This window comes from Halomonas sp. AOP43-D1-4 (genome assembly GCF_052446175.1).
In the GTDB taxonomy this organism is placed as follows: domain Bacteria; phylum Pseudomonadota; class Gammaproteobacteria; order Pseudomonadales; family Halomonadaceae; genus Vreelandella; species Vreelandella citrativorans.
On sequence record NZ_JBQSVY010000005.1, the window covers coordinates 1 to 56,038 of the forward strand.

Here is a 56,038-nt window from a genome sequence, read left to right on the forward strand (position 1 = left end):
GCGGGAGAGTATCTCCCAGCGAGAACTCCGGAACGCCAGCCGATGGCTGGGTTCTGTGTGAAAGAAAATCATAGGACGCTCAATACTTAATAAGACTTCCCTGTCTAATATTCAAAAATTGTCGATATCGTCAGTCAGGGCGACGCGGTTTCACATAGCGTTTGCATGCGCTCAATCGCTTGATGGGCGCCTTCAAGCTGAAATGTCATGTACCAGGGGGGCTGTTCGCCTCGATCAAACCCCAGGAAAAGTTGCTCGCCTTGTTCCATCTGATGCATTAGCGTCTGCATATCAGCAAGATAAAAGTGTACGTAAAAGCCGTTATCGCCTCGTTCGGTGATGAATTCTGCCATGGTATCGACCGCGGGCTGCTCATCAATACGCAGCCGGGTCGGCACCAGGTTGACGGTTTTACTTTCGCCTTGCTGCTCCTCCAGCGTGACACGCACTTCAAGCCAAGGTAAATCACACACGTTTTGGGTGGCATTCAGGCTGAGTGTCGCGTCGGAATAACTATGGGTTTCAACGGCGCGAAAGTGGTGCTCATTACCCAGCGTTAACGCCATTGATTGCCACTGACCGTGCGACTGTATGTCCTCCATATTAAAGTTCGCCGCCTGTGTTAACGGTGCAATAAGTAGAAGGGTGGCGCTTGCCAAGGCTGTTGAATAGGGTGTCATGTCAGCACATCAAGGTTGGGTAAGAAAAGCCCAGCGTTTATGACGGGTTTGCCCGCAGCAAAGGCGCCGGGTGCTTTCTATAAACCACTACCGCCCGTGGCAGCACGTGGTAATGGTAGTGGTAATGGCCACTAGGCAGAAAGTTCGAATAATGGCCTAACGTCGCCATTAAGATAACAGTCATCAAACTCGCCGACTGCCGCCAGTGCTTGAAGGTCAGGAATCGTAACGTTGTGACGATCACGAAATACCAGACCTTCTTCGCTCAGCAAGCTAAAAGTGCGGCTAACATGTACAGGGCTCTCTTCCAGGGACGCTAACAGGGCTTTATCTGCCGTGCTTAATGAGCAGTAGTGGCTGAAGTGGTGAAGAATGCAGCTTTGATCTTCGCTCACAGCTTGATCTCCATGAGTGTTGCCTAACAAATATCAAGTTATTTGGCGAATGACGATAAGCAATTAATCGCGCACTGCACTGCCCGATGACCTTGATACAGGGGCGAATCGGCTAAATTATGGCATAAAATCACGTTCAGGGTGGGCGCATGCCCACCCTGAAACGCCCGATTACGAAGCGGCGCGGTTGCCGCGTTCAAGTAGCGGAGAGAGAAAGCGTCCGGTATGTGAAACGTGCTGCTTGACGATCTGTTCCGGCGTGCCTTCGGCGATGATTTGCCCGCCGCCGGAACCGCCTTCCGGGCCCAGGTCGACAATCCAGTCAGCCGTCTTGATCACATCCAGGTTGTGCTCGATGACCACGATGGTATTGCCGTGGTCGCGCAAACGATGCAATACGGTCAGTAGCTGACGAATATCTTCAAAATGAAGCCCGGTTGTAGGTTCATCCAGGATATACAGCGTCTTGCCGGTGTCACGTTTGGCAAGCTCACGAGCAAGCTTGACCCGCTGCGCCTCGCCACCTGACAGTGTGGTGGCGCTCTGGCCCAAGCGGATGTAGGAAAGCCCTACATCCAGTAACGTTTGCAGGCGGCGCGCGATCGCCGGTACCGGGCTAAAGAACTCAAGCGCATCCTCAACCGTCATCTCCAACACTTCGTGGATCGTTTTACCCTTATAGTGGATATCCAGCGTCTCGCGGTTATAGCGCTTGCCTTTACAAACGTCGCAGGGAACGTAGATATCCGGCAAAAAGTGCATCTCGACCTTGATCATGCCTTCGCCCTGGCACGCCTCGCAGCGGCCACCCTTAACGTTGAAGCTAAAGCGGCCTGGCTTGTAGCCACGCGAGCGAGCTTCCTGGGTACCGGCAAACAGCTCACGGATAGGTGTGAAAATGCCGGTATAGGTGGCGGGGTTGGAGCGTGGTGTGCGGCCAATTGGGCTTTGATCAATATCGATCACTTTATCAAGCTGATCGAGCCCTTCGATTTTCTCGTAAGGCGCCGCCGTCAAGGTTGTTGCGCGATTAAGCTCCCGCGCGGCAATCGGCATTAGCGTGCCGTTGATCAGTGTGGATTTACCCGACCCGGATACGCCGGTAATTGCAATGAACAGCCCCAGTGGCAGGCTGAGCGTTACATCCTGCAGGTTATTGCCAGTGGCACCGCGTAGCACCAGCTGTTTTTCGGGGTTGCCGGGAATGCGGTAGGGCGGCACGCTGATCTCGCGGGTGCCGGTTAAGTACTGGCCGGTCAGCGAGTTGGGGTTGTCCATAACGTCCTGAGGCGTGCCCTGGGCGACAATCTCGCCACCGTGCACACCGGCGCCTGGGCCAATGTCCAATACGTGGTCAGCGGCGCGAATGGCATCTTCGTCATGCTCTACCACAATCACGGTGTTGCCCAAGTCGCGCAGGCGCTCCAGGGTTTTCAATAGCCGGTCGTTGTCACGCTGGTGCAAGCCAATGGAGGGTTCATCAAGAATGTACATGACGCCCACCAACCCCGCGCCAATCTGGCTTGCCAGGCGAATCCGCTGGGCTTCGCCGCCGGAAAGGGTGTCGGCGCTACGCTCAAGATTCAGGTAATCAAGCCCTACGTTTACCAGAAACTCCAGGCGGGCCTGGATCTCGTGAACAATTTTGTCGGCAATTTCGCCTTTGCGGCCAGGCAGCCTAAGCGTTGCAAAGTAGCGCTGCGCCTCGCCAATCGGTGTGCGCACTACGTCGGCGATATTACGGTCATCCACAAACACATGACGTGACTCTTTGCGCAGGCGCGTACCGTGACACGTGGCGCAGGGCTGCAGGGCGATGTACTTGGCCAAGTCTTCGCGCACCATGTTGGACTCGGTTTCCCGATAACGGCGCTGCATATTGGGCAGCACACCCTCAAAGGCATGCTCGCGAGTGACCTTGCGCCCCCGGTCGCCTACATAGGCAAAGGGAATCTGTTCATCACCGCTGCCGCTAAGAATGATGTCACGTTCGTGACGCGCCAAATCTTTCCAGGGCGTTTCCAGCTCAAACTGATAGTGCTTGGCGAGCGCTTGTAACTGAGTGAAATAATAAATATTGCGCCGATCCCAGCCTTTAATGACGCCTTCTGCTAACGAGAGCTCAGGATGGCTAATCAGCTTTTCAGGGTCGAAATACTGCTGTATGCCCAAACCATCACAGGTCGGGCAGGCACCCGCAGGGTTGTTGAACGAGAACATGCGAGGTTCAAGTTCTGACAGCGAATAGCCGCAGACCGGGCAGGCAAAGCGTGATGAAAACGCCATGTCTTCCTGCTCGCCGTCCATAAAATGAATCATGGCGGTGCCATCGGCGAGATTGATGGCCGTCTCAAAAGATTCTGCCAGGCGCTGGGCGATATCGTCGCGCACTTTGAAACGATCAACCACAACGCTGATATCGTGCTTTTTACGTTTATCCAGCGGTGCGATATCGTCAAGCTCCAGCACTTGGCCGTCGATTAACGCACGCACAAACCCTTGAGCGCGAAGCTCGGCAAGCAGCTGTAAGTGTTCTCCCTTGCGGCCTTTAACCACAGGTGCCAACAGCATTAGCTTGGTGCCTTCGGCCAGATTCATTACCTGGTCGACCATCTGTGAAATGGTTTGGGCTTCAAGCTCTTCGCCGTGTTCTGGGCAGCGTGGGGTGCCCGCACGGGCAAACAGCAAGCGCAGATAGTCGTATATTTCGGTGATGGTGCCCACGGTTGAGCGCGGGTTGTGAGAGGTGGATTTCTGCTCAATGGAGATTGCAGGCGAAAGTCCCGCGATGTGGTCCACATCGGGCTTCTCCATCATCGACAGGAACTGGCGCGCATAGGTAGAGAGTGACTCTACGTAGCGTCGCTGCCCTTCGGCATACAGCGTATCGAACGCCAGCGACGATTTTCCCGAACCGGATAGGCCGGTAATCACAATCAGCTTGTCGCGGGGCAGTTCCACATCGATCTGCTTGAGGTTGTGGGTGCGTGCACCCCTGACCAGAATGCTGTCCATCAACACCTCGACTCGCGCGGCAAAAAAGTAATTATACGTTTGCCACCCCCTCTCGGCAAAAACGCTTTGTTATCCGTTAACGCAGGACGGCGTTTCCAGCGTGGTTGCAAACCGCTAGAATGGGGGGTTCTCCGAGAAAATTACCTTATCCACCATACACAAGGGCATTATGCGCAAGGTTTCCGCACTGCTAATGGCCTCTGAGCGTCGTGCAATCAGCGGCTTGGCTGGGCTTTATGCGTCTCGTATGTTGGGGCTTTTCATGGTGTTGCCGGTGCTGGCGCTGTATGCCGACGCGCTTGAAGGGGCGACACCCTTGCTGGTGGGCTTTGCATTAGGTGTTTATGGGCTTACCCAGGCCATACTGCAAATCCCCTTTGGTTGGCTGTCAGACCGCATTGGGCGTAAACGGGTTATCGCCTTTGGGCTGCTTGTTTTCGCCATAGGCAGTGTGGTGGCCGCGATGGCCGACTCCATCGGTGGGGTTATTATTGGGCGAGCCTTGCAGGGTGGTGGCGCGGTAGCGGCGGCCATCATGGCACTGCTTGCCGACCAAACGCGCGAACAGGTGCGTACGGCGGCAATGGCAATCATCGGGCTGTCAATTGGCGTCTCGTTTGGTATTGCCATGGTCGTGGGCCCTTGGCTTGCCTCATGGGCGGGGCTTTCCGGCGTGTTCTGGTTTACCGCGCTGCTAACGCTTTTAGGGCTAGTCGTTCTGTGGCGCTGGGTGCCGCCCGCTCCTCGGCGGCTGCGCCACCGTGATGTGGGGATGGATCGTCAGCAGGTTAAAAGTGTGATTATGCGCCCTGACCTGTGGCGTCTGGACCTGTCGATTTTTACACTACATCTGGTGCTGATGGCTATTTTTGTCGCGGTGCCCTTTCGGTTGCAGGAAGCCGGCATACCGCTGGCGCATCACGGTTTGGCGTACCTGGGTATTATGGGGCTTTCATTTGTTGCCATGGTGCCGCTCATGATAGTGGCCGAGAAAAAGCAGCAGATTAAAGTCGTATGCCTGTTGGCTATTGGCGCCATTACGGTAAGCCTGGGCGGGCTTGGGTCGTCGTTCTCTCATGGGAACTGGCTGTTTGTTGGGCTGTTTATTTTCTTTACCGGTTTTAATCTGCTGGAAGCGACGCTGCCATCAATGCTCAGTAAGCTTGCTCCCGCTGGCGCTAAAGGCACCGCCATGGGCGTGTACTCTACAAGCCAGTTTTTAGGGGCTTTTCTGGGCGGTACGCTGGGAGGACTATTGGCGAATGTGTGGGGCCTTGATGCCGTTTTTATCGGCTGTGCGGCACTGGCTCTGCTATGGTGGCTTGCGATGTGGAAAATGCCCTCACCACCGCCGCTCTCCAGCGAGGTGGTGGACTTAAATGATGCGCTGCCAGATACGCTGGATGTATTGATGGAGCGGCTGGCAGAAGTTGTGGGCGTCGAAGATGTCATGCTGGTGCCCGAAGAACATCTGGTCTATTTAAAAGTGAATCGTCAGCAGCTTGATAGGGCGGCACTGGCCAGGCTGATTCCCCCCAAATCTTAATGCGGCTGGCTGCCAGCCGCAGGCAATAATCAGTGGTATCGGCAGTGTAGGCATGATCGCGTCGATGTTTATCTATACGTAACACAATGGAAGGAGCGCCTTATGGCTCGCGGTATCAACAAAGTGATTCTGATCGGTAACCTCGGGCAAGATCCTGAGGTGCGCTTTACGCCCAGCGGTACGGCAGTGGCCAACTTGAATCTGGCCACCTCTGATACGTGGATGGACCGCCAAAGCGGCCAGCGCCAGGAGCGTACTGAGTGGCACCGGATCGTGCTGTTTAATAAGACGGCTGAAATTGCCCAGCAGTATTTGAAAAAAGGCTCCAAGGTCTATATCGAAGGGCGCTTGCAAACCCGTAAATGGCAGGATCAAAACGGCCAGGATCGTTACAGCACTGAAATCGTTGCCAACGATATGCAGATGCTGGATGGCCGTTCCGGTGACTTCCAGGGTGGCGGTGCACCGCAGAATAATTACCCTGGCAACCAGGGCGGTATGGCTCAAGGCGCAGCGCCTCAAGGGGGATATCCCCAGCAAGGTGGTGCTCCACAGGGCAATAACTTTGGCGGCCAAGGGTATGGCAATAACAACCCGGGCAACCTGGGGCAGGGCAATCCTCAGCAGGGTGGTCAGCAGGCTCCTCGCCCCCAACCTGCGCCCCAGCAGGCCCAGCCCGCTCGCCAGGGAAATGCTGCCCCTCAGCAAGGCCAACAGAACAGCAACTATGGCGCGCCTGATCCGGGCAGCTTTGACGATTTCGACGACGAAATCCCGTTCTAAAGCGGCTGATCAAGCCATTACGCTATGTTCGTTGATAGAAGGGGTCTGTCTTGAAACTGCTAATACTGAATTCCGGGCACTGCTTAAGTTTGGCACTGGCCCGGGAAGTAAACCGTCGTGCGGATATGGAGCTGGTGATTGAGCAGGACACCACCATAACGGCGGCGCAGTTACACGAGATTGCCCCGGATGCGGTGGTTGTTCCAGCGTTGGCACAGCCGCTGAACATGACACCCGCCGAGGTAGGCGCACATGCCGACGCGGTTGACCGCTGCCTGGAGGCATGTCTTGCGCAGTCGGTGCCGCTGGTGTGGTGTGTTTCAGACCAGCTCTATGAGGATGGTTTTGATGAGCCTATCGACGAGCACGTAGTACCGACTCCGCGTGATGAGTGCTTGCGGCGCCTGGTTGCCACGGGGGACCGTATTCGGGCAGAGCACCATCACCATCTGATCATTCGTCTGGGGCCCTTGTTTGCGCTTGAAGGTAGCCACGCCTGGTTGAATGAAATGCTGGATAGCCTGGTGACAGGGCAAAGTGTGCGGGCCGCAGAGGATGTCGTGTGTTGCCCAACGTCAGCCGATGCGGTCGCTATGGCACTGGTAGGCATGCTTCAGCAGCAGGCGTGTGGCGCCAACGCGTGGGGAGCCTACCATTTGGCAGGCACTGAACCTGTCAGTGTGTTTACGTTTAGCTCCATGGTGCGTACTCAGTTGGCAACGCATCTGGAAGGCCGTGGTGAGCAAATTGAGCTTGGCGAAGTCACGGCCCTTAATCATCATCACGATGCAAAACTGCGGCGTGTTTTAAATTGTCGCCGGGTACTGGATGTCTTTGGCGTGCATCAAAAGCCGTGGCGGCTAGAGGTGGGGCGTATGCTGGATGCCTGGTGTTTAACGCGTGATGGCCAGCAAGACGCTAGTACAGGAGAGTCCGTTTGACCAATGTGGTTCGTAGCCTGGTGTTTTATGCCGGGTACTTTCTTGCCATGCTGATTATTGGCGTGCTGTTTCTACCCATCGCCCCTTTTTTACCGTTGGCAGGCCGTTACCGGCTGTTGAACCTGTATAACCACTTTTTAGTGGCCTGGTTTCAACTAGCCTGTGGGGTTCGCTACGATATTCAGGGGCGCGAGCGTATTCCGGATGGGCCTTGTGTGATTCAGGCGAACCATCAGTGCGAGTGGGAAACGGTTTTTCTTCAAGTCATGAAACCGCCGGTATGCACGGTGCTTAAGCAGGAGCTTCTGCATATCCCGATTTTTGGCTGGGGATTGCGCCTGCTAAAACCGATTAGCCTGGACCGCTCCAAGCCCGCGCGTGCCTTGAAACAGGTGCTGACGCAAGGTGTGGAGCGGCTAGGAACGGGTCTTTCAGTGCTGATTTTCCCGGAAGGAACGCGAGTCGACCCCGGTGTGCGTAAGCGCTATAACAAGAGCGGCAGCGTGGTGGCTTGCCGCGCGGGTGTGCCGGTGCTACCGATTGCACATAACGCAGGCGAACGTTGGCCTGGGCGCCACTGGGTGAAGCAGCCTGGGGTGCTGCGGGTACGCATTGGTCCGCCAATTGAGACCGAAGGGCGCACACCTGATGAGGTGCTGGCCGACGTTGAAGCCTGGATAGAGGCGCAGTTGCAGGAGATTTCAGAGGTGCCGCGCCCATCGACTAGCCAAAGACCTTGAGGGCGGGTAGCTCGGCATGAATAGCGACAAACGCTAACAGCAAAAACGGCGCCTTGATAAGGCGCCGTTTTATTACTGCAACAACTCGTCAGCCATTAAGGCATTGCTCAGCCGTTATAGCGCTGGAAGACCAGGCAGGCATTAGTGCCGCCAAAACCAAAACTATTCGACAGGATGCGTTCAAGCGCCACATCGTCACGCCGTGTTGTCACAATATCAAAGCCGTCTGCCTGCTCGTCGAGGTGTTCAACATTGGCAGAGGCGGCAACAAAGTTGTGTTGCATCATCAGCAGTGAGTAGATGGCTTCCTGAACACCGGTAGCGCCCAGAGAGTGGCCCGTCAGCGACTTGGTTGAGCTCATCGCAGGCGTGGAGTTGCCAAACACGGCACGTACCGCTTTTAGCTCAGCTACATCGCCAACAGGCGTTGAGGTGCCGTGAGTATTGATGTAGTCAATATCGCCTTCCACGGTCGCCATTGCCTGATGCATGCAGCGCACCGCGCCTTCGCCGGAAGGAGCGACCATGTCATGGCCGTCAGAGGTGGCGCCATAGCCTACCAGCTCGCCATATATTTTAGCGCCGCGGGCCTTGGCATGCTCCAGCTCTTCTAATACCAGCATGCCGCCGCCGCCAGCGATAACAAAGCCATCGCGCGCTTGGTCGTAGGGGCGCGAGGCTTTTTCAGGCGTATCGTTGTAATGGGTAGAGAGCGCTCCCATGGCATCAAACAGGCACGAGAGGGTCCAGTGCTCCTCTTCACCGCCGCCGGCAAAAACCACGTCCTGCTTGCCGAGCTGAATCTGCTCCATCGCGCTGCCGATACAGTGTGCCGAGGTGGCACAGGCAGATGAGATTGAGTAGTTTACGCCTTTGATTTTAAACGGAGTTGCTAAACAGGCTGAGACCGTGCTGCCCATTGTGCGGGTAACGCGGTAAGGGCCAACGCGGCGCAAGCCTTTCTCACGCATGGCGTCAGCCGCTTCGACCTGATTAGCACTAGAAGCGCCGCCGGAGCCTGCAATAAGGCCGGTACGTTCGTTGGAAACCTGTTCTTCGGAAAGCCCTGAGTCTTCAATGGCCTGAGCCATGGATACATAGGCATACGCTGCAGCATCGCCCATAAAGCGGCGCAGTTTACGGTCGATAAGGGTATCCAGATCGATATCGACACTGCCCGCGACATGGCTACGAAAGCCACGTTCAGCGTACTCTTCCTTAAAACGAATACCGCTGCGCCCGTTTTGGAGAGCGTCCAAGACCTGTTGCTGGTCGTTGCCTAAGCACGACACAATGCCAAGGCCGGTGACTACCACTCGTCGCATGGGAGCCTCCTGTTAGAAATTCGCAGTAGAGGTGAATAGGCCAACGCGTAAATCATTAGCCTGGTATATATCGCGTCCGTCGACGGAAACGGTGCCGTCAGCAATGCCCAAAATAAGTCGACGGGTAATAATACGCTTTATATTAATGCGGTAAGTTACTTTTTTCGCATCTGGCATGATCTGGCCACTGAATTTTACCTCGCCACAGCCAAGTGCGCGTCCGCGCCCCGGGTGACCCAGCCAACCCAGGTAGAAACCCACTAACTGCCACATGGCATCGAGACCCAGGCAGCCGGGCATCACCGGATCACCTGGAAAGTGGCAGTCAAAAAACCACAGGTCAGGAGAGATATCCAGCTCGGCGATCAGCTCGCCTTTGCCGTGCTCACCGCCTTCTTCATGAATGTGTGCGATACGGTCGAGCATTAACATGTTGGGAGCCGGAAGCTGCGCGTTACCGGGTCCAAATAGCTCGCCGCGTGAGCAGGCCAGCAGTTCTTCGCGATCAAAGGAATGTTGCTTGGTCACTGAATCGTTCCGAGTTTCAAAATGATTGTTGGCCGCGTGCGGCACCTATAGCTGAGGTGTAGCACCGGAGCATAGCACGGAAATGCAGTGTCGAGACACGGCCCGCAAGGTCTAGCTAGTCTACTTCCCGAAACAGACGAATGCACGTAAGTCACTACCTATCGCGTACATCGAACGTTTTTTTATTAAGTAATAGAGGTTTTAAGGTAAGCTTTTACGCCCCGTCGGCATCAGTAAGTTGGCCTGGATAAACGGCTTATTAACGTTATATGCGTTATTCAAGCCTTTGCTCCAGGACAGGTATGCTGCTAGAAAATTATGTTTATTTAATTAGTGTTAGTTTTTAGTGACAGGATATAGCGAACCGCCATGTGGCTACCAATTTCTCTTAATCGACCGTTGGTTTGGGCTGCCGGTCGATAACATCAAGCTGGATCGTGCGTTTATCCGAGAGCTGCCCAATAGCAAAGCGGACGTCGCTATCGTCAAGGCGGTGCTCGCGATGGCCGAAGGTATGGGGCTTGACGTCGTCGCCGAAGGGGTCGAAACCCTGGAACAGCGCTGGGAACCGCCACTCCTTGCAGCGGCCGCGGTCTAGCCGTCTGGCGATTTGGAAAGGGCTTTAAAGGCATCTAACGCCCGCTGACGAGCTGCCTTATGCTCAACGATGGGCTCAGGGTAATCCAATTGGGTAAGCATATCGTGCGGCGGCGCATGACGTGCCTTGGCCGGCAATGTGCCAAGCTCAGGGAGCCAGCGAGCAATAAACTCCCCGTCTGGGTCAAAGCGTTTGGATTGGGTGGTAGGGTTAAAGATTCGAAAATAAGGTGCTGAGTCGGTGCCTGTTGACGCCGCCCATTGCCAGCCACCGTTATTAGCGCAAAACTCACCGTCTACCAGGTGGCGCATAAAAAACGCCTCGCCGCGTCGCCAATCGATCAGCAAATGCTTGCTCAAAAACATCGCTGTCACCATGCGTAGTCGGTTATGCATCCACCCCGTGGCGACCAACTGGCGCATCGCGGCATCCACCAGCGGGTAGCCTGTGCGCCCTTCGCTCCAGGCGTTAAAACCTGTGTCATCATCGCGCCAGGCAAGCTGTTGGGTATGCTTCTGGAACGGATGATGGCGGCATACCTCAGGAAAGCCTACCGCAACGTGCTGATAAAACTCGCGCCAGATAAGCTCGTTGACCCATGTGGTAAGCTCGGCATCGCCATCGGCCAAGTGTCCGCTGTTCTCGCTCATCACCGCTTGCATGCACTGGCGGTGCGATATCATCCCCAGTGCGAGGTAGGGTGAAAGCTCGCTGGTGCCGCATACACTTGGAATGTCGCGTTGCTGGCGGTAGTGGCGGCCACGAAAACGTAAAAACCGTGCCAGGTAATCGCCTGCTATTTCCGCTCCAGCAGGCCATTGTTGATGATCGATCGGTGTGTCATCGAGCCTGGGGAGACCTGGTAATGTATCGCTTTTAATCGGTAAACGCTGTTGAGGTTCTGGCGTATCGCGTAAAGCCAGCTGTTCAGCACTGATCTGCTTATGCCACGCCTTGGAAAAAGGCGTAAAAACACCGTAATAGTCGCCTTTGCCGGTTAGCAGCGTGCCGGGCGCGAACGCCACGCTGTCATGATATCCATGAGCGGTAATACCGGCTTCTTTAAAGGCGCCCAATACCGCGTTATCGCGCTGCTGTTCGTTTAACGGGTATTGGTAGTTAAAGTGCAGCTGTTTAACCGAATGCTCGCGGGCAATGTCGAGGAGCGCCTTGGGCGCCTCTCGATAGTGCCCGATGTCGCGGTGCAAGAGAGGAATGTTAAGCCCGTTAAGGGCATCTTTAACGGCCGCTACACCGCGCGCCCAAAAGTCGATCTTGTTAACACCATGATCGTGGGATTGCCACTGGGCCACGCTGCGAAGAAAGACGGCAATCACCGGGCCTTTAGTCGCTGCAGCAGCCAAGGCTGTGTTGTCATGAATGCGCAGATCGCTACGTAGCCAAACTAATTGAACGTCCATGTTGCCTCCGGCGCGGTGAAAAACTATTTCAAAAACCATCTCCGTGCGGCCATTCATCTAACGACATTTAAAGTCCATCGCTGGCACGAGGGGTTAAATGGTCTATAAAACGCCAGACTCACGTAGCAGTGGGCGCAGGCGTGCAATGGCTTGGGGGAGCTCATCACCTAGCGTATGCACGGGGCTATCACGCAGCTCGCTATCACGCAGCCGGGCGACTTCACCGCAGATACCCAGTGGAACGCTAAGCGCCTCGGCTGCATTGGGTAGTACCGTATGAATATAGCTATCGCTTTCTCGCTGGCCGCTCGTTAGCAGCACCATTGAGGCATGTAGCCGAGTCACCGCTTGGGGCAATGCTTCAAGAGGCAGCGTGTGATCAAACATCTGTATACGGTAACCCTGCTCGCTGGCCATTAAGGCGACGATCAATACCCATAGAGGACCTTGATCGTCGGGCATGGCAGCCAGCAGCAGTAAAGGCCCACGCGTGGCCTGGTTCGCGTAATGAAGGCGTGTGCCCACTTGACTACGTAAAAAGGCTTCAAGTGTTCGTCGTGCCAAAATGTCTGGCTGAATCGTCCACTTGGCTTCCAGTGCCAGGATGACCGGCTGCCAGAGCTCGCTTACTGCTGTGCTTAGCGGGTACAGGGCCAGGCTCTGATAATAAAGCGTCTCAAGCCTGGGTAAGTCGAGCGCTTCTATTGCCACCTGCAGTTGCTGACGCTGGCTAATCCAATCGCCGGCGTTGGGCGCGGGGGCTTCTACCGTTTCTGGCTGGTCAAGCAGGTCAACGACTTGGCTAACGGGAACACCACGGTTGAGCCACTGCAAAATACGTTCAATGCGGGTGATATCATCCTGGGCGTATAAGCGATGCCCTTTAGGTGTACGTTTAGGGCGAATCAAACCGTAGCGACGCTCCCAGGCGCGCAGGGTGACCGAATTCACACCCGTTAAACGGGAGACTTCCCGGATCGGATAGAGCGGGGTGTCGGGTGGGTGGGTCGCCTTGATGCTCATGGGCGCCTGTGCCTCTTGGTTGTCTGAAGCCGCAGGATACAAAAGGCTATTTGCGTTCTCTGGGGCAGAAATGATTCACAATCCATGTTGTGTCGTTTGAATAAACATAAGAAATAACGCGCTATCGTAGCTCTCTTTGTACAACTTGTCGCTATCAGGTACAACCTTTGTCTGTACAGGAGGTCTTGGTGAAACGTCACGTCGGGACTAAGTGCATGATGTTACTGGACTGGCTGACTTGTTATGCTTCTATAGCCAAGGGTTATATTGCTATCAACTTCTACATAGATACTACCAAAGCTATCCTTGGGAATGTTTAGGTGCGGTTAGTGTATAGGTAGTGTACTTAACGCTACATTAGTGAGTAGTAAGCCAACCTGAGTGTTTGCCGTGCTGGGAATGGCCTGCTATGCCTGGGGAAGAAGCAAGCGCGTGGCTAGCGCGTATTTGCGCGGCGTCACAACAGGAGCAACACCATGCGTATATTAGTCACCGGAGGCAGCGGTTTTGTCGGAAAACGCCTTTGCGAAAAGCTGCAAGGCCAAGGACATGCCGTACAAGTGGTATCAAGAGACCCGCAGAAAGCGCGTAAGCGGTTGCCTCGCGAGTGCGATATTCGCGCCAGCGTGCTTGATTTTTTAGCGGCACCGCCCGAGGCAATCGTTAACTTGGCCGGTGAGCCGATTGCTGCTAAACGGTGGAGTGACGCGCAAAAAGAGACGCTTATTCAGTCACGCACCCATATGACTCACCAGCTCGTTACGCTATGTGAAGAGCTCCAGGCCAGTGGGCAGCCCGTGCCCAAGGTGATGGTAAGTGGCTCGGCCATGGGGTACTACGGTGATCAGGGTCAGCGCGTTGTTACCGAAGACACCGCCGCGCACGATGAATTTGCCCACCGGCTATGCGTTAAGTGGGAGGCGGCTGCAAAGCCTGTTGAAGCGCTCGGCGTACGTTTGGCGCTTCTACGAACGGGGCTGGTGCTGGATGCAGGAGGTGGAGCACTTCAGAAAATGCTGCCGCCGTTTAAGCTGGGGCTAGGCGGACGTTTTGGCAGCGGTGAGCAGTATATGCCCTGGATTCATCGCGAGGATCTGGTGGACGCGATTGTGTTCCTGCTGGAAAAAGAGGACCTTAATGGCGCCTTTAACGGCAGTGCACCGCATCCCGCCACTAATGCCGAATTTTCCAAAACGCTAGCCAAACGGCTTAACCGCCCGGCCATACTCCCCGTGCCTGCCTTTGTGTTAAAAGCAGGCTTGGGGGAAATGTCTCGGCTGCTGCTAACCGGGGCTGACATGCGCCCGGCGCGCCTTATCGAGGCGGGGTTTGAGTTTCAGTACCCGACACTCGATAAGGCGCTGGCAGAGATATTAAGGCGAGCTTGAGCGCTTAGCCGTTGGGGTCAACGGTAATCACGACCCGAACGGAGTCCAGCCGCAGGCGAGTATTTTCTATCGCCTCGCTCAGCGCCTGGCGCTCCTGCTTCAGGGCATCCAGCTCTTCAGCGCGTACCGAGGGGTTATGCTCGGCTAGTGCTGTTAGGCGGGCAAGCTCAGCATCCAGTTGGGCGCGCATGCGCGTTTCAGCGGCCTCTACAATACTGGGCAGCTCACGTTCTGCCTCGCCTTCACCCTGAATAAGCAGCTCACGTAACTGATCGTGGCGGCTTTTAATTAAATCCCGCGCTAGCGATTTATTGACCTTTTGCAGGTTTTTGCCAAGCCCTGTGAACGAGATTTTGCTGGTCAGGTTGGCACCTGATTCATCCAGCAGAACGCGTACGGCGGTGGGCGGCAAGAAGCGGTTAAGGTGCAGTGACGTCGGCGCCGGGCAGTGGGTGCGGAAGACAAGCTCCGCCATTAGCCGCCCACTGGGGATGGCCGTGTGACGCAGCAGCGCCAGGGCCGTGTTGCCCATGGTGCCGTCCAGAATGCGCTCCATCATTTCGCGCAGCAGCGGATGCTCCCACGAAAGGCGTTGAACATCATCCCGCGCAAGCGCTTGGGAACGGCTATAGGTCGCAGTAAAGCCCTCTTCGCCTTTCACCAGGCCGGGCAATCCGTCCAGCATATGCTGGCTGGGCTGCAAGTGAAGAAGTCCTTTGCCGATCTCCTGGCTGTCCACGCCAAATACGTCCAGCGCGCGCTCTACATAACGTGGGAGTGCGGTATCTTCATCCAACTCACGTACAGCGCTAATCACTTCTTGGGCGCGTGCTGGCCGACAGGCGTTAAGTTCCAGCAGGCGGTTGCGCCCGGCATCGCGTTCGGCCAGCTTGGCGGTAAACATTTCCCGTGTTTCAACGATGATTTCGTCCAGCGTTTCATCGTCGAGAAGCGCATCGGCAAGTGCATCGCCAAAGGCCTCGTACAGGTCGCTACCGATGCCGTGGGGCGCGCTGAACGCGTCCATGCCTTCGTTATACCAGCGCAGCAGGCGCTCGCCGGGGCTGCCGATAAAGCTGGGCACGTGTAGCTCAATGGCGTGCTTCTGGCCGATACGGTCCAGACGGCCAATGCGCTGCTCCAGTTGGTCAGGATGCTGGGGCATATCGAACATGACCAGGTGGCGGCAGAACTGGAAGTTGCGCCCCTCTGAGCCAATTTCCGAGCAAACGAGGACTTGTACGCCTTCTTCTTCATCGGCAAACGCGGCGGCGGCGCGGTCACGCTCAACCAGCGAAAGCCCTTCATGGAAGACCGGCGCCTGATAGCCGCCCAGCACGCGCAGCCCTTCGGCCAGCCCCTCGGCGGTTTCACGATGGTGGGCAATGACCAGTACTTTGTCGTTGGCAAAGCCTGTTTCGCTATCGTCGCTGAGCTTATCCAGCAGCCAGTTAACCCGTGGGTCGATATGCCACCAGGCTTCACCGTTGAGCGGGTCGTTGCTGAGCTCACGGTACATGGCATCCGGATAGATCAAGACATCCGGATGATCCATGCCGGTTTCGATCAGCAGCTCGTCCAGGTAGTCGTCATCACGCTCCAGGCGGCGCAGCACGCGGCGATACGCGGAGGGTAGCTCAAGCGAGGAGAGGTGCAGGCGACGCTCGGGAAAGCCGCCAACATGACGGCGGCTATTGCGGAACATCACCCGCCCCGTGCCATGGCGGTCAAGCAAGGCGTCACGCAGTTGATGGCGGGCCGCATCGTGCTGCTCTGTTCTGGCTTCCGCGTTACACAGCGTTGCCAGCAGCGCCTGGCTGTCGCGGTCGTCGGCGACGGCATCTATTCGGGCACGGGCATCCGGCGTGGCAGGCAGTTCATCTAAAGCGTCAATGGCGCTGGCGACAGCGGTGTAGTGGCGCTCTTCGTCTTTGAAGCGCTCCAGGTCGTGATAGCGTTCGGCGTCCAGCAGACGTAGGCGGGCAAAGTGGCTTTCAATACCCATTTGCTCAGGTGTGGCCGTTAACAGCAGCAGGCCAGGAATTTCAGCAGCGAGCTGCTCAACACATTGATAACCTGGGCCGCTACCCTCGGCGCTCCAGTCTAGGTGGTGAGCTTCATCGACAATCAGCAGGTCAAAACGGCTGGCCAGCGCCTGGTCCTGGCGATGAATGTTGGCAAACAGCCAGCCCTGGCTTGCCAGCACTAGCTGGGCGCTCTCAAACGGGTTGGCGCTGCCATGGGCCTGGCTTTGATGCTCATCAAGCAGGCTGACATTCAGCGAGAAGCGGCGCAGAAGCTCCACCAGCCACTGGTGGGTCAGGCTGTCGGGCACCAATATAAGCGCCCGCTCAATACGGCCGGTCAGCAGCAGGCGGTGCAGAATCAGCCCGGCTTCAATGGTTTTCCCCAGGCCTACTTCATCCGCCAGAAGCACGCGCGGTGCATGACGGCGAGCAACTTCGTCGGCGATATACAGCTGGTGCGGAATCAAATCGATGCGCGGCCCGGCAAAGCCCAGGGCGTTGTGCTGCTCAATGCGCTGGTGATGGTGCAGCGTCCGAAAGCGCAGATCAAACCAGTCGTTGCGGTCTACCTGGCCTGTCAGCAGGCGATCACGTGCCTGATCAAACTGCATGGTGTCAGCCAGCTTGGCTTCGGGAAGTTCGCGCGGCGTGCCTTCGCTGTCCTCACCGATATAGGTAATCAGGCCGTGAGACTCTTTGCTGTCATCAACGATCATCTGCCAGCCATCGGCCGACAGTACCCGATCGCCGCTGCCGAACATCACGCGGGTCAACGGCGCCTGGCGCGTGTTATAGGTTCGGGTTTCCTGGCTGGCACTGAACAAGATGGTAACGCTACGGAAGTCGCAGTTAAGCACGGTGCCAAGCCCAAGCTCGGCTTCGCCGTCGCTAATCCAGCGCTGGCCGGGTGAAAAATCGCTCATGATGCCTCGGGGAAGTCTACAAAAACGGGTCATACGCTGCCGAGGGCACGCCATCAGCAGCGGTAGGGCGGGGGATTCTAACGCAAAGGCGCCGGGGGATTAAGGTGTATCGGCGTCAATCTTCCAACCAGTGTTCAAGATGGGCACGGGTAAGCTCGCCAACGTGGATATCCAGGGTAGTGCCCTGGCCATCAAAAAGCACCGTAGTGGGTAGCCCGGGCGCTTCAAACAGGGCCATCAGCGTTTGGCCTGGGTCGCGCAGTGCATGGGTAAAATCCAACCCTTCTGCGTCCAAATAACGCACGATAGGCAACAAATCTTCCCCCTGGTTAACGACCGCGACGCTTACGCCTTCGCGCTGGGCAGCCTCTTCGAGTAATGGCATTTCGCGTCGGCAGGGTGGGCACCAGGTGGCCCAAAGGTTAACAATCACCCGGTCGCTGCCGTCTGCCAGGTCGGGCAGGTACACGTCGGCGCCGTCTACGTTTTCCAAGCGGATCTCGGGTAATTGGCTGACGGCAGATGCGCTACCCAAGGGCGACAGGGATACCAGCATAAGCCATAGACCCGAGGCGCAGAGCAGAATGACGGTGCCCCCGAGTAACGCTGAAAGCCGCTTGCGAAGCGTCCAGGCGGTCCATAGCAAGCCGGTCAATAATCCGCCGATGCCGTGGTACCCCGGTTGCCAGACTTTAAGTGCATCAAGCGGATTGGCACTATAGCTCTCCAGGTGAAGCGTAATGTGCGCGATACGCGCCCCGACTAACCAGGCAAGGATTAGCCCGGTGAACCAGCGATTTAACAGTGGCGGTGGTAAGCGCAGTAAGTAACGCGCCGACAGTAACACCAGCAGCGCACAGCCGATGGCGTATAACCTGGGTAATGAAATCAATAGCGGCCCAAGGGCAATGGCATTCATGGTCTTTCCGATAAGCAGGTACACTACGAGACCATACCACGTGAGCTGAAAATTACGGAGACTGACTATGTCACAACCCGCCTTTGACGTGCTGCGCGCGCTGGCTATTGGTTCTCAGGCGTTGGGCCTGATCGTTATCATCACGCTGGAGACGCTATTGGAAAGTGCGGCACGGCCCTGGCAAGGACTCACCTTGGGCTTCATGTTAGCAGCGGCGCTAAGTATTGCACTGGTGCGCGTGTACCGCCGGAATCGACAGCGTAAACAACAAGACCAGCGGGCGGGTAATAGCCGCCATGAGTAAAGGATGCAGGCGGTGGCTGGGTTGGCTAATGCTGTGCGTACTGCTCTTACAGATGGTGGTGCTTTAACGCCTGTAACGCTGGTTATAGATGCAGCGCGTCGTCGATAAACATCAAAGCAGCGTTAGAAAGCGTTGCTTGTGTTTTTAACGTTGTGGTTCCAGATTAGAGGAAGTTTCTGCGCGCTAGCGCAGGACGGGTTATCTCACTGGGAGCGACAAATAATATGATCAATAAGCGCGCATTAGCCACTGCCGTTGCGGCCTCTGCATTTGCCATAACGGGTGTGGCCCAGGCAGAAGTGAAAATTGGCTTCCTTGGTGGTTTTACCGGGGGAATTGAAAGTCTTACGCCGCCTATCTTTGAAGGGGCAAAGCTTGCCGTCCAGCAGGTTAACGACCAGGGCGGCATTCTGGATGGCCAAACGTTGGTAATGCCTTCGGGCGATACCACCTGCGCCGATGCCTCGGCAGCCTCGAACGCGGCTGACCGCATGGTCAACTCTGAGCAGGTCACCGCGATTGTGGGGGCACTTTGCACGGGGGCGACGATTGCCGCAGCCAATAACGCGGCGATCCCGGGTGGGGTGGTGATGGTCTCGCCTGCCTCGACGGCGCCTGCGGTCTCTGAGCTGGATGACAACGATTTGGTCTTCCGTACGGTGCCTTCTGACGCGTTCCAGGGCGAGATCCTGGCCAAGCTGCTGCTTGATAAAGGTATCGACTACGTGGCGGTGACCTATGTCAATAACGACTACGGGCGCGGGCTTTCTGATGCGTTCAGCGTAGCGTTTGAAGCCGGTGGCGGCGAGATTGCCGAAAACCTTGCCCATGAAGATAACCGCGCTGATTACCGTTCTGAATTGGGCTCGCTCTCTGTTGGTGGCGCCGATACGCTGGTGGTGCTGGCCTATGCCGACACTTCTGGTCAAACCGTGCTTCGCCAGGCGTATGAAAGCGGCATGTTTACCCAGTATGTGGGCGCTGACGGTATGGTCGGCGATAGCCTGGTCGAGGCGATTGGTGCAGACGTGCTGGACGGCATGATTGCCACGCGGCCAGGCAGCCCGGACCTGCCCGGTACGCCTATTTTCAACGAGGCCGCTGAAGCCGCAGGCTTTGACCCCAGCGCGGTGTTTGCCGCCCAAGCGTATGATGCCGCTTTCTTGCTGGCGCTGGCCATTGAGCAAAACGGCAGCGCCGAGCGCGAAGGGCTTTCCGAGGCGCTGCGCAGTGTTTCCAGTGCGCCGGGCGAAGTGATTCTACCGGGTGAGTGGGAGAAGGCCGTCGAGCTAATCGCAGCGGGCACCGAGATCAATTACGAAGGTGCCTCAGGCGCCCACGATTTTGATGAATACGGTGATGTGCCTGGCGTCGTCGTAGAAATGGTGATTGAAGATGGCCAATTTACCAGCAAAGGGCAGGTAGATTTATAAGCGTTTTAGCGAGGCCGTTTGATCAGGATCGATAAGTCATTTAAGCCCCGGTGTTTTGCACCGGGGCTTTTTCGTAGGCAGGTTTTTTAGGAGGCTCTTGGGACAGCCCTTGAGACTGACCTTGAAACAGCCCTTTGGACCGTTCGCCATCAACCGTGCTGGGTGATTTTTTCGGGCAGCAACCCTTTAGGCGCAAAGCGCAGCACCAGCGTTATCAACATGCCGATCACCAACACCCGTGCCTGCAGGGCGCGGCTATCCATATTGTTCGGTGCATCCCAGCCAAACGTGCTTTCACCTACGCTGACGATCAACTGCATCAAAAAGAGCGCCAACGGCTCCGACATAATCCAGATAATATACACCGCGACGGCACCGAAAATAGTGCCCAGGTTATTACCCGGCCCGCCCAGTATCACCATCACCAACACCAGAAATGTGTGGTTAAGCGGCAGATAGCCTTGAGGATCAAACAGACTGTTAAACGTCCCCAGTATGCCACCGCCAAGGCCCATCAAAATGCACCCCAGTACAAAGATCTCCAGGCGGCGTTTGTTGATGTCCTTGCCCATGGCGGCCGCCGAGACTTCGTTATCGCGTATCGCTCGAATCATGCGCCCCCAAGGCGCGTGATAGGCCCGGTGAAGTAGAAAAAAGATCACCGCAATCACCACCGCCGTGATCGACAGATACAGTGCCCTTGAGAGCGTAAAGCCAAGCTCTGCCGGCCCGGGCGTTGGCCAGGGGAGCGGTGACACAGTAGCGGTGCCGCGTGTCAGCCAGTCGGAGTTTTTCAAAAATGCTTTAATAATTTCCGCAATGCCCAGTGTGGCAATCGCCAGGTAGTCGCTGCGAAGCCCTAAGCAGATATGCCCAATCAGGTAGCCTACGCCGCCTGCCAAGGCGCCACCTACGATCCAGCCGGTCCAGGCAGGCAGGCCAAAACCGCCCACAAACCCTGCCTGTGCTTGAATTTGGCTGGTCACGTCGCGCAGCAGGCTAATCACCACCAGATACAGCACGACCGCGAGCACCACGGCAATCAAGGTACGCAGCTTTTTGGGAACGCCCAGCCGGTCAAGCCGGGTGGCACCTACCACCACCAGTGTGGCTGTCAGGCCATAGAGCAGCACACGGCCCAGCTCGCCTGGCAGTTCGGTGCCCCAAAAGGCATCGTTGACGGGCACGCTAAACAGCATGGCGCAGAAACCGCCCAGCGCCACAAAGCCCATCACCCCGGCATTGAATTGCCCGGCATAGCCCCACTGAATGGTCAGGCCCAGGGCAATAATGGCGTAACAGGCTGCCTCAACCAGCATGCGCGTACTGTAGGCGGCGCCCATTAAGCCATAAACCGCCAAAATGGCGATGAGGAGCGTGCCAAACAGCACTACTTCGCGGACAGGAAAGCGCCGTTCAGGTGTCGCGTCTTTAGGTGTATAAGCGGGGTTGCGGGTGTTGCTTGAATCGCTCATTAGATCACCTTGCCTTTAAAGAGGCCGGTAGGACGCCACACCAGAATGGCCACCAGAATGAAAAACGGCACCACAATTTTGTACTCGGTACCCACAAACGCCAGGTTAGAGGGAAGTTCCAGCCAGGCAGGGAAGCTGTCCTGGAAGGGGCGCAGCAGCACGTTCCAGTTAAACACGGCCAGGGTTTCAGCAAAACCGACCACAAAACCGCCAGCAATCGCCCCGTAAGGGTGGCCGACCCCACCGACAATGGCGGCGGCGAAGATAGGCAGCAGCAGGAAAAAGCTTAAATCGGGCTTGAACGTCACATCCAGGGCAAGCAGGGTGCCGGCAATTGCCGCCAGGCTGCCTGCAATGACCCACGTGACGGCCACAATCGTATTGGTATTGATACCCGAGGCCTGGGCAAGCTCCGGGTTATCCGACATTGCGCGCATCGCTTTACCCAGCCGTGAACGGTTTAAAAACAGATGCAGGGCAACGACGGCCACCAGGGTAATGACAAACAGGTAGATTTGCGGCTCGGTGATCACAATCGGCGCGCGCACCCCTTCAAACGGCACGGCAATGCGGAAAATTTCCTTGCGATCATCCACGTACAAACTCTGGCCGCCGGTGCCCGCAAACAGGCGAATAAGCCCCTGAAGCATCAGCGTGACGCCAAGAGAGCCAATGACCAACACGATGGGTTTAACGCCATGCGCGCGCAGCGGCTTGTAAAATACCTTATCGATGCCTACCGCCAGTAGCGCCGTCAGCAGCATGGCAACAGGTAGCATCAAAAGTGCGCTAGGGATGCCCATGCTGGCGCCTGCGGCAGGAAATAGCGTGGTCAGCAAAAGCACCATAAAGGCACCAAAGGTCATCATGTCAGCATGCGCGAAGTGGGCAAAGCGCATGATGCTAAAAATCAGCGTTACGCCAATCGCACCAATCGCGTAAATCGAGCCGGTAACGCTACCGGCGATCACCACGTTATTAATAAAAAAGATCAGTTCGTTCATCGTATTCCCTCGGGCTAGCCGCCCAAAAAGCTCTTGGCCACGTCTGGGTCGGCAAGCAGGGCTGCCCCGGTGTCAGTAAAGCGGTTTTGGCCGGCAGCCAGGACAAAGCCCTTGTCGGCAATGGCAAGCGCCTGCTTGGCGTTCTGCTCTACCATTAAAATGCCTACGCCCGCCGCATTGATCTGCTTAACCCGATCGAAAATCTCGTTCATGTAGAGGGGCGAAAGCCCGGCCGTGGGCTCATCAAGCAGCAGCAGGCTTGGCTCTGCCATCAGGGCACGGCCCATGGCAACCATCTGACGCTGGCCGCCCGACAACTCACCGGCGGGCTGATGGCGCTTCTCTACCAATGGCGGGAAAAACGCGTATACCTGCTCCAGCATGCGTTTGACGTTGTGGGGCTTGAGATAGGCGCCCATCTCCAGGTTTTCCTTAACGGTAAGGCTTGGGAAAACGTTTTTCTCCTGGGGAACAAAGCCCATTCCGCGCTCAACAAGTTTATTGGAGGCCAGATTATGAATGGGCTCGCCGTTGAGCAGAATGTCGCCCTGACTAACGTTTAACAATCCAAATACGGCTTTGAGCATGGTCGACTTGCCAGCGCCGTTGGGCCCGACAATAACGCCCACTTCATGGGCATAAAGTGACATGTTCACCCCGTTAAGGATGTTCATGGCGCCATAACCACCGTGAACATTGCGTGCCTCAAGCAGTGGCGTCGTTGATGTTGTTAATGACATGGCAAAAGTATCTCGCTGCATCGCTTTTAAGCGGCTTGTTGTCGTTTATAGGGAGCGTTTGATCAGGCAGCGTCGGTGCCAAAGTAAGCTTCAATCACCTCTGGGTTATTTTGAATATCCTGAATATGCCCCTCGACCATCACGCTCCCTTGAGCCAGGACAATCACCGGGTCGCATAGCCGGGCAATCATGTCCATGTCGTGTTCGATCACTAAAAAGGTGTAACCCAAATCGCGATTCAAACGCTCAATATTGCTGATCAAGTCGCCCAGCAGGGTGCGGTTAACGCCTGCGGCAATTTCATCAAGCAGCACGACCTTGGCATCCGTCATCATGGTGCGGCCAAGCTCTAACAGCTTTTTTTGCCCGCCAGACAGGTTGCCTGCCAGCTCATTGCGGACATGGTGCAGGCCGACAAACTCGATGACCTCAAGCGCACGTTTTCGGACCGCCGCTTCTTCTTCACGCACCCGTGCCGGTTTAAACCACGTATTGAATAAGCTTTCTCCCGCCTGATGAGGCGGCACCATCATCAGATTTTCCAGCGCACTCATTTGGCTAAATTCATGGGCAATCTGGAAGGTGCGTAAAAGCCCCTTGTGGAAGCGTTGGTTGGCGCTGAGCGCGGTAATATCGTCACCGTCGAGAAATACATGGCCGCTATCCGGCGTCAGGGAACCAGCGATCAGATTAAACAGGGTCGATTTACCTGCCCCATTAGGGCCGATCATGCCGGTAATTGAGCCTTTCTCGACGCGAATGGAGCAGTTGTTAATCACCTGTAATCCACCAAACGCCTTGTTCACCTGCTGTACTTCAATAAGAGGATGCATAGTGCCCTCGTGATGTAGGCGACCATTGGGTCGTCTGTATTGTTATTGTAGGGCGCTGATCAGCGCGGTTTTTGGCGTCGTTGGCTAAGCGCAAAGAGGCCGACCAGTAGTAGTGCGCCAAGCGCAGGAATCATATAGCCCTCAACCTGGGGAATAGTGCGTAAAAAGACAAACGCGACCGCGGTAGGGGCAACAAAACGCACTAGAAACCGCCAGCTAATAAACCAGCCATGGGTAGTATCCAGCTCTTTCATCACTTCGCTTTGGGTGAGCACCCAGCCCGCGAATAGCGCAATCATCAGGCCACCCAGCGGCATAAAGATATTGGTCAATAGTTCGATAACATCAAAGGCGCTGCGGCCAAATAGATGGTGGAAAAGGCTGTCTTCTGCACCGATGTTAAAGCTTGCGACGGTGAGCAGTCCCATTGCCCAAGCCGCCACCACCACGATGATGACTGCCTGGGGCCGGGTAAGGTTGAAGCGCTCGACCAGAAAAGCGGCCACGGGCTCGATAAGCGAGATGGAGGAACTAATCGCAGCCCCCAGCACTAAAATAAAGAAGACGCCGCCGATTAGCGCCCCCAGCGGCATTTCAGCGAAGGCAAGGGGCAGCGTCACAAACATCAGCCCTGGACCCTGGCCGGTTTCAAGCCCTGCCCCAAATACCAGCGCGAAAATCGCTAGCCCTGCCACCATGGCAATCGCCGTATCCACTATGGCCACGCCAATGGCGGTGCGCGTAAGAGAGGCATCGCCGGGCATATAGGCGCCGTAGGCCATAATAGCGCCCATCCCCAGGCTTAGCGTAAAGAAGGACTGCCCCACGGCTTGTAGCCAGCCCTCAAGGCTCAGGTCCGCGATGTTAAAGGTCAACAGAAAGCGCGCCGCCGCACGTATATCACCATTCATCACACTGTAAACAAGCACTACTGTCAGAATAATGCACAGCGCTGGCATCATAATGCGCAGGCCCGTCTCAATTCCTCGGTGAACGCCCATGCTGACGATGAGTGCAGACGCCGCAATGAACAGCGTGTGATATAGCGTCATAAGGGAAGGTGACGCCAGCAGTGCGTCAAAACTCGCCGCCATCGTTTGCGCGTCGGCACCCACAAGCGAACCGGTCAGCATCAGCCCGGTGTAGTGCAGTGCCCAGCCAGCGATGACCGAGTAAAAGCTTAAAATCAAAAAAGCCGAAGCCGCGCCCAGCCAGCCGATTAACTCCCAGGCGCGCGAGGCTTTGTGCGTTTTGGTTAAGTGCCGCATGCCCATAATAGGGCTCTGACGGCTGGTGCGGCCCAGCATGGTCTCGGCGATCAGGATAGGAGTGCCGACGGCCAAAATGGTGGCGGCATACACCAGGATAAACGCCCCGCCACCGTTTTCACCGGTTAAATACGGGAAACGCCAAAGATTGCCCAAGCCCACGGCGGAGCCTACCGCCGCCAGTAAAAAAGTACCCTTGTGCGTCCAGACGTTGTGTCCACTCATGTACAGAGTGTTCCTGTGCAAGTGATAGGCAAAGATCGGTATCCAAATGCCTGTATGTATTGCAGTTTGGCAGAAAGCTTTGGCGTCGCCAGTTGTAAGCTACTGTGCGGTAGAATGCGTGCGCTTTCCAGCGCCTTGGCGTTTAGGCTGCGTTTATTGGTGCACTTGGCGGGGCTTTAAAAAAGAGTAGCGGAGGTAGCCGCGGGGCAATGAATGGCGCAAACGTTTGCAAAGAGCGCTCCCCAGATACAAGGAAGCCCGCACGGTGGCGGGCTTTCGGTCTTGCTTTAGAGCTTGTTGAGCGTTTGCTCAGCTGACTTATTTCTTGCCAGCGCGCTTACGCTCGTTCTCTGTCAGGTGCTTCTTACGCAGGCGGATGTGCGTCGGCGTGACTTCCACCAGCTCATCGGAATCCAGGAATTCAATGGCCTGTTCCAGCGTGAACTTGATCGGCGGCGTCAGTACGATGTTTTCATCGTTACCGGTGGAGCGCATGTTATCGAGCTTTTTACCCTTGGTCGGGTTAACCACCATGTCGTTGGCACGGTTGTTAATACCGATCAGCATGCCTTCGTAGACTTCGGTAGCGTGATCGATGATCAGCTTGCCACGCTCTTGCAGCGCGTAAAGGGCATAGGCCAGCGCTTTACCGCCCACCATAGAGACCAGAACGCCGTTACGACGTTCGATAGACGCATCGGGCTTCAGCGGACCGTAGTGGTCAAAGCGGCTGGTCAAGATGCCGGTGCCGGATGTCAGGGTCAGGAACTGACCACGGAAACCGATCAAACCACGTGCAGGAATGATGAAGTCCAAACGAACACGGCCTTTACCATCCGGGTTCATGTTGGTTAGTTCACCCTTACGATAGCCAAGCTCTTCCATGATCGAGCCCTGGTGCTGCTCTTCACAGTCAATGATGACCTCTTCGTAGGGCTCCTGCTTAATGCCGTCGATCTCTTTGATGATAACTTCGGGGCGGCCAACGGCCAGCTCAAAGCCTTCACGACGCATGGTTTCGATCAGTACCGACAAGTGAAGCTCGCCGCGCCCGGAAACCTTGAATTTTTCAGGGGTGTCGCCCTGCTCAACGCGCAGTGCCACGTTGTGAATCAGCTCTTGATCAAGACGATCCTTGATATTACGGCTGGTGACGTACTTGCCTTCTTTACCGGCGAACGGCGAGTCATTGACCTGGAAGGTCATGGATACGGTTGGCTCATCAACGGAAAGCGGCGGCAGGGCTTCAACGGCACTGTTGTCGCACAGCGTATCGGAAATCGCCAGATCTTCGATACCGGTGATACAAACGATGTCACCTGCGGTCGCTTCGGTCGTTTGTACACGCTCCAGACCCATGTGCGTCATGACCTGGCCGACTTTACCTTTGCGGGTAGCGCCTTCCTTAGTGATGACGGTGATCTGTTGGCCCGGCTTGACACTGCCGCGCTTGATGCGGCCAAGACCGATAACACCCACGTAGCTGTTGTAATCCAGTGCGGAAATTTGCATCTGGAAGGGACCGTCGACTTCAACTTGCGGCGGCTTAACGATATCTACAATCGCCTGGAACATGGGGTCCATGTTCTCGGCAAGTGCTTCAGGCTCCATGCCGGCAATGCCGTTGAGTGCTGAGCAGTAGATGATTGGGAAGTCGAGCTGCTCGTCGGTGGCACCCAGGTTATCAAACAGATCGAAAATCTGGTCGATAACCCAATCAGGGCGTGCGCCAGGGCGGTCAATCTTGTTCACCACGACGATCGGCTGGAGGCCTTGAGAGAACGCTTTTTGAGTCACAAAGCGGGTTTGCGGCATCGGGCCATCAACTGCGTCAACCAGCAGTAGCACTGAATCCACCATGGACATAACGCGCTCTACTTCACCACCGAAGTCAGCGTGCCCAGGGGTGTCAACGATGTTGATGTGGTAGCCCGTACCATTGCCATCTTGCCACTGAATGGCTGTGTTTTTGGCCAGGATCGTAATGCCGCGCTCTTTCTCCTGGTCATTGGAGTCCATAACCCGCTCTTGGGCTTCGGCCTTGCGGTCTAGTGTGCCCGATTGACTTAACAGCTTGTCTACCAAGGTAGTTTTGCCGTGGTCAACGTGGGCGATGATGGCAATGTTACGAAGATTCTCGATCACGACGCGATCCTGCTGGGAAAATAGGGCGGCATTATAGGGTCTCGGTATGGTCGACTACCAGCCTTGTCTCAAATAAAGCGTTAAGTCAATAACCCAAACGCGGCAGTTTTCGCCTCCTGCGTGCATCCGTTAAGATAGGCGTTTTCCCAGTTGGGGCAAGCACATGACCATCGGTAACCTGGTGCGTTTGTTGAGCGATGGCAATGTTCACTCTGGTGAACAATTAGGCGAAACGCTGGGCGTTTCGCGGGCTGCTGTATGGAAACAGCTAAAAAAATTGGAAGCCTTGGGCGTGGAATTGGTGGCGGTCAAAGGGAGGGGCTATCGATTAGCCCACCGCCTTGAGCCATTGGAAGGTGCTCGAATTGTTGAGCACCTGCCTGCTCAGGCACGCCATTTGTTGACACGATTATTTGTCGAAGACCAGTTGCCTTCAAGCAATGAGTATCTGCGTCAGCGATTTAACCAGGGTGCGGGGCATGGCGAAGTGTGCCTGGTTGAACTCCAAACCGCCGGTCGTGGTCGCCGTGGGCGCGTATGGACAACCCCGTGGGGACAAAGTTTGATGCTCTCGTTGGGCTGGCGCTTTGACGCGGGGGTAGCCTCGCTTGAAGGGTTAAGCCTTGCGGTAGGCGTGGTTGTGTCTCAGGTGCTTGAGCAACTGGGCGCTGCGCCTAAGCTAAAATGGCCCAATGATATTCTGATGGTGGATGCAGGCGACGAGCTAGGCAAGCTGGCCGGCATATTGATTGAGGTGACGGGCGATGCGGCGGGGCCTTGCGAGGTTGTGATTGGCATGGGCATGAACCTGTCGTTAACCGAGTCTCAGCGCGCCGCCATTGACCAGCCGGTAGCTGCGCTGTTTGATGTGCATGCCGGGCATACGCGAAATCAGTTGGCGTCAGATGTTGTGGCGGGGCTTCTGAGCATGCTGGCAGATTTTGAACACGTCGGTTTTGCCGCATGGCGCGATGAGTGGAATGCGCGCCATGCGTATGTAGGCGCGCCGGTACGCATCATTCAAGGGGAGCGCGTCAGCGATGCGATCGCAGGCGACGTCGATAACAGCGGTAACTTATGGGTTACTGAAAACGGTCACTCGCGGCGCTTGGCAGGCGGTGAGATCAGCGTACGCAGGCGCTTATGATTCTGGATTTGGATATCGGTAATACCTTGTCGAAATGGCGGCTCAAGGATGCCGAAAGTAGTGAAATACGCTCGCGCGGTGCTGTCTGGACGCGCGAAGAGTGGCGCCCAGGGGCGGATATTCCAGACCTTGATGTGGTTGAGGCCGTACGTATTTCAAGCGTTGCCCGGGCCGCTGTATTGGAGGAGACGGTGACGCTGCTGCGCCACAAGGTGCGCCATGTCTATGTGGCGCACTCAACACCTGAAGCGTTGGGCGTTGTTAACGGCTATGAGGAGCCCTCTCGGTTGGGGGTCGACCGATGGATGGGAGCGCTTGCCGGATACCAACTGGCCGGAGGCTGCTGTGCGGTCGACTGTGGTAGTGCAATCACTATTGATTTTGTGCTGCCTGGCGGTATGCACCTGGGGGGCTTTATTATCCCGGGGCTGCGGCTAATGAAAGAGAGCTTAAAGCTGGGTACCCGCAATGTCGCGATTGATCCTGAAAGCGAGGCGGACGCTTTGCTGGAGCCTGGGCGTCGCACCGTCGATGCGGTTAATCACGGGATTTATATGGCGGCTGTTAGCGCGATTAACCGTATTTATAGCGAAGTGTGCGATCAGCAGGGCATTGCGCTACCCGTGCTGTTAACAGGCGGCGATGCACGCGTGGTTTCTCGAGGCGTGCAGGTGCCTCACGCGGTATGGCCTGATATGGTGTATGGGGGGCTTGAGGCCAGTTTTCCGCTTACCTTCACTGAACGAGCAGGAAAAATGGCCGGTGCGCCGCGGGTGCCTGAGCCTGTATCGTTAGAAAAAATTCGCGCAGGGCTTGCATTCTCTATGCTGCTTTGACAAAATGCAGCGCGTTCCAAGGCAGCTAACAGATGCGCTAGCATCGCAAGCTACGATAAATTAAGTAAATATCTAGCTTGACAGTGTTTTGGAGGCTGGCATAATGTGCCGCCAACGCTGGAGAGATTCCCGAGTGGCCAAAGGGAGCAGACTGTAAATCTGCCGCGAAAGCTTCGAAGGTTCGAATCCTTCTCTCTCCACCAGATTTAAGCAGCAGCGACGTTTTTCGGTGTTGTGGGATGAAAGCCGGTAGAGGGCATTGTCTATCGTTCGGCGTGCAGCGGCTTGTAATCCATGCAGCAGTTACGCGGGCGTAGTTCAACGGTAGAACCTCAGCCTTCCAAGCTGATGGTGCGGGTTCGATTCCCGCCGCCCGCTCCAGTTGATGTGATTTTGCTCATGTAGCTCAGGGGTAGAGCACACCCTTGGTAAGGGTGAGGTCGACGGTTCAATTCCGTCCATGAGCTCCATATTTCGAGAAAAGCGAGCGAAGCTCGCTTTTTTTGTTTCTGAGTTCGTCTCTGTCGTAGGGCGCTGCATATTTTGAGTGTTCGATGCAGAGTGGGGTTGTCAGGTGGTTATTTCTCCGCTATCATGGCGCCCGCTGTTGTGTAGGCTTTTCTTTTCCTATGCAGCGATGATAGGCCAGTGGCTCAATTGGCAGAGCAGCGGTCTCCAAAACCGCAGGTTGGGGGTTCGAGTCCCTCCTGGCCTGCCAACCTTCCCCAGGTTGGCATGTTTTTTCAGAATTCCTTTATTGTAGCCGCATCCCAAGGAGTCTCGTTTTATGAAGCCTGGTTCTGTAAAGCACGGTACCGAGGTGCAGCAGGCGCGCCATGACGGGCTTAAGTGGGCTGTGGTTGCAGCGCTGCTTGTCGTTGCTGTCGTTGGTAATACCTATTTCGCCGATATTGGCTTGCTCTACCGCGTATTAGGTGTGGTGGTGTTGTGTGCGCTTGCAGGTTTTATCGCACTTACCACTACTAAAGGTCGCGACTTAACAGAGCTTGCCGTAAGCGCCAAGAAAGAGATTCAGCGCGTTGTATGGCCGACCCGTCCCGAGACTATTCAAACCACTGCGATTGTTCTGGTGGCGGTTCTCGTGGTGGGGTTGATGCTGTGGTTGATTGACACTCTTCTTGGCTGGGCAATGTCCGGCGTCATTGGTTAGGAGTTTTCATGTCCAAACGTTGGTACGTCGTCCACGCCTATTCCGGTTTTGAGAAGCATGTTATGCGCTCACTGATTGAGCGCGTAAAAATGTACGGTATGGAAGATCGTTTTGGCGAAATTCTGGTGCCGACGGAAGAAGTCGTGGAAATGCGCGACGGCAAACGCCGCAAGAGTGAGCGTAAATTCTATCCCGGCTATGTATTAGTCGAGATGGAGATGGTCGATGAGACATGGCATCTCGTTAATGAGACTCCGCGCGTTATGGGCTTCATTGGCGGAACGAAAGAGAAACCGGCTGCGATCACGACCCGTGAAGCGGACGCTATTTTGCGTCGCGTTAAAGACGGAACCGATAAGCCGCGGCCCAAGACAATGTTTGAGCCGGGCCAGTCGGTACGTGTTATCGATGGTCCTTTTGCCGACTTCAACGGTTTGGTTGAAGAAGTCAACTACGACAAGAGCCGTTTGCAGGTCAGTGTATTGATCTTTGGGCGTGCAACACCTGTCGAGCTTGAATTTTCTCAGGTCGAGAAAGAGTAGGATGCAGGTTAAGAAAACGTCGTAAGTTCGTAAGAGGCAGCCGTTGGCTGTCTCGCTAGTCCCGGGGAGCCGCAAGGCGCTATTACCCAATTGGAGTGTTTACCATGGCCAAGAAAGTCCAGGCTTATATCAAACTGCAGGTAGCTGCAGGTAAAGCCAATCCAAGTCCGCCCGTAGGCCCAGCACTGGGTCAGCACGGTGTGAACATCATGGAATTTTGTAAGGCGTTTAACGCAGCGACTCAAGAGATTGAGCCGGGTCTGCCGACGCCTGTCGTGATCACTGTCTACTCTGACCGTAGCTTCACGTTCGTTACCAAAACACCGCCTGCTGCCGTGCTGCTGAAAAAAGCCGCTGGTATCAAGTCGGGTTCTGGTGAGCCGAACAAGAAGAAGGTCGGTACCGTGACGCGCGAGCAGATTGAAGAGATCGCCAAAACCAAGGAGCCTGATCTGACGGCTTCTGATCTCGATGCCGCCGTACGTACTATCGCAGGCAGCGCTCGTAGCATGGGCCTTAACGTGGAGGGTCTCTGATCATGGCTAAACTGTCTAAGCGCGCGAAGGTCATTCGCGAGAAAGTAGATGCCAACAAGACGTACTCTCTGGAAGACGCGGTTGCACTGCTTTCTGAGCTGTCTACTGTTAAGTTCAATGAGTCTGTTGATGTCGCGATCAACCTGGGTGTTGATCCGCGTAAATCTGACCAGGTCGTTCGTGGCGCAACCGTCATGCCTAACGGTACTGGTAAAGATGTACGCGTAGCGGTCTTCACTCAAGGTGCTAACGCTGATGCTGCTAAAGAAGCAGGCGCTGACATTGTGGGTATGGATGAGCTGGCTGAGCAAGTGAAGAAAGGCGTGATGGATTTTGACGTCGTTATCGCTTCTCCGGACGCTATGCGCGTTGTTGGTCAGCTGGGCCAGATTCTTGGTCCGCGCGGCCTGATGCCGAACCCGAAAGTCGGCACCGTAACGCCTGACGTTGCAACCGCAGTTAAGAACGCCAAGGCCGGTCAGGTACGTTTCCGTACTGACAAAAACGGTATTATTCACACGACACTGGGTAAAGTGACGTTTGATGCTGCGTCTGTTCAAGGCAACCTGGAAGCGCTGGTTGCTGACCTTAAGAGGCTCAAGCCGAGCTCTTCTAAAGGTATTTACTTTAAGAAAGTCACCCTGTCCACTACCATGGGCCCAGGTCTGACTATCGACCACTCTGCGTTTGTATAAGCAGATCGTCGACAGGTTTAAGTAAGAACCGAGCAAGAACTTTGCGGTCCTCTAGTTAGGTAAGCCTACTGGAGCACCGTCAAAGACCGCAGGTGCCGCGTTGGATGTTTTCATCTCAGCGCGGCTTAATTGCCTAAAGCGCCTGCGCAGATGGTGTGGCCGCCAGTTGGTTGAAGCTTTTTAGCGACATTGCTTTCTGGTGAGCACCATCCCCTAAGGCTTCCAGTGCTGGTTAGAGTAGGTCTGGAAGAGATGGTAACCTCCGGCGCCTTAAAAAGGCTCCGGCACGAAGGAGTGATCACTGTGCCACTAGCACTTGAAGGCAAGAAAGCGATTGTTGCCGAGGTCAGTGAAGCGGCCAAGGGCGCACTCTCCGTCGTAGTTGCCGATTCTCGCGGTGTAACGGTCGGTAAAATGACCGATCTGCGCAAGCAGGCACGTGAGAATGGTGTAGAGCTGCGTGTTGTTCGTAACACGCTGGCTCGCCGCGCCCTCGAGGGCACTCAGTGGGAGTGTCTGAACGAGAGCTTTGTTGGTCCGACTCTGTTGGCTTTCTCTACTGATCATCCGGGCGCTGCCGCTCGTTTGTTCAAGGATTTTGCTAAAACTGAGCAGAACTTCGAAGTGAAGGCGTTGGCCTACGAAGGCGAACTGATCCCGGCTGCTGACATCGACCGTCTGGCAACCCTACCGACTTACAACGAAGCAATTGCCAAGTTGATGTCGGTAATGAAAGAAGCCTCCGCTGGCAAGCTGGTTCGTACTCTGGCCGCTCTGCGCGATCAGAAGCAAGAAGAAGCTGCGTAAGCAGACCTTTTTGCAGGCAGCGTGAACGCTATGTCGGTTGCGTTGCCTGAACCGAGCAATGAATCCCGAGTTCTCGGCCGACCGAGACTCCCGCAAAGTTAGGAATGAAAAATGGCACTGTCTAAAGACGATATCATCAATGCTGTAGCCGACATGTCCGTAATGGAAGTTGTTGAGCTGATCGAAGCAATGGAAGAGAAATTCGGCGTATCAGCTGCTGCAGCTGTTATGGCTGGCCCGGCTGCTGGCGGCGAAGCTGCTGCAGAAGAGCAAACTGAGTTTGACCTGGTTCTGACCGCTGCTGGTGACAAGAAAGTTAACGTCATCAAAGCAGTTCGCGAAATCACTGGTCTTGGCCTGAAAGAAGCTAAAGGCGCTGTTGACGGCGCTCCGGCAACGATCAAAGAAGCCATGTCCAAAGACGACGCAGAAGCAGCAAAAGCGAAGCTGGAAGAAGCGGGCGCAAGCGTCGAGCTCAAGTAATTCTTGTGCTGACGGCTTTACGCGCTGCGTAAGCTTCCACGGCTGGCGGCGGGTTTTCCCGCTGCCGGCCTTTTTCTGTTGCAACGTTAAGGTTGCACCAGAAACACAGTAATACCGTTGTTGTAATACTGTTATCGATCAAGATTTTCGACGGCGAGCTACCGGTTTAGGAGCTTGCTGTCTGCGTCTGACACGCCCGCGCAGGGCAGCGATGACCACGCATCGGTCACCCATGGTGAACAAGCTGGGGAATACAGATGGCTTACTCATATACTGAGAAAAAACGCATCCGCAAGGATTTCGGCAAACTGCCCCAAGTGATGGATGTGCCTTACTTGCTGGCCATCCAGCTTGATTCCTATTACGACTTTCTCCAGCAAGATCGTTCGCCTGATGAGCGTCACGAAGTTGGCCTGCATGCGGCGTTCAAGTCCGTTTTCCCGATCGAGAGTTTCTCGGGCAACGCGGCACTTGAGTACGTTAGCTATCGCTTTGGTACGCCGGCGTTCGATGTTAAGGAGTGTCAGCTGCGTGGCGTGACCTATTCCGCCCCGCTGCGCGTCAAGGTTCGCTTGATCATTTATGATCGCGATTCCTCGAACAAGGCAATCAAGGATATTAAAGAGCAAGAAGTCTACATGGGGGAAATCCCCCTGATGACTGAGAACGGTACCTTTGTTATCAATGGTACTGAGCGGGTTATCGTTTCCCAGCTCCACCGCTCGCCCGGTGTGTTCTTCGATCACGACAAAGGCAAGAGCCACTCTTCTGGCAAGTTGCTCTACTCTGCTCGCGTAATTCCTTACCGTGGTTCCTGGTTGGACTTTGAGTTCGACCCCAAAGACAACGTGTTTGTACGTATTGACCGTCGCCGTAAACTGCCGGCCTCGGTGCTGATGCGTGCGTTAGGCATGAGTACTGAAGAAATCCTTGGTGAGTTCTTCGAAACCAGCGTTTTCCACATCGAGAAGTCTGGCTTCTCCGTGGAGCTGGTACCCTCGCGTCTGCGCGGCGAAACCGCCACCTTTGATATCAAGGATGGCAACGGCGACATTATTGTTGAAGAAGGTCGTCGGATTACTCAGAAGCACATTCGTCAGCTTGAAAAAGCCGGCCTTGAGCGTCTGGAAGTACCGATGGAATACCTGTTCGGTAAAACGCTGGCCAAGGATCAGATTGACACCAAAACCGGTGAGCTGATCTGCCCGTGCAACACCGAAATTACCCCTGAAGTGCTTGAGCGCATGGCGCAAGGCAGCATCAAGCGCATTGAAACGCTTTACACCAACGACCTCGACTGCGGCTCGTTCATTTCCGACACCTTAAAGTTGGATACGACTGGCTCCGCACTTGAAGCGCTCGTTGAAATTTATCGCATGATGCGTCCCGGCGAGCCGCCCACAAAAGAGTCTGCCGAGACGTTGTTTAACAACCTGTTCTTCTCTGAGGACCGCTACGACCTGTCGGGCGTAGGCCGCATGAAGTTCAACCGTCGCCTGCGTCGTGAATCCGACACGGGTTCCGGCGTACTGGATCGCAAGGACATCCTCGATGTGCTGCGCGAGCTGATCAATATCCGTAACGGCTTTGGTGACGTTGATGATATCGATCACCTGGGTAACCGTCGTATTCGCTGTGTGGGCGAAATGGCCGAGAACCAGTTCCGTGTCGGTCTGGTACGCGTTGAGCGTGCGGTAAAAGAGCGTCTTTCCATGGCGGAAAGCGAAGGCCTGATGCCCCAGGACTTGATCAACGCCAAGCCAGTGGCAGCGGCGGTGAAAGAGTTCTTCGGTTCAAGCCAGCTGTCCCAGTTCATGGACCAGAACAACCCGCTTTCGGAAGTTACCCACAAGCGTCGTGTGTCTGCACTCGGCCCGGGTGGTTTGACCCGTGAGCGCGCTGGCTTTGAAGTACGTGACGTACACGCCACGCACTACGGCCGTTTATGCCCGATCGAAACGCCTGAAGGACCGAACATCGGTCTGATCAACTCGCTGGCCACCTACAGCCACACCAACAGCTACGGCTTCCTCGAAACGCCGTACCGTAAGGTGAATGCGGGTCAGGTAACTGACGATATCGTGCACCTCTCTGCTATTGAAGAGGGTGACTACATCATCGCTCAGGCTTCTGCAGCGGTAGATGAGTCCAATAAGCTTTCTGACGACCTGGTTCAGGTGCGTCACCGTGGTGAAACCACCTTTATGCGTCCTGAGCAAGTGACGCTGATGGACGTTTCTCCTCGCCAGGTCGTGTCAGTGGCGGCTGCCCTGATCCCGTTCCTGGAGCACGATGATGCTAACCGCGCCTTGATGGGTGCGAACATGCAGCGTCAGGCCGTTCCTACTCTGCGTGCGGACAAGCCGCTGGTAGGCACCGGCATGGAGCGCTTCGTTGCGCGTGACTCCGGCGTATGTGCCGTGGCGCGTCGTGGCGGTGTGATCGACTCCGTCGATGCGCGTCGTGTGGTAGTACGGGTTAGTGAAGATGAGATCATCGGTGGTGAAGCTGGCGTTGATATCTACAACCTGACCAAGTACACCCGTTCGAACCAGAACACCTGTATGAACCAGCGCCCCATTGTGCGCCCTGGCGACAGCGTTGCACGTGGCGATATTCTGGCTGACGGCCCGTCTGTTGACATGGGTGACCTGGCACTGGGTCAGAACATGCGCATCGCGTTCATGCCCTGGAACGGCTACAACTTCGAGGACTCCATCCTGCTCTCTGAGCGGGTCGTTCAAGAAGACCGTTTCACCACGATCCACATTCAGGAACTGACCTGTGTGTCTCGCGACACCAAGCTAGGGCCGGAAGAGATCACCTCTGATATTCCCAACGTCGGTGAGTCCGCGCTGGGTAAATTGGACGAGGCGGGCGTCGTGTACATCGGTGCTGAAGTTGGCCCGGGCGACATTCTGGTCGGTAAGGTAACGCCGAAGGGCGAAACCCAGCTGACGCCAGAAGAGAAGCTGCTGCGTGCGATCTTCGGTGAGAAAGCGTCTGACGTAAAAGATACCTCCCTGCGTGCTCCTACGGGCATGAAAGGTACGGTTATCGACGTTCAGGTGTTCACTCGCGACGGCGTTGAAAAAGATTCACGTGCGCTCTCCATCGAGCAAATGCAGCTGGATGAAGTGCGTAAGGACCTGCAGGAAACCTACCGTATTGCTGAAGACGCAACGTTTGAGCGTCTGCAGCGTACGCTGGATGGCCAAGCGGTTAATGGCGGCCCGAACCTCAAGAAAGGCGACGTGCTGGACGAGGCTTACCTCGACGAGCTGCCGCGTCAGCAGTGGTTCAAGCTGCGCATGCAGGATGAGGCTTACAACGAGCTTCTGGCCCAGGCCGACGAGCAGTTGGAAAACCGTCGTAAAGAGATGGACGAGCGTTTTGAAGACAAGAAACGCAAGCTGACTCAGGGCGATGACCTGGCGCCTGGCGTGCTCAAAATCGTCAAGGTTTACATGGCAGTCAAGCGCCGTGTCCAGCCAGGCGACAAGATGGCGGGTCGTCACGGTAACAAGGGTGTTATCTCCGCGATTATGCCGATCGAAGACATGCCGTTCGATGAGAAGGGCGAGCCGGTCGATGTGGTACTTAACCCCTTGGGTGTACCGTCGCGTATGAACGTGGGTCAGATTCTTGAAACGCACCTGGGAATGGCAGCGCGTGGTTTGGGTGTCAAAATCGACGCTATGCTACGTGATGCGCGCGGCCAGCAGGTTGCCGAGATCCGTGACTTCCTTGGCCAGGTATACAACACGCCGGGTGCACGCCTTGAAGATCTGGGCTCGCTCAGTGATGACGAAGTTATCGCGCTGGCGAAAAACCTGAAAGGCGGTGTCCCCATGGCCACGCCGGTATTTGATGGTGCCGAAGAGCACGAAATCAAACACTTGCTGAAGCTTGCTGACATTCCTGAGTCTGGCCAAATGGTGCTGCACGATGGCCGTACCGGTGATGCGTTTGATCGCCCGGTCACCGTCGGCTACATGTACATGCTGAAGCTGAACCACTTGGTAGACGACAAGATGCACGCTCGTTCTACCGGCTCTTACTCGCTGGTTACCCAGCAGCCCTTGGGTGGTAAAGCACAGTTCGGTGGTCAGCGCTTTGGTGAGATGGAAGTGTGGGCGCTGGAAGCCTATGGCGCGGCCTACACCCTGCAAGAGATGCTCACCGTCAAATCGGACGACGTCGAAGGCCGCACCAAGATGTACAAAAACATCGTGGATGGCGACCACACCATGCAGGCAGGCATGCCGGAATCCTTCAATGTACTCGTGAAGGAAATCCGCTCGCTGGGCATCGATATTGAGTTAGAGAGCTAGGAGCCGTGCTATGAAAGATTTGGTGAAAGTACTCAAATCGCAGTCTCAGTCCGAAGAGTTTGACGCGATCAAGATTACTCTGGCGTCGCCGGACATGATTCGCTCCTGGTCGTTTGGCGAGGTGAAGAAGCCTGAGACCATTAACTACCGTACCTTTAAACCGGAGCGGGACGGTCTGTTCTGCGCCAAGATTTTTGGCCCGGTAAAGGATTACGAGTGCTTGTGCGGTAAGTACAAGCGCATGAAGCACCGCGGCATCATTTGTGAAAAGTGTGGCGTTGAAGTCACCAAGGCAGCCGTGCGTCGTGAGCGCATGGGGCACATTGAGCTGGCTTCGCCGGTTGCTCACATCTGGTTTTTGAAATCATTGCCGTCGCGTATCGGCATGTTCCTCGATATGACCCTGCGTGATATCGAGCGCGTGCTGTACTTTGAGTCCTTCGTTGTTATCGATCCAGGCATGACCACGCTTGAGCGTGGTCAGCTGATGAACGATGAGCAGTACTTTGAAGCTCTTGAAGAGTTCGGCGATGACTTCGATGCCCGCATGGGTGCCGAAGCGGTGCAAGAGCTGCTCAAAGATATTGATCTTGAAGAAGAGATTAATACCCTGCGTGAAGAGATTCCGCAGACCAACTCTGAGACCAAGATCAAGAAGCTTTCCAAGCGTTTGAAGCTACTGGAAGCGTTTTACCACTCCGGCAATGCGCCGGCGTGGATGGTCATGGAAGTGCTGCCTGTCCTGCCGCCGGATCTACGTCCGCTGGTACCGCTGGACGGTGGCCGCTTCGCGACCTCCGATCTCAACGACCTTTACCGTCGTGTGATCAACCGTAACAACCGCCTGAAGCGTCTGCTCGACCTTAATGCGCCGGATATCATCGTGCGCAACGAGAAGCGTATGCTTCAGGAAGCGGTCGATGCTTTGCTTGACAACGGTCGTCGTGGCCGTGCGATCACGGGCTCCAACAAGCGCCCGCTGAAGTCGCTCGCCGACATGATCAAAGGTAAGCAGGGTCGTTTCCGTCAGAACTTGTTGGGTAAGCGCGTCGATTACTCGGGCCGTTCGGTAATTACCGTGGGTCCTACTCTGCGCCTGCATCAGTGTGGTCTGCCGAAGAAAATGGCACTGGAGCTGTTCAAGCCGTTTATCTACTCCAAGCTTCAGTCGCTAGGCTTCGCCTCAACGATTAAAGCCGCGAAGAAAATGGTTGAGCGCGAGCTGCCGGAAGTGTGGGACATCCTTGCTGATGTTATCCGCGAACACCCGGTACTGCTTAACCGTGCACCGACGCTTCACCGTCTGGGTATCCAGGCGTTTGAGCCGCTGCTGATTGAAGGTAAAGCGATCCAGCTGCACCCGCTGGTATGTGCGGCCTACAACGCCGACTTCGACGGTGACCAGATGGCGGTACACGTACCGCTGACCCTGGAAGCCCAGCTCGAAGCCCGTGCACTGATGATGGCAACCAACAACGTGCTGTCGCCCGCCAACGGCGAGCCGATCATCGTGCCGTCGCAGGACGTTGTTCTGGGTCTTTACTACATGACCCGTGAGAAGATCAACGCCAAGGGCGAAGGCATGGTGTTCTCTGACCTCAACGAGGTAGAGCGCGCTTTCGGCACCCAGTCAGTATCGCTGCATGCCCGCGTCAAGGTGCGCCTGGACGAGATCGATATTGAAGAAGAGACCGGCGAGAAGTCCTTCCATCGTCGTCTGTACGAAACCACGGTTGGCCGTGCGCTGCTGTTCCGCATTCTGCCGGAAGGCGTGCCGTTTGCGCTGATTGACCAGCCGATGAAGAAGAAGGCGATTTCGGGCCTGATCAACGAAGTATATCGCCGCTCCGGCCTCAAGCCGACGGTCATCTTCGCTGACCAACTGATGTACACCGGTTTCCGTCTGGCGACCTGGTCCGGCGCCTCTATCGGCGTTAACGACTTCGTCATCCCGGATGCCAAAACCGAGATCGTCGACGCGGCCGAAGCTGAAGTTAAAGAGATCGAAGACCAGTTCTCTTCTGGCCTGGTAACTGCGGGCGAGAAATACAACAAGGTTATCGATATCTGGTCCAAGGCCAACGATAAAGTGGCCAAGGCGATGATGACCGGTATCTCCAAAGAGACCGTTATTGACCGCGATGGTAACGAAGTTGAGCAGGAATCGTTCAACAGCGTCTTCATCATGGCCGACTCCGGTGCACGGGGTAGTGCCGCTCAGATCCGTCAGTTGGCGGGTATGCGTGGCCTGATGGCCAAGCCGGATGGCTCGATCATCGAGACGCCGATCGTGGCCAACTTCCGTGAAGGCCTGAACGTACTTCAGTACTTCATCTCGACCCACGGTGCACGTAAAGGTCTGGCGGATACGGCTCTGAAAACGGCTAACTCCGGTTACTTGACGCGTCGTCTGGTGGACGTGGCTCAGGATCTGGTGATCACCGAGGTTGACTGTGGTACTGAAAACGGTCTGACCCTGCACCCGATTATCGAGGGTGGCGACATCATCGTACCGCTATCACAGCGCGTATTGGGTCGTGTGGTTGCGCTGGATGTGGTTGACCCGGGTACTGAAGAGGTCCTGATCCCGCGTAACACGCTGCTTGACGAGAAGTGGTGTGCTGAACTCGACACCATGGGTGTGGATGAGATTATCGTACGCTCAACCATTACCTGTGACACACCGCACGGCGTATGTTCGTCCTGTTATGGACGTGATCTTGCCCGCGGTCACCAGGTCAACATCGGTGAATCTGTCGGTGTTATCGCCGCTCAGTCAATCGGTGAGCCGGGTACCCAGCTGACCATGCGTACGTTCCACATCGGTGGCGCGGCATCGCGTTCATCGGCCGTCGATAGCGTACAGGTCAAGCACGGCGGTAAGGTTCGTCTGCACAACATTAAGCACGTAGAGCGTGCCGACGGCAAATTGGTCGTGGTATCGCGTTCTAGCGCCCTGGCGGTGGCTGACGATCACGGTCGTGAGCGTGAGTACTACAAGCTGCCCTACGGTGCTGAGCTTTCCGTGCGCGACGGCGACGTGGTTGATGCCGGTGCGATGGTTGCCAAGTGGGATCCGCACACCCATCCGATCATTGCTGAAGTAGAGGGTAAGGCGCAGTTCATCGATCTCGACGAAGGTGTCACCATGCACCGCTCAGTCGACGAGATGACCGGTCTCTCCTCTATCGAAGTCATTGAGTCCGCCGCTCGCCCGATGGCTGGTCGCGACAAGCGTCCGATGGTCATGCTGCAAGATGCGGCCGGTGAATACGTGTCGGTTTCCGGCTCGAACACGCCAGTGCAATATCTGCTGCCAGGCAATTCCATTATCTCCGTTGATGATGGTTCCACCATCGGTGTGGGTGAGGTGGTTGCCCGTATTCCGGTTGAAGCATCAGGTAACAAGGATATCACCGGTGGTCTGCCACGCGTTGCTGACCTATTCGAAGCACGTAAGCCGAAAGAACCGGCGATCCTTGCCGAAATCAGCGGTGTGGTGAGCTTCGGTAAAGAGACCAAAGGCAAGCGTCGTTTGACGATTACGCCAGGGTCTGGCGATCCGTTTGAAGCGCTGATCCCGAAATGGCGTCAAATCGCCGTTTTTGAAGGCGAAAGTGTTGAGAAGGGCGAGGTCATCTCCGATGGCCCGAGTAATCCGCACGATATTCTGCGTTTGCTCGGCGTAGCGGAGCTTGCCAAGTACATTACGGCCGAAGTGCAAGATGTTTACCGTCTGCAGGGCGTAGGCATCAACGACAAGCACATCGAAGTTATTGTGCGTCAGATGCTACGTAAGGTCGAAATTGCCGATTCAGGCGATTCTGACTTCATCACCGGCGACCAGGCTGAGCTTGTGCGCGTGCTGGAGCAGAATGCTCGTCTCGAAAAAGAAGGTAAATTCCCGGCGAAGTATCAGCGCTTGTTGCTGGGTATCACCAAGGCCAGCCTAGCGACCGAATCGTTCATCTCTGCGGCCTCCTTCCAGGAGACAACCCGCGTACTGACCGAAGCGGCCGTTACCGGCAAGCGCGATTATCTGCGCGGCCTGAAAGAAAACGTGGTAGTTGGACGTCTGATTCCGGCAGGTACCGGTCTGACTCACCACGCTGAACGTCGCCGCAAACGCGAAGACGTTGAGCGCCTGTTCAATCCCTCAGCGACTGAGGTAGAGCAGGAGCTTGGAGCACAGTTGACAGCACTTGATTCTGACGACGAGCTCTAAAAACGAGTAGTAAAAAATGAGCATCTGACCCTGGAAGCGCTATCTTGCCGGTAAAACCGCCGGCAAGACTTGACGTCGACTAGGGTCAGCCTTTAGAATGCGCAGCCTTTAACAGTGGGGTGGGTGCGCCCGCATCCGCTGCCCGTATTTGTTAAAGGCTAGGCAACCATTGGAGTCAGCTAAACACCATGGCAACGATTAATCAGCTAGTGCGTAAGCCGCGCAAGCGCCCCGTTACTAAAAGTGACGTGCCCGCGCTTCAGGCTTGTCCGCAAAAGCGCGGCGTATGTACGCGCGTATACACCACTACTCCCAAGAAGCCGAACTCGGCCCTGCGTAAGGTTTGCCGTGTGCGCCTGACCAACGGTTTCGAAGTTTCTTCTTACATTGGTGGTGAAGGTCACAACCTGCAGGAGCACTCTGTTGTTCTGATTCGCGGCGGTCGTGTAAAGGATTTGCCAGGTGTGCGTTATCACACCGTTCGTGGCGCCCTTGACACCTCTGGCGTACAGAATCGTAAGCAGGGCCGTTCCAAGTACGGTACTAAGCGTCCGAAGTCTTAAGGCAGCTTGCCGTCACGCTGCGTTTGCAGCGTATGTAACGTAATGTCCAACACGAATATGATGGTCTGATAAGAGTAAGGTCGGGCAGTGCAGGGTAGTCGATACTAAGCGCGAGTTCCGGGTTTACCTGAAGGATCCTTAATTGAGGGCTTATCATGCCTAGAAGAAGAGTTGTAGCTAAACGCGAAATCCTGCCGGATCCCAAGTTCGGAAGTGAGCGTCTGGCGAAGTTCATGAACCACCTGATGGTCAGCGGCAAGAAGTCCATAGCTGAGCGCATTGTTTACGGTGCGTTGGACAAGGTTGCCGAGCGTAGTAGTGAAGAGCCGCTGGAAATCTTCGACAAAGCGCTGGAAACCATCCAGCCGATGGTCGAAGTGAAGTCGCGCCGCGTGGGTGGTGCGACCTATCAGGTTCCGGTTGAAGTTCGTCCGTCACGCCGCCAAGCGCTCGCTATGCGCTGGTTGGTAGACGCGGCGCGTCGCCGCGGTGAAAAAACGATGGTTCAGCGTCTGGCAGGCGAAATGCTGGATGCCGCAGAAGGTAAAGGTTCTGCTGTTAAGAAGCGCGAAGACGTGCATCGTATGGCCGAAGCCAACAAGGCTTTCTCGCACTATCGTTTCTAAGAGCGTCCCTTTCAAGAGTGACGTTTTTAAGTACGGCGTTTGTAAGCGCAGTGTTTATAAAGTTTGCGTTTATATATGCACGTTGTTTCAGCAGGGCGTCGTTGGAAGTGGTAGGTCGAGTCGCTTTGTTGCAACACCCCGCCGTTATCATTCTGTGATAGCGGCGGTAGCGTAAGGCTCACTTTTGCCACTGCTAAGTTAACGAGCATCGCCAACTAACGGGAGTTTCACCGTGGCACGCAAGACACCACTTAATCGTTATCGCAATATTGGTATCGTAGCGCACGTTGATGCGGGTAAAACCACAACGACCGAGCGGGTACTGTTCTATACCGGCTTGAATCACAAGTTGGGTGAAACACACGAGGGTGCCTCAACGACTGACTGGATGGAGCAGGAGCAGGAGCGTGGTATTACGATCACCTCTGCCGCTGTCACCACCTTCTGGCAAGGTATGGCCAAGCAGTTTGATGAGCACCGTATCAACATCATCGATACGCCTGGGCACGTTGACTTCACTATCGAAGTTGAGCGTTCATTGCGCGTTCTTGATGGTGCGGTTGTCGTACTGTGTGGGTCTTCCGGCGTTCAGCCGCAGACCGAAACAGTATGGCGTCAGGCCGATAAGTACGAAGTACCGCGTATGGTCTTTGTTAACAAGATGGACCGTACTGGCGCTGATTTCTTCATGGTTGTTGACCAGTTGAAAGAGCGCTTGGGTGCGAATGCCGTGCCGATCCAGATCAACTGGGGGACGGAAGAAGACTTTAAGGGCGTTATCGACCTGATTCAGATGAAGGCTATCCTGTGGGATGAGGCTAGCCTGGGTATGAATTTCGAACTCGTGGATATTCCGGCTGAGCTGCAAGAAACTGCCGAGAAATATCGCGAGCAGATGGTTGAAGCGGCTGCCGAAGGCTCTGACGAGCTAATGGACAAGTACCTGGAAGGCGTCGAGCTGTCGATCGAAGAGATCAAGGCGGGTCTTCGTACGCGTACTCTGGCCAATGAGATTGTTCTGGTTACCTGCGGTTCTGCCTTTAAGAATAAAGGTGTTCAGGCAGTGCTGGACGGTGTTATCGAGTACATGCCTTCGCCGACTGAAGTTAAGGCGATCGAAGGCGAGTTGGACGATAAAGACGGCACCATCGCTACGCGTGAAGCCGATGACGACGCACCGTTTGCGGCGTTGGCATTCAAGATCGCTACCGACCCCTTCGTTGGTACGCTGACTTTTATCCGCGTTTACTCGGGCGTTCTGAAGTCTGGTGACGGTGTATATAACTCCGTTAAGCAGAAGAAAGAGCGCGTTGGCCGTATCGTACAGATGCACGCTAACTCGCGCGAAGAGATCAAAGAAGTACTCGCTGGCGATATTGCGGCATGTATCGGTCTGAAAGATGTCACCACGGGTGATACCCTGTGTGATATTGATAACAAGATCGTTCTTGAGCGCATGGAGTTCCCGGATCCGGTTATCTCGGTTGCCGTTGAGCCGAAGTCCAAGGCTGACCAGGAAAAAATGGGTATTGCACTGGGTAAATTGGCCCAGGAAGATCCTTCTTTCCAGGTGAAAACCGACGAAGAGACCGGCCAGACGATTATTTCTGGTATGGGTGAGCTTCACCTGGATATTCTCGTTGACCGTATGCGTCGCGAGTTTAAGGTGGAAGCCAATATCGGTAAGCCGCAGGTAGCATACCGCGAAACTATTCGTGGCAGCATTGAGCAGGAAGGCAAGTTTGTACGTCAGTCCGGTGGTCGTGGTCAGTACGGTCACGTTTTGCTGCGTATTGAGCCGCTGACTGCTGAAGAGAAGGGTGAAGGCGAAGAAGAGATTTTCTTCAAATTCAACTCTGAGATCGTAGGTGGTACGGTTCCCAAGGAATACGTCCCTGCGGTTGAGAAAGGCGCTTACGAGCAGCTTAAAAACGGTGTCATCGCGGGTTACCCGATGATCGACGTTAAAGTGACGCTGTTCGACGGCTCCTTCCACGACGTAGACTCTAACGAGACTGCGTTCAAGATTGCTTCTTCTATGGCAGTGAAGGAAGGTGCCAGGAAGGCCAAGGCCGTGCTGCTGGAGCCGGTGATGAAGGTCGAAGTCGTGACTCCCGAGGAATTTATGGGCGACGTCATGGGCGACCTGAGCCGTCGTCGCGGTCTGGTGCAGGGTATGGATGACTCTTCTTCTGGTAAAGTCATTCGTGCGACGGTGCCGCTGGGTGAGATGTTCGGTTACGCAACCGACCTGCGCTCACAAACCCAGGGCCGTGCGAGCTACTCTATGGAGTTCTCGAAGTACGACGAGGCGCCCTCCAGCGTCGTTGAAGCCGTCATCAATCAAAACGGTTAACCGTTAGCTAACGTAAAGAGGTTATAGCAGTGGCTAAGGAAAAATTCGAACGTTCCAAACCGCACGTCAACGTCGGCACCATCGGTCACGTCGACCACGGTAAAACGACTCTGACTGCGGCCCTAACCCGCGTATCTGCTGAGGTTTTCGGCGGCGATTGGCGTGAATTTGATACTATCGATAACGCTCCTGAAGAGCGCGAGCGTGGTATCACTATCGCGACTTCCCACGTGGAGTATCAGTCTGAAGAGCGTCACTACGCGCACGTTGACTGCCCGGGGCACGCTGACTACGTCAAGAACATGATCACCGGTGCTGCGCAGATGGACGGCGCGATCCTGGTATGTTCTGCTGCTGACGGCCCGATGCCGCAGACGCGCGAGCACATCCTGCTGTCTCGCCAGGTTGGCGTTCCGTACATCGTTGTGTTCCTGAATAAAGCGGACATGGTCGATGACGAAGAGTTGCTTGAGCTGGTTGAGATGGAAGTTCGTGAGCTCCTCGACGAGTACGACTTCCCGGGCGATGACACGCCGATCATCACTGGTTCAGCGCTGATGGCTCTGAACGGTGAAGATGAGAACGGCATGGGTACTACCGCCGTTGCTAATCTGATCAAAGCTCTGGATGCTTACATTCCTGAGCCGGAGCGTGCTGTCGACCAGCCGTTCCTGATGCCGATTGAAGACGTATTCTCTATCTCTGGCCGTGGTACTGTTGTTACCGGTCGTGTAGAGCGCGGTATTATCAATCCGGGTAGCGAAGTTGAGATCGTGGGTATCCGCGAGACCACCAAAACCATCGTTACCGGTGTTGAAATGTTCCGTAAGCTGCTCGACGAAGGTCGTGCAGGTGAGAACGTTGGTGCGTTGCTGCGTGGTACCAAGCGTGATGACGTTGAGCGTGGTCAGGTTCTGGCCAAGCCGGGTACTATCAACCCGCACACCGAGTTTGAAGCCGAAGTTTACGTACTGTCCAAAGAAGAAGGTGGTCGTCACACGCCTTTCTTCAAGGGCTACCGTCCGCAGTTCTACTTCCGTACCACTGACATCACTGGTACCTGTGAACTGCCGGAAGGTGTTGAAATGGTAATGCCGGGTGACAACGTTCAGATGGTTGTTACCTTGATTGCTCCGATCGCTATGGACGACGGTCTGCGCTTCGCTATTCGCGAAGGTGGTCGTACCGTTGGTGCTGGCGTTGTGGCAAAAATCGTTAAGTAATCGATTTACTTGATCGATGAAGGGGGCTCTCGCGAGCCCCCTTTTCTGCGCACCAATAGCAAATGTTTGACATGGGCTTTTGGCGTGCCTATAATGCGCATCCTTTGAATGCGTGGGTAGACGGCTCGCGCCGTCGACATCCATTGGAGTTTAGGGCAAATGCAGAACCAAAAGATTCGCATTCGGTTGAAAGCGTTCGACCATCGCCTGATCGACCAGTCCACAGCGGAGATTGTTGAAACCGCTAAGCGTACTGGTGCTCAGGTTCGTGGGCCGATCCCGCTGCCGACCAACCGCGAGCGTTACACCATCCTGGTTTCACCGCACGTCAATAAGGATGCGCGTGATCAGTATGAGATTCGTACGCACAAGCGTGTGCTCGACATCGTTGAGCCAACTGAAAAAACAGTTGATGCGTTGATGAAGCTTGATCTCGCCGCTGGCGTAGACGTGCAAATCAAGCTCAACTAATTACACTAGACACTTGCGGCCCAGCGTTCATCATTTATCGCATGAACAGCAGCCGCCGCGCCGTGAGGCGCCACACAATGTGCTAGTGGAATGCTCTGGAAAGGGCAGCCATAGCGGGTGATAGCCCCGTACACTATAGGAGACTGAGTATGACTATCGGTTTAGTCGGTACAAAGGCCGGGATGACCCGTGTCTTTACCGAAGATGGCGCATCCGTGCCCGTGACCGTTATTGAAGTTGATCCTAATCGTGTGACGCGCGTTAAGACCATTGAGTCTGACGGCTACGCAGCGGTTCAGATCACTACAGGTTCTCGTAAAGCCAAACACCTCACCAAAGCGCAGGCTGGTCAGTTTGCCAAAGCGGGTGTTGAGGCTGGTCGTTCACTGATGGAATTCCGCCTTGCAGAAGGCGAAGAAGCTCCAGAAGTGGGTGGCGAACTCACCGTATCCCTCTTCGAAGCTGGTCAAATGATCGACGTGACCGGCACCTCTAAGGGTAAAGGCTTCCAGGGTGCTGTTAAGCGCTGGAACTTCCGTACCCAAGACAACAGCCATGGTAACTCCCTGTCGCACCGCGCGCCGGGTTCTATCGGCATGTGTCAAACACCTGGTCGCGTATTTAAAGGCAAGAAAATGGCCGGTCAAATGGGTAACGCCCGTTGCACCGTACAGAGCCTTGAGATCGTCCGTGTTGACGCCGAGCGTAACCTGCTGCTGATCAAGGGCGCCGTACCGGGAGCACCCGGCAGCGACGTTATCGTTCGCAGCGCCGTGAAAGCTGGCTGAAGGGGATAATTACCAATGAATCTGAATCTTGCTGCAGGCACGGGTACCGTTGAAGTAGCCGACGCCACTTTTGGCAAAGAATTCAACGAAGCGCTAGTTCACCAGGTTGTTACCGCCTATTTGGCTGGTGGCCGTCAAGGTACTAGCGCTCAAAAGAGCCGTTCGGATGTTCGCGGTGGTGGTAAAAAACCGTGGCGTCAGAAAGGTACCGGTCGTGCACGTGCTGGTACCATCCGTTCTCCGCTGTGGCGCAGTGGCGGCGTAACCTTCGCGGCACGTCCGCAAGACTATACCCAGAAGGTTAACCGCAAAATGTACCGCGCGGCGATGCGCTCCATCCTGTCTGAACTTGTCCGTCAAGAGCGTTTAGTCGCAATTGAAGAGTTCAGCGTCGAAGCGCCCAAGACCAAGCAGGTAGCTGCCAAGCTGAAAGAGCTCAACCTTGAGAAAGTGTTGATCGTCACTGAAGAAATGGACGAAACGCTCTATCTAGCCGCACGCAACCTTCCCCACGTTGACGTGGTGGATGTCGCGGCAGCTGACCCGGTGAGCCTGGTTGCCTTTGATAAGGTCCTGGTCACCGTCTCCGCCCTGCGTAAATTCGAGGAGAAGCTGGCATGAACCAGGAACGCGTATTCAAGGTTCTGCTTGGACCGCACGTGACCGAAAAGGCCGCGATGGCTGCAGAGCGCAACCAGTACGTTTTCAAGGTGGCATCTGATGCTACCAAGCCCGAGATCAAGAAAGCCGTTGAAATACTGTTCGGCAAACAGGTCGGCAGCGTTCAAGTGTTGAACGTTAAGGGTAAAACCAAACGTACTGCACACGGCGTTGGCCTGCGTAAGGGTTACCGCAAAGCGTATGTGACCCTGGCTGCGGGTGAAACGCTCGAAGACTTCTCTGGCGCCGAATAAGGGCAGGAGTACGGATAATGGCAATCGTCAAGACCAAACCCACATCCGCCGGTCGTCGCCACGTCGTCAAGATCGTTGGTGAGGGGCTGTACAAGGGCCGTGCGTATGCACCGCTTTTGGAAAAACAGTCCAAGTCCGGTGGCCGTAATAATAACGGTCGCATCACCACCCGCCACGTGGGCGGTGGTCACCGTCAGCACTACCGTTTGATCGACTTCAAACGCACCAAGGATGGCATCCCAGCCACTGTTGAGCGTCTTGAGCACGATCCGAATCGTAGCGCGCATATTGCACTATTGAAATATGCAGATGGCGAGCGTCGTTACATCATTGCACCGAAAGGTGTCAGCGCGGGTGACGTGCTGGAATCTGGTGTCAACGCGCCCATCAAAAAAGGCAATGCCTTGCCGCTGCGCAACATTCCGCTTGGTTCTACCGTTCACGGTATCGAACTGAAGCCGGGTAAAGGCGCGCAGATTGCTCGCAGTGCCGGTACTAGCGCTCAGCTGGTTGCTCGTGAAGGTAACTACGCCACCTTGCGTCTTCGCTCTGGCGAAATGCGTAAGATCCTGGCTGAGTGCCGCGCAACGCTGGGTGAAGTGAGCAACTCCGAGCACAGCCTGCGTCAACTTGGCAAGGCCGGTGCGAAGCGCTGGAGAGGCGTGCGTCCGACTGTTCGCGGTGTCGCGATGAACCCGGTAGACCACCCGCACGGTGGTGGTGAAGGCCGCTCTAGCGGTGGTCGTCACCCGGTATCCCCATGGGGCATGCCGACCAAGGGTCACAAGACGCGTAAGAACAAGCGCACCGACAAGCTGATTATCCGTCGTCGTAACAAGACGCGTTAATCGAAATTGCCAAGAACTTAAGAGGTAACGGCTGTGCCACGTTCACTAAAGAAAGGTCCCTTCATTGACCTTCATCTTTTGAAGAAGGTAGAGGCTGCAGTGGAGAAGAACGACCGTAAACCGATCAAGACCTGGTCGCGTCGTTCGATGATCCTGCCCAATATGGTAGGTCTGACTATTGCGGTCCATAACGGACGCCAGCATGTCCCGGTGCACGTCTCCGAGGAAATGGTGGGTCATAAACTTGGCGAATTCGCTGCTACTCGCACATATCGCGGGCATGTGGCGGACAAGAAAGCCAAACGGTAAGCCAGAGAGGATTTAGAGATGGAAGTCACAGCTAAGCTGAGTGGCGCTGCTTTATCCGCACAGAAGGCCCGTTTGGTGGCTGACCAGGTGCGCGGTAAACCGGTCGCCGAAGCTATTGACCTGCTGACCTTCTCACCGAAGAAGGCTGCCAAACTGGTCAAGAAAGTGCTTCAGTCCGCCATCGCGAATGCGGAAGAAAATAACGGCATGGACATCGACGAGCTGCGTGTCTCGACCATCTGCGTCGATGAGGGCATGACGCTCAAGCGTATCAAGCCGCGCGCCAAAGGCCGTGCGGATCGTATCTTGAAGCGCACCTGCCACATCACCGTCAAGGTAGCCGAGAAGTAGGAGTCGACCAGATGGGTCAGAAAGTCAATCCAACAGGCATTCGACTGGGCATCGTCAAAGACCATGCTTCTGTCTGGTATGCCGAGCGCGGCGCCTATGCCGATAAGCTCAATAACGATCTCGAAGTGCGCAGCTTCCTGGAAGAGCGTCTTAAAAGCGCTTCCGTAAGCCGCATTCACATCGAGCGTCCGGCTAACAATGCCCGCATCACCATTCACACTGCCCGTCCGGGTATCGTGATTGGTAAAAAAGGTGAAGATGTCGACCGTCTGCGTCGCGATCTTACCGAAATGATGGGCGTTGCGGTTCATGTGAACATCGAAGAAGTTCGCAAGCCAGAGCTGGATGCCAAGCTAGTCGCTGCTAACGTAGCGGGTCAGCTTGAGCGTCGCGTCATGTTCCGTCGTGCCATGAAGCGCGCGGTACAGAACGCAATGCGTCTTGGCGCTGGCGGCATCAAGATTCAGCTGTCAGGTCGTCTTGGTGGTGCCGAAATCGCACGTACCGAATGGTACCGCGAAGGTCGCGTTCCGCTGCACACTCTGCGTGCGGACATCGACTACGCCACTTACGAAGCTCACACCACCTATGGCGTCATCGGCGTTAAAGTGTGGATCTTCAAGGGCGAAATCCTCGGCGGTATCGAGGAAGTACGTGCCAAGGCTAAGCAACAGCAGCCTGCCGGCAACGCGCCCAAGAAGAAAGGTTCCAGGTAAGGGGAGAGCGAGTCGATGTTACAGCCCAAGCGTATGAAATTCCGCAAGATGATGAAAGGCCGCAACCGTGGCCTGGCGCATCGCGGAAGCAAGATCAGCTTCGGGGAGTACGGTCTGAAAGCTACTGGTCGCGGCCGCATCACTGCGCGTCAGATCGAAGCCGGCCGTCGTGCGATCACACGTCACGTTAAGCGTGGCGGTAAAATCTGGATCCGCGTTTTCCCTGATAAGCCGATTTCCAAGAAGCCGCTCGAAGTTCGTATGGGTAAAGGTAAAGGTTCTGTTGAGTACTGGGTAGCCCAGATCCAACCGGGTCGGGTCCTGTACGAAATTGAAGGCGTATCCGAAGAGCTGGCCCGTGAAGCGTTTGAACTGGCCGCACAGAAGATGCCCTTATCCACCACCTTTGCGAAACGGACGGTGATGTGATGAAAGCCCAGGAAATTCGTGAAAAGTCAGCAGGAGAGCTCAAAGAGCAGCTCCTCGAGCTACTCCGCGAGCAGTTTAACCTGCGCATGCAGAAGGCCACTGGCCAACTGAGCCAGACTCATCTGCTCAAGCAGGTCCGTCGGGATATCGCCCGCGTTAAGACTGTGCTCAACGAGAAGGCAGGTGATTGAGATGGCCGAAGAGAAAAAAACCCGTACGCTCACCGGTAAGGTGGTGAGCGACAAGATGGATAAATCCATCGTCGTTATGATCGAGCGTCGTGAACGTCACCCGATCTACGGAAAATACGTTAAGCGCTCCACCAAGCTGCACGCCCATGATGAGGCGAACCAGGCTAAGGCAGGCGATACGGTTTCCATTCAGGAGTGCCGTCCGCTTTCCAAAAAGAAAGCCTGGACGCTGGTCGAGGTGGTTGAGCAGGCTAAGGGTTAATTACCTAAAGTCTGCCGATCAGTGCAGTCAGATTAGGTTTGGAGAAAACCGATGATTCAGACTCAGACAATGCTGGATGTCGCCGACAACAGCGGAGCGCGCCGGGTGCAGTGCATCAAGGTGCTAGGCGGTTCACACCGTCGCTACGCCCGCGTTGGTGACGTCATTAAGGTAACGGTGAAAGAAGCTATTCCGCGTGGCAAGGTCAAAAAAGGCCAAGTCATGAAAGCGGTAGTGGTTCGCACCCGTAGTGGCGTCCGTCGTAGTGACGGTTCGCTGATCCGTTTCGATGGAAATGCGGCGGTTTTGTTGAATAACACCAACGAACAGCCGATCGGCACGCGCATCTTCGGGCCGGTTACTCGTGAGCTTCGTAATGAGAAGTTCATGAAGATCATTTCCCTAGCGCCTGAAGTGCTGTAAGGAGCGAGGCGGATATGCAAAAGATCAAACGTGACGATGAAGTCATCGTCATCGCCGGGAAGGATAAAGGCAAACGTGGTACCGTTAAGCGGGTATTAGAAAACCGCTTCGTGGTATCGGGTGTGAACATGATTAAACGTCACACCAAGCCGAATCCCATGGCGGGAAATCAGGGCGGTATCGTCGAGCGTGAGGCTCCGATTCACGCGTCCAACGTAGCCATCTTCAATTCGGAGACCGGTAAGGCGGATCGCGTCGGCTTCCAAGTTAAGGAAGACGGTACCAAGGTACGTATCTACAAGTCGACGCAGACGCAGATCGACGCCTAACGCGAGTCGGGTAGCAAAATGGCGAACTTGAAAGAACGTTATCAAAACGAGGTCGTAGCTCAACTCAAAGAGCAGTTCAGCTACAGCAACGTTATGCAGGTACCCCGGATCACGAAAGTGACTCTGAACATGGGTATCGGTGAAGCGGTTAGTGATAAAAAACTGATCGACAATGCCGTCGGTGACCTGGAGAAATTGTCCGGTCAAAAGCCGCTGGTGACCAAAGCACGTAAGTCCATCGCGGGCTTCAAGGTGCGCGAAGGTTGGCCGATTGGTGTCAAAGTAACGCTGCGCGGTGAGCGTATGTGGGACTTCTTGAACCGTCTGGTTAACATTGCGATTCCTCGCGTGCGTGACTTCCGTGGTCTTAACCCGAAGTCTTTTGACGGTCGCGGCAACTACTCCATGGGTGTGCGTGAGCAGATCATCTTCCCGGAGATCGAGTATGATAAAATCGATCGCATTCGGGGGCTGGACGTCACTATCACTACTACTGCCAACACCGACGAGGAAGGTCGTGCGCTGCTAGCGTCACTGAACTTCCCGTTTAAGAAATAAGGGTTGGATCATGGCTAAGAAAAGTATGGTAGAGCGTGAGCTCAAACGTACGCAGCTGGTCGAGAAGTATGCGGCCAAGCGTACTGAGCTCAAGGCAATCATCTCAAGCGTGAATACGTCTGAGGAAGAGCGCTTCGAGGCGACGCTGAAGCTGCAGCAACTGCCGCGCGACTCAAGCCCGGTACGTCAGCGTAACCGCTGCCGTATCACGGGTCGTCCGCACGGTTTTTACAACAAGTTCGGCCTTGGCCGCAACAAGCTGCGTGAAGCCGCCATGCGTGGCGACGTCCCTGGTCTGAAAAAGTCCAGCTGGTAACGCCACGTAGAATCATCAGGAGCGCACATTAAATGAGCATGCAAGACACTCTGGCGGATATGTTTACCCGTATCCGCAATGCGCAGATGGCCACCAAGGAGACGGCAGTCATGCCGTCTTCCAAGTTGAAAGTGGAAGTGGCCCGCGTGCTAAAGGAAGAAGGCTACATTACCGACTTTGCGGTTGCTGAAGGCGCTAAGCCTGCACTAACCGTCACTCTCAAGTACTTTGAGGGTAGGCCGGTCATTGAGCACATTCAGCGGGTTTCCAAGCCGTCTTTGCGTCAGTACAAGGGCAAGGACAACCTGCCCAAGGTTGCCGATGGTCTGGGCATCGCGATTGTCACCACCTCTAATGGTGTCATGACCGATCGTGCCGCACGCCAGGCGGGTGTAGGTGGCGAAGTCATCTGCACCGTATTCTAGGAGGCTGGAATGTCCCGCATAGCGAAATATCCGGTTAAAGTGCCTGCTGGTGTCGAGATCAAAATCGATGCTAGCCAGCTGACCGCCAAAGGCGGCCAAGGCACGCTGTCACTGCCCATTCACCAGGACGTGGTGATTGGTCAAGAAGATGGCCAGCTGACCTTCGCCCCGAGCGAATCTGCCAAGAGCTGGGCAATGGCCGGTACTACCCGCGCCTTGGTTCAGAACCTGGTAACGGGCGTATCCGAGGGTTTCACAAAAACTCTCGAAATTGTTGGCGTCGGTTATCGTGCCCAAGCTAAGGGCCAGACGCTCAATCTTTCACTGGGCTTCTCGCACCCGGTCGACTACGAACTGCCGAAAGGTGTCACAGCGGAAACGCCGAAAAACACCGTGATCGTGCTGAAAAGCGCGGATAAGCAGATGCTCGGTCAGTGCGCCGCGGAAATCCGCGCTTTCCGTCCGCCTGAGCCGTATAAAGGCAAGGGTGTTCGGTACGCCGACGAGCAGGTGCGTCGCAAAGAAGCCAAGAAGAAGTAAGGCAGGGTTATGAACGCGAAGAAAGAATCTCGTCTCCGTCGTGCCCGCCGTGCTCGCGCCAAGATCCGCGAGCTGGGCGTGTATCGCCTGTGCGTCAACCGTACCCCGCGTCACATCTACGCGCAGATTATCTCGCCGGATGGTGGCAAAGTGTTGGCCAGCGCTTCAACGCTGGACAAAGCACTGCGCGAGGGTGCGACCGGTAACTCAGATGCGGCCTCCAAGGTCGGTGCTCTGATTGCTGAACGCGCTAAAGAAGCAGGCATCACCCAGGTGGCCTTCGACCGTGCTGGCTTTAAGTATCACGGTCGCGTCAAGGCTCTGGCCGACGCCGCTCGTGAAGGCGGCCTGGAATTCTAAAGGGTTTTACGATGGCGAAGAACGAACAGCAAAACGGTGATCTGCAAGAGAAGTTAGTGCAGGTTAACCGCGTCGCCAAGGTGGTCAAGGGTGGTCGTATTTTCGGCTTCACCGCGCTGACCGTCGTAGGTGATGGTAAAGGTCGTGTTGGTTTCGGTCGTGGCAAGGCGCGTGAAGTGCCGGTCGCAATTCAGAAAGCAATGGACCAGGCTCGTCGCAACATGGTCAAGGTTAACCTTGCAGGCAACACGCTGCAGTACCCTGTGAAAGCCCGTCACGGTGCTTCCAAGGTCTACATGCAGCCAGCCTCCGAAGGTACCGGTATCATCGCCGGTGGTGCTATGCGCTCTGTATTAGAGCTTGCTGGCGTCCACGATGTACTGGCCAAGTGCTACGGTTCCACCAACCCGGTTAACGTGGTACGAGCGACTGTTAAAGGTCTCTCTGCTATGCATGCACCGGAAGACATCGCCGCCAAGCGCGGTCTGTCTGTCGACGCGATCACGGGGTAAGGCACCATGGCAGCAACGATCAAGGTTACCCAGATCCGCAGCACCATCGGCGTTTTGCCCAAGCACAAGGCTA

Annotated in this window: 57 protein-coding genes and 4 tRNA genes (1 of these 61 cut by a window edge); 46 read left to right on the forward strand and 15 right to left on the reverse strand. The window is 55.5% G+C overall.

The genetic code is table 11. The features are described from left to right. Positions 1-134 precede the first annotated feature (134 nt). The 3 genes from ACT3RQ_RS06435 to uvrA all read right to left on the reverse strand — a co-directional run bounded on the left by ACT3RQ_RS06435 (position 135) and on the right by uvrA (position 4,090). The gene (locus ACT3RQ_RS06435) at positions 135-680 is read right to left on the reverse strand and encodes a hypothetical protein (RefSeq protein ID WP_444639363.1); all 546 of its coding nucleotides are present in this window, start codon (positions 678-680) and stop codon (positions 135-137) included. A 131-nt stretch (positions 681-811) separates the two neighbouring features. Then, positions 812-1,075 carry a helix-turn-helix domain-containing protein gene (locus ACT3RQ_RS06440; protein ID WP_444639364.1) on the reverse strand — a complete coding sequence of 88 codons (264 nt, stop codon included), beginning with the start codon at positions 1,073-1,075 and terminating at the stop codon, positions 812-814. A 171-nt stretch (positions 1,076-1,246) separates the two neighbouring features. After that, positions 1,247-4,090, reverse strand: a complete 2,844-nt coding sequence (gene uvrA, locus ACT3RQ_RS06445; protein ID WP_444639365.1) for an excinuclease ABC subunit UvrA — start codon at positions 4,088-4,090, stop codon at positions 1,247-1,249. 169 nt (positions 4,091-4,259) lie between these two features. Between uvrA and ACT3RQ_RS06450 the strand changes: the two genes are divergently transcribed. From ACT3RQ_RS06450 to ACT3RQ_RS06465, 4 genes are all read left to right on the forward strand, one after another. Further along, entirely contained in the window at positions 4,260-5,636 is a 1,377-nt protein-coding gene (locus ACT3RQ_RS06450; protein ID WP_444639366.1) for an MFS transporter, read from the forward strand. Positions 5,637-5,738: 102 nt separating this feature from the next. Further along, a complete protein-coding gene (locus tag ACT3RQ_RS06455) occupies positions 5,739-6,419 on the forward strand; it encodes a single-stranded DNA-binding protein (protein ID WP_444639367.1) in 681 nt (226 codons plus the stop codon). A 50-nt stretch (positions 6,420-6,469) separates the two neighbouring features. Continuing rightward, entirely contained in the window at positions 6,470-7,360 is an 891-nt protein-coding gene (locus ACT3RQ_RS06460) for a sugar nucleotide-binding protein (protein ID WP_444639368.1), read from the forward strand. Then, the gene (locus ACT3RQ_RS06465) at positions 7,357-8,100 is read left to right on the forward strand and encodes a lysophospholipid acyltransferase family protein (protein ID WP_172117742.1); all 744 of its coding nucleotides are present in this window, start codon (positions 7,357-7,359) and stop codon (positions 8,098-8,100) included. Before ACT3RQ_RS06460 ends, ACT3RQ_RS06465 begins: the two co-directional genes overlap by 4 nt. A 107-nt stretch (positions 8,101-8,207) precedes the next feature. Here ACT3RQ_RS06465 and fabB read toward each other — a convergent pair whose 3' ends face one another. Both fabB and fabA read right to left on the reverse strand, forming a co-directional pair. Next, positions 8,208-9,425 (reverse strand): beta-ketoacyl-ACP synthase I, encoded by a 1,218-nt coding sequence (fabB, locus tag ACT3RQ_RS06470; protein WP_444631146.1) that lies wholly within the window; start codon positions 9,423-9,425, stop codon positions 8,208-8,210. A gap of 12 nt (positions 9,426-9,437) precedes the next feature. Beyond that, positions 9,438-9,953 carry a 3-hydroxyacyl-[acyl-carrier-protein] dehydratase FabA gene (gene fabA / locus ACT3RQ_RS06475; protein WP_018917764.1) on the reverse strand — a complete coding sequence of 172 codons (516 nt, stop codon included), beginning with the start codon at positions 9,951-9,953 and terminating at the stop codon, positions 9,438-9,440. Positions 9,954-10,299: 346 nt separating this feature from the next. Here fabA and ACT3RQ_RS06480 point away from each other — a divergent pair, with 346 nt between their 5' ends. Then, positions 10,300-10,551 (forward strand): EAL domain-containing protein, encoded by a 252-nt coding sequence (locus ACT3RQ_RS06480; protein WP_444639370.1) that lies wholly within the window; start codon positions 10,300-10,302, stop codon positions 10,549-10,551. Here the strand turns inward: ACT3RQ_RS06480 and phrB are convergent. Further along, positions 10,548-11,972, reverse strand: a complete 1,425-nt coding sequence (gene phrB, locus ACT3RQ_RS06485) for a deoxyribodipyrimidine photo-lyase (RefSeq protein WP_444639371.1) — start codon at positions 11,970-11,972, stop codon at positions 10,548-10,550. The two genes, ACT3RQ_RS06480 and phrB, sit on opposite strands and share 4 nt — an antisense overlap. A 102-nt stretch (positions 11,973-12,074) precedes the next feature. Beyond that, positions 12,075-12,995 (reverse strand): MerR family transcriptional regulator, encoded by a 921-nt coding sequence (locus ACT3RQ_RS06490; RefSeq protein ID WP_444621337.1) that lies wholly within the window; start codon positions 12,993-12,995, stop codon positions 12,075-12,077. A gap of 476 nt (positions 12,996-13,471) precedes the next feature. On the opposite strand from ACT3RQ_RS06490, the gene ACT3RQ_RS06495 reads away from it, so the two are divergent. Beyond that, positions 13,472-14,383, forward strand: a complete 912-nt coding sequence (locus ACT3RQ_RS06495; RefSeq protein ID WP_444621338.1) for a TIGR01777 family oxidoreductase — start codon at positions 13,472-13,474, stop codon at positions 14,381-14,383. Positions 14,384-14,387: 4 nt separating this feature from the next. Here ACT3RQ_RS06495 and rapA read toward each other — a convergent pair whose 3' ends face one another. After that, positions 14,388-17,333 (reverse strand): RNA polymerase-associated protein RapA, encoded by a 2,946-nt coding sequence (gene rapA / locus ACT3RQ_RS06500; RefSeq protein ID WP_444680160.1) that lies wholly within the window; start codon positions 17,331-17,333, stop codon positions 14,388-14,390. A gap of 115 nt (positions 17,334-17,448) precedes the next feature. Beyond that, complete coding sequence (locus ACT3RQ_RS06505) at positions 17,449-18,252, reverse strand: prolipoprotein diacylglyceryl transferase family protein (protein WP_444639373.1); 804 nt, start codon at positions 18,250-18,252, stop codon at positions 17,449-17,451. 67 nt (positions 18,253-18,319) lie between these two features. Between ACT3RQ_RS06505 and ACT3RQ_RS06510 the strand changes: the two genes are divergently transcribed. After that, the gene (locus ACT3RQ_RS06510) at positions 18,320-18,556 is read left to right on the forward strand and encodes a hypothetical protein (protein WP_444639374.1); all 237 of its coding nucleotides are present in this window, start codon (positions 18,320-18,322) and stop codon (positions 18,554-18,556) included. A 224-nt stretch (positions 18,557-18,780) separates the two neighbouring features. After that, positions 18,781-19,989, forward strand: coding sequence for an ABC transporter substrate-binding protein (locus ACT3RQ_RS06515; protein WP_444639375.1), 1,209 nt, complete (start codon positions 18,781-18,783; stop codon positions 19,987-19,989). A gap of 149 nt (positions 19,990-20,138) precedes the next feature. Here ACT3RQ_RS06515 and ACT3RQ_RS06520 read toward each other — a convergent pair whose 3' ends face one another. The 6 genes from ACT3RQ_RS06520 to typA form a co-directional block, all read right to left on the reverse strand. Then, the gene (locus tag ACT3RQ_RS06520; protein WP_444680161.1) at positions 20,139-21,464 is read right to left on the reverse strand and encodes a branched-chain amino acid ABC transporter permease; all 1,326 of its coding nucleotides are present in this window, start codon (positions 21,462-21,464) and stop codon (positions 20,139-20,141) included. Continuing rightward, a complete protein-coding gene (locus ACT3RQ_RS06525; RefSeq protein ID WP_444680162.1) occupies positions 21,464-22,468 on the reverse strand; it encodes a branched-chain amino acid ABC transporter permease in 1,005 nt (334 codons plus the stop codon). The genes ACT3RQ_RS06520 and ACT3RQ_RS06525 overlap by 1 nt, the downstream gene beginning before the upstream one ends. 14 nt (positions 22,469-22,482) lie before the next feature. After that, on the reverse strand, positions 22,483-23,208 hold the full coding sequence (locus ACT3RQ_RS06530; RefSeq protein ID WP_444680163.1) for an ABC transporter ATP-binding protein: 726 nt from the start codon (positions 23,206-23,208) through the stop codon (positions 22,483-22,485). A 62-nt stretch (positions 23,209-23,270) separates the two neighbouring features. Then, on the reverse strand, positions 23,271-24,041 hold the full coding sequence (locus tag ACT3RQ_RS06535) for an ABC transporter ATP-binding protein (RefSeq protein WP_444680164.1): 771 nt from the start codon (positions 24,039-24,041) through the stop codon (positions 23,271-23,273). A 59-nt stretch (positions 24,042-24,100) separates the two neighbouring features. Then, positions 24,101-25,534, reverse strand: coding sequence for a sodium-dependent transporter (locus ACT3RQ_RS06540; RefSeq protein WP_444680165.1), 1,434 nt, complete (start codon positions 25,532-25,534; stop codon positions 24,101-24,103). 318 nt (positions 25,535-25,852) lie between these two features. Next, the gene (gene typA / locus ACT3RQ_RS06545) at positions 25,853-27,679 is read right to left on the reverse strand and encodes a translational GTPase TypA (protein WP_172117726.1); all 1,827 of its coding nucleotides are present in this window, start codon (positions 27,677-27,679) and stop codon (positions 25,853-25,855) included. 163 nt (positions 27,680-27,842) lie between these two features. On the opposite strand from typA, the gene ACT3RQ_RS06550 reads away from it, so the two are divergent. From ACT3RQ_RS06550 to rpmD, 38 genes are all read left to right on the forward strand, one after another. After that, on the forward strand, positions 27,843-28,826 hold the full coding sequence (locus ACT3RQ_RS06550) for a biotin--[acetyl-CoA-carboxylase] ligase (RefSeq protein WP_172117725.1): 984 nt from the start codon (positions 27,843-27,845) through the stop codon (positions 28,824-28,826). Continuing rightward, positions 28,823-29,662 carry a type III pantothenate kinase gene (locus ACT3RQ_RS06555; protein WP_172117724.1) on the forward strand — a complete coding sequence of 280 codons (840 nt, stop codon included), beginning with the start codon at positions 28,823-28,825 and terminating at the stop codon, positions 29,660-29,662. Before ACT3RQ_RS06550 ends, ACT3RQ_RS06555 begins: the two co-directional genes overlap by 4 nt. A gap of 119 nt (positions 29,663-29,781) precedes the next feature. Next, positions 29,782-29,865: transfer RNA gene (locus ACT3RQ_RS06560), tRNA-Tyr, on the forward strand. Between the two features lie 104 nt (positions 29,866-29,969). Then, a tRNA-Gly gene (locus ACT3RQ_RS06565) sits at positions 29,970-30,043 on the forward strand. Positions 30,044-30,057: 14 nt separating this feature from the next. Next, a tRNA-Thr gene (locus tag ACT3RQ_RS06570) sits at positions 30,058-30,132 on the forward strand. Between the two features lie 172 nt (positions 30,133-30,304). Further along, positions 30,305-30,380: transfer RNA gene (locus ACT3RQ_RS06575), tRNA-Trp, on the forward strand. Positions 30,381-30,449: 69 nt separating this feature from the next. Next, positions 30,450-30,833, forward strand: a complete 384-nt coding sequence (secE, locus tag ACT3RQ_RS06580) for a preprotein translocase subunit SecE (protein ID WP_193053652.1) — start codon at positions 30,450-30,452, stop codon at positions 30,831-30,833. An 8-nt stretch (positions 30,834-30,841) separates the two neighbouring features. Then, a complete protein-coding gene (gene nusG / locus ACT3RQ_RS06585) occupies positions 30,842-31,375 on the forward strand; it encodes a transcription termination/antitermination protein NusG (RefSeq protein WP_193053651.1) in 534 nt (177 codons plus the stop codon). A gap of 104 nt (positions 31,376-31,479) precedes the next feature. Continuing rightward, positions 31,480-31,911 carry a 50S ribosomal protein L11 gene (rplK, locus tag ACT3RQ_RS06590; protein ID WP_172117721.1) on the forward strand — a complete coding sequence of 144 codons (432 nt, stop codon included), beginning with the start codon at positions 31,480-31,482 and terminating at the stop codon, positions 31,909-31,911. A gap of 2 nt (positions 31,912-31,913) precedes the next feature. Continuing rightward, positions 31,914-32,606: a 50S ribosomal protein L1 gene (gene rplA / locus ACT3RQ_RS06595; RefSeq protein ID WP_193053650.1), complete on the forward strand. Its 693-nt coding sequence runs from the start codon at positions 31,914-31,916 to the stop codon at positions 32,604-32,606. Between the two features lie 303 nt (positions 32,607-32,909). Continuing rightward, complete coding sequence (gene rplJ, locus ACT3RQ_RS06600; RefSeq protein ID WP_106374976.1) at positions 32,910-33,413, forward strand: 50S ribosomal protein L10; 504 nt, start codon at positions 32,910-32,912, stop codon at positions 33,411-33,413. Between the two features lie 111 nt (positions 33,414-33,524). Next, positions 33,525-33,896: a 50S ribosomal protein L7/L12 gene (rplL, locus tag ACT3RQ_RS06605; RefSeq protein WP_087108966.1), complete on the forward strand. Its 372-nt coding sequence runs from the start codon at positions 33,525-33,527 to the stop codon at positions 33,894-33,896. Between the two features lie 257 nt (positions 33,897-34,153). Then, positions 34,154-38,230, forward strand: a complete 4,077-nt coding sequence (gene rpoB / locus ACT3RQ_RS06610; RefSeq protein WP_444639382.1) for a DNA-directed RNA polymerase subunit beta — start codon at positions 34,154-34,156, stop codon at positions 38,228-38,230. Between the two features lie 10 nt (positions 38,231-38,240). Next, the gene (gene rpoC, locus ACT3RQ_RS06615) at positions 38,241-42,455 is read left to right on the forward strand and encodes a DNA-directed RNA polymerase subunit beta' (RefSeq protein WP_444621346.1); all 4,215 of its coding nucleotides are present in this window, start codon (positions 38,241-38,243) and stop codon (positions 42,453-42,455) included. Between the two features lie 188 nt (positions 42,456-42,643). After that, on the forward strand, positions 42,644-43,018 hold the full coding sequence (gene rpsL / locus ACT3RQ_RS06620) for a 30S ribosomal protein S12 (RefSeq protein WP_009098973.1): 375 nt from the start codon (positions 42,644-42,646) through the stop codon (positions 43,016-43,018). 155 nt (positions 43,019-43,173) lie between these two features. After that, positions 43,174-43,644 carry a 30S ribosomal protein S7 gene (gene rpsG / locus ACT3RQ_RS06625; RefSeq protein WP_018917738.1) on the forward strand — a complete coding sequence of 157 codons (471 nt, stop codon included), beginning with the start codon at positions 43,174-43,176 and terminating at the stop codon, positions 43,642-43,644. A gap of 232 nt (positions 43,645-43,876) precedes the next feature. Next, positions 43,877-46,000, forward strand: coding sequence for an elongation factor G (gene fusA, locus ACT3RQ_RS06630; RefSeq protein WP_444680166.1), 2,124 nt, complete (start codon positions 43,877-43,879; stop codon positions 45,998-46,000). A gap of 29 nt (positions 46,001-46,029) precedes the next feature. Then, on the forward strand, positions 46,030-47,223 hold the full coding sequence (gene tuf / locus ACT3RQ_RS06635; protein ID WP_172117716.1) for an elongation factor Tu: 1,194 nt from the start codon (positions 46,030-46,032) through the stop codon (positions 47,221-47,223). Positions 47,224-47,382: 159 nt separating this feature from the next. Continuing rightward, positions 47,383-47,694 (forward strand): 30S ribosomal protein S10, encoded by a 312-nt coding sequence (gene rpsJ / locus ACT3RQ_RS06640; protein WP_087108956.1) that lies wholly within the window; start codon positions 47,383-47,385, stop codon positions 47,692-47,694. A 149-nt stretch (positions 47,695-47,843) separates the two neighbouring features. Further along, positions 47,844-48,482 carry a 50S ribosomal protein L3 gene (gene rplC / locus ACT3RQ_RS06645; protein WP_193053646.1) on the forward strand — a complete coding sequence of 213 codons (639 nt, stop codon included), beginning with the start codon at positions 47,844-47,846 and terminating at the stop codon, positions 48,480-48,482. Between the two features lie 15 nt (positions 48,483-48,497). Further along, complete coding sequence (rplD, locus tag ACT3RQ_RS06650; RefSeq protein ID WP_193053645.1) at positions 48,498-49,103, forward strand: 50S ribosomal protein L4; 606 nt, start codon at positions 48,498-48,500, stop codon at positions 49,101-49,103. After that, positions 49,100-49,396, forward strand: a complete 297-nt coding sequence (gene rplW / locus ACT3RQ_RS06655; protein WP_087108950.1) for a 50S ribosomal protein L23 — start codon at positions 49,100-49,102, stop codon at positions 49,394-49,396. Before rplD ends, rplW begins: the two co-directional genes overlap by 4 nt. 17 nt (positions 49,397-49,413) lie before the next feature. Further along, a complete protein-coding gene (gene rplB, locus ACT3RQ_RS06660; RefSeq protein ID WP_193053644.1) occupies positions 49,414-50,244 on the forward strand; it encodes a 50S ribosomal protein L2 in 831 nt (276 codons plus the stop codon). A 33-nt stretch (positions 50,245-50,277) separates the two neighbouring features. Beyond that, positions 50,278-50,553, forward strand: a complete 276-nt coding sequence (rpsS, locus tag ACT3RQ_RS06665; protein WP_027337511.1) for a 30S ribosomal protein S19 — start codon at positions 50,278-50,280, stop codon at positions 50,551-50,553. An 18-nt stretch (positions 50,554-50,571) separates the two neighbouring features. Next, positions 50,572-50,904 carry a 50S ribosomal protein L22 gene (gene rplV / locus ACT3RQ_RS06670; protein WP_009723900.1) on the forward strand — a complete coding sequence of 111 codons (333 nt, stop codon included), beginning with the start codon at positions 50,572-50,574 and terminating at the stop codon, positions 50,902-50,904. Positions 50,905-50,915: 11 nt separating this feature from the next. Further along, a complete protein-coding gene (gene rpsC / locus ACT3RQ_RS06675; protein ID WP_193053643.1) occupies positions 50,916-51,620 on the forward strand; it encodes a 30S ribosomal protein S3 in 705 nt (234 codons plus the stop codon). Between the two features lie 15 nt (positions 51,621-51,635). After that, the gene (rplP, locus tag ACT3RQ_RS06680; RefSeq protein ID WP_007112000.1) at positions 51,636-52,049 is read left to right on the forward strand and encodes a 50S ribosomal protein L16; all 414 of its coding nucleotides are present in this window, start codon (positions 51,636-51,638) and stop codon (positions 52,047-52,049) included. After that, positions 52,049-52,240: a 50S ribosomal protein L29 gene (rpmC, locus tag ACT3RQ_RS06685; RefSeq protein ID WP_027337514.1), complete on the forward strand. Its 192-nt coding sequence runs from the start codon at positions 52,049-52,051 to the stop codon at positions 52,238-52,240. Before rplP ends, rpmC begins: the two co-directional genes overlap by 1 nt. A gap of 1 nt (position 52,241) precedes the next feature. Next, positions 52,242-52,502, forward strand: coding sequence for a 30S ribosomal protein S17 (gene rpsQ / locus ACT3RQ_RS06690; protein WP_009723897.1), 261 nt, complete (start codon positions 52,242-52,244; stop codon positions 52,500-52,502). A gap of 51 nt (positions 52,503-52,553) precedes the next feature. Then, complete coding sequence (gene rplN / locus ACT3RQ_RS06695) at positions 52,554-52,925, forward strand: 50S ribosomal protein L14 (protein ID WP_172117712.1); 372 nt, start codon at positions 52,554-52,556, stop codon at positions 52,923-52,925. Between the two features lie 14 nt (positions 52,926-52,939). Then, a complete protein-coding gene (gene rplX / locus ACT3RQ_RS06700) occupies positions 52,940-53,254 on the forward strand; it encodes a 50S ribosomal protein L24 (RefSeq protein ID WP_009723895.1) in 315 nt (104 codons plus the stop codon). 18 nt (positions 53,255-53,272) lie between these two features. Then, positions 53,273-53,812 (forward strand): 50S ribosomal protein L5, encoded by a 540-nt coding sequence (gene rplE / locus ACT3RQ_RS06705; protein WP_444680167.1) that lies wholly within the window; start codon positions 53,273-53,275, stop codon positions 53,810-53,812. 10 nt (positions 53,813-53,822) lie between these two features. Continuing rightward, positions 53,823-54,128, forward strand: a complete 306-nt coding sequence (gene rpsN / locus ACT3RQ_RS06710; RefSeq protein ID WP_172117711.1) for a 30S ribosomal protein S14 — start codon at positions 53,823-53,825, stop codon at positions 54,126-54,128. Between the two features lie 32 nt (positions 54,129-54,160). Then, positions 54,161-54,553: a 30S ribosomal protein S8 gene (gene rpsH, locus ACT3RQ_RS06715; RefSeq protein ID WP_444680168.1), complete on the forward strand. Its 393-nt coding sequence runs from the start codon at positions 54,161-54,163 to the stop codon at positions 54,551-54,553. A 9-nt stretch (positions 54,554-54,562) separates the two neighbouring features. After that, positions 54,563-55,093, forward strand: coding sequence for a 50S ribosomal protein L6 (gene rplF / locus ACT3RQ_RS06720; protein WP_193053641.1), 531 nt, complete (start codon positions 54,563-54,565; stop codon positions 55,091-55,093). 9 nt (positions 55,094-55,102) lie between these two features. Then, positions 55,103-55,453, forward strand: coding sequence for a 50S ribosomal protein L18 (rplR, locus tag ACT3RQ_RS06725; protein WP_008959159.1), 351 nt, complete (start codon positions 55,103-55,105; stop codon positions 55,451-55,453). 11 nt (positions 55,454-55,464) lie between these two features. Further along, complete coding sequence (gene rpsE, locus ACT3RQ_RS06730) at positions 55,465-55,965, forward strand: 30S ribosomal protein S5 (protein WP_172117708.1); 501 nt, start codon at positions 55,465-55,467, stop codon at positions 55,963-55,965. Between the two features lie 6 nt (positions 55,966-55,971). Continuing rightward, positions 55,972-56,038, forward strand: partial view of a 50S ribosomal protein L30 gene (rpmD, locus tag ACT3RQ_RS06735; RefSeq protein WP_087108933.1) — the 5' end (the start) only. 116 nt of this gene lie beyond the right edge of the window; the window shows 67 of its 183 coding nt (coding positions 1-67); it begins with the start codon at positions 55,972-55,974; its stop codon lies off the right edge, out of view.

Excerpts from the sequence above, each read along its gene's own strand:
- ACT3RQ_RS06520 (WP_444680161.1), bottom strand. The coding sequence starts at position 21,464 with ATGAGCGATTCAAGCAACACCCGCAACCCCGCTTATACACCTAAAGAC.
- rpsG (WP_018917738.1), top strand. The coding sequence starts at position 43,174 with ATGCCTAGAAGAAGAGTTGTAGCTAAACGCGAAATCCTGCCGGATCCC.
- rapA (WP_444680160.1), bottom strand. The coding sequence starts at position 17,333 with ATGAGCGATTTTTCACCCGGCCAGCGCTGGATTAGCGACGGCGAAGCC.
- rplN (WP_172117712.1), top strand. The coding sequence starts at position 52,554 with ATGATTCAGACTCAGACAATGCTGGATGTCGCCGACAACAGCGGAGCG.
- rpsL (WP_009098973.1), top strand. The coding sequence starts at position 42,644 with ATGGCAACGATTAATCAGCTAGTGCGTAAGCCGCGCAAGCGCCCCGTT.
- rplL (WP_087108966.1), top strand. The coding sequence starts at position 33,525 with ATGGCACTGTCTAAAGACGATATCATCAATGCTGTAGCCGACATGTCC.
- ACT3RQ_RS06505 (WP_444639373.1), bottom strand. The coding sequence starts at position 18,252 with ATGAATGCCATTGCCCTTGGGCCGCTATTGATTTCATTACCCAGGTTA.
- rplD (WP_193053645.1), top strand. The coding sequence starts at position 48,498 with ATGAATCTGAATCTTGCTGCAGGCACGGGTACCGTTGAAGTAGCCGAC.
- ACT3RQ_RS06510 (WP_444639374.1), top strand. The coding sequence starts at position 18,320 with ATGTCACAACCCGCCTTTGACGTGCTGCGCGCGCTGGCTATTGGTTCT.
- rpoC (WP_444621346.1), top strand. The coding sequence starts at position 38,241 with ATGAAAGATTTGGTGAAAGTACTCAAATCGCAGTCTCAGTCCGAAGAG.
- ACT3RQ_RS06515 (WP_444639375.1), top strand. The coding sequence starts at position 18,781 with ATGATCAATAAGCGCGCATTAGCCACTGCCGTTGCGGCCTCTGCATTT.
- ACT3RQ_RS06525 (WP_444680162.1), bottom strand. The coding sequence starts at position 22,468 with ATGAACGAACTGATCTTTTTTATTAATAACGTGGTGATCGCCGGTAGC.
- rplF (WP_193053641.1), top strand. The coding sequence starts at position 54,563 with ATGTCCCGCATAGCGAAATATCCGGTTAAAGTGCCTGCTGGTGTCGAG.
- ACT3RQ_RS06490 (WP_444621337.1), bottom strand. The coding sequence starts at position 12,995 with ATGAGCATCAAGGCGACCCACCCACCCGACACCCCGCTCTATCCGATC.
- rplK (WP_172117721.1), top strand. The coding sequence starts at position 31,480 with ATGGCCAAGAAAGTCCAGGCTTATATCAAACTGCAGGTAGCTGCAGGT.
- nusG (WP_193053651.1), top strand. The coding sequence starts at position 30,842 with ATGTCCAAACGTTGGTACGTCGTCCACGCCTATTCCGGTTTTGAGAAG.
- ACT3RQ_RS06455 (WP_444639367.1), top strand. The coding sequence starts at position 5,739 with ATGGCTCGCGGTATCAACAAAGTGATTCTGATCGGTAACCTCGGGCAA.
- rpoB (WP_444639382.1), top strand. The coding sequence starts at position 34,154 with ATGGCTTACTCATATACTGAGAAAAAACGCATCCGCAAGGATTTCGGC.
- rplV (WP_009723900.1), top strand. The coding sequence starts at position 50,572 with ATGGAAGTCACAGCTAAGCTGAGTGGCGCTGCTTTATCCGCACAGAAG.
- ACT3RQ_RS06450 (WP_444639366.1), top strand. The coding sequence starts at position 4,260 with ATGCGCAAGGTTTCCGCACTGCTAATGGCCTCTGAGCGTCGTGCAATC.
- rpsQ (WP_009723897.1), top strand. The coding sequence starts at position 52,242 with ATGGCCGAAGAGAAAAAAACCCGTACGCTCACCGGTAAGGTGGTGAGC.
- rplC (WP_193053646.1), top strand. The coding sequence starts at position 47,844 with ATGACTATCGGTTTAGTCGGTACAAAGGCCGGGATGACCCGTGTCTTT.
- ACT3RQ_RS06495 (WP_444621338.1), top strand. The coding sequence starts at position 13,472 with ATGCGTATATTAGTCACCGGAGGCAGCGGTTTTGTCGGAAAACGCCTT.
- rplP (WP_007112000.1), top strand. The coding sequence starts at position 51,636 with ATGTTACAGCCCAAGCGTATGAAATTCCGCAAGATGATGAAAGGCCGC.
- rpsN (WP_172117711.1), top strand. The coding sequence starts at position 53,823 with ATGGCTAAGAAAAGTATGGTAGAGCGTGAGCTCAAACGTACGCAGCTG.
- rplX (WP_009723895.1), top strand. The coding sequence starts at position 52,940 with ATGCAAAAGATCAAACGTGACGATGAAGTCATCGTCATCGCCGGGAAG.
- ACT3RQ_RS06435 (WP_444639363.1), bottom strand. The coding sequence starts at position 680 with ATGACACCCTATTCAACAGCCTTGGCAAGCGCCACCCTTCTACTTATT.
- rplE (WP_444680167.1), top strand. The coding sequence starts at position 53,273 with ATGGCGAACTTGAAAGAACGTTATCAAAACGAGGTCGTAGCTCAACTC.
- ACT3RQ_RS06550 (WP_172117725.1), top strand. The coding sequence starts at position 27,843 with ATGACCATCGGTAACCTGGTGCGTTTGTTGAGCGATGGCAATGTTCAC.
- fabB (WP_444631146.1), bottom strand. The coding sequence starts at position 9,425 with ATGCGACGAGTGGTAGTCACCGGCCTTGGCATTGTGTCGTGCTTAGGC.
- phrB (WP_444639371.1), bottom strand. The coding sequence starts at position 11,972 with ATGGACGTTCAATTAGTTTGGCTACGTAGCGATCTGCGCATTCATGAC.
- secE (WP_193053652.1), top strand. The coding sequence starts at position 30,450 with ATGAAGCCTGGTTCTGTAAAGCACGGTACCGAGGTGCAGCAGGCGCGC.
- rplB (WP_193053644.1), top strand. The coding sequence starts at position 49,414 with ATGGCAATCGTCAAGACCAAACCCACATCCGCCGGTCGTCGCCACGTC.
- ACT3RQ_RS06535 (WP_444680164.1), bottom strand. The coding sequence starts at position 24,041 with ATGCATCCTCTTATTGAAGTACAGCAGGTGAACAAGGCGTTTGGTGGA.
- rplR (WP_008959159.1), top strand. The coding sequence starts at position 55,103 with ATGAACGCGAAGAAAGAATCTCGTCTCCGTCGTGCCCGCCGTGCTCGC.
- rplW (WP_087108950.1), top strand. The coding sequence starts at position 49,100 with ATGAACCAGGAACGCGTATTCAAGGTTCTGCTTGGACCGCACGTGACC.
- ACT3RQ_RS06555 (WP_172117724.1), top strand. The coding sequence starts at position 28,823 with ATGATTCTGGATTTGGATATCGGTAATACCTTGTCGAAATGGCGGCTC.
- rpmC (WP_027337514.1), top strand. The coding sequence starts at position 52,049 with ATGAAAGCCCAGGAAATTCGTGAAAAGTCAGCAGGAGAGCTCAAAGAG.
- rplA (WP_193053650.1), top strand. The coding sequence starts at position 31,914 with ATGGCTAAACTGTCTAAGCGCGCGAAGGTCATTCGCGAGAAAGTAGAT.
- rpsE (WP_172117708.1), top strand. The coding sequence starts at position 55,465 with ATGGCGAAGAACGAACAGCAAAACGGTGATCTGCAAGAGAAGTTAGTG.
- uvrA (WP_444639365.1), bottom strand. The coding sequence starts at position 4,090 with ATGGACAGCATTCTGGTCAGGGGTGCACGCACCCACAACCTCAAGCAG.
- ACT3RQ_RS06530 (WP_444680163.1), bottom strand. The coding sequence starts at position 23,208 with ATGTCATTAACAACATCAACGACGCCACTGCTTGAGGCACGCAATGTT.
- rpsJ (WP_087108956.1), top strand. The coding sequence starts at position 47,383 with ATGCAGAACCAAAAGATTCGCATTCGGTTGAAAGCGTTCGACCATCGC.
- rpsC (WP_193053643.1), top strand. The coding sequence starts at position 50,916 with ATGGGTCAGAAAGTCAATCCAACAGGCATTCGACTGGGCATCGTCAAA.
- ACT3RQ_RS06540 (WP_444680165.1), bottom strand. The coding sequence starts at position 25,534 with ATGAGTGGACACAACGTCTGGACGCACAAGGGTACTTTTTTACTGGCG.
- rpsH (WP_444680168.1), top strand. The coding sequence starts at position 54,161 with ATGAGCATGCAAGACACTCTGGCGGATATGTTTACCCGTATCCGCAAT.